The sequence below is a fragment of the Streptococcus sanguinis genome, from assembly GCF_008329445.1.
Taxonomy (GTDB): Bacteria; Bacillota; Bacilli; order Lactobacillales; family Streptococcaceae; genus Streptococcus; species Streptococcus sanguinis_O.
Genome location: NZ_VIBR01000001.1, coordinates 633157 through 690827, shown reverse-complemented (window position 1 = coordinate 690827; position 57671 = coordinate 633157). Strand labels below are relative to the sequence as shown.

At 40.9% G+C, this 57671-nt stretch carries 61 protein-coding genes and 2 pseudogenes (2 of these 63 only partly in view); 23 read left to right on the top strand and 40 right to left on the bottom strand.

From position 1 onward, the window contains the following. The 3 genes in view from FKX92_RS03605 to FKX92_RS03595 are tightly spaced (at most 18 nt apart) and all read left to right on the top strand, a layout consistent with a single transcriptional unit that may run on beyond the window. Positions 1–342, top strand: the 3' portion of a protein-coding gene (locus FKX92_RS03605) for a thiamine pyrophosphate-dependent dehydrogenase E1 component subunit alpha (protein WP_002897599.1). Its footprint begins 732 nt before the window's first position; 342 of the gene's 1074 nt are visible here — the last part of the coding sequence; its start codon lies off the left edge, out of view; its stop codon occupies positions 340–342. Positions 343–360: 18 nt separating this feature from the next. Then, positions 361–1392 carry an alpha-ketoacid dehydrogenase subunit beta gene (locus FKX92_RS03600; RefSeq protein ID WP_002895536.1) on the top strand — a complete coding sequence of 344 codons (1032 nt, stop codon included), beginning with the start codon at positions 361–363 and terminating at the stop codon, positions 1390–1392. A gap of 13 nt (positions 1393–1405) precedes the next feature. After that, positions 1406–2665, top strand: a complete 1260-nt coding sequence (locus tag FKX92_RS03595) for a dihydrolipoamide acetyltransferase family protein (RefSeq protein ID WP_149565554.1) — start codon at positions 1406–1408, stop codon at positions 2663–2665. Between the two features lie 88 nt (positions 2666–2753). Here the strand turns inward: FKX92_RS03595 and FKX92_RS03590 are convergent, their stop codons facing one another. Beyond that, positions 2754–2954: a 4-oxalocrotonate tautomerase gene (locus tag FKX92_RS03590; RefSeq protein ID WP_223310287.1), complete on the bottom strand. Its 201-nt coding sequence runs from the start codon at positions 2952–2954 to the stop codon at positions 2754–2756. A 105-nt stretch (positions 2955–3059) separates the two neighbouring features. On the opposite strand from FKX92_RS03590, the gene FKX92_RS03585 reads away from it, so the two are divergent. From FKX92_RS03585 to FKX92_RS03545, 9 genes are all read left to right on the top strand, one after another. Next, complete coding sequence (locus tag FKX92_RS03585; protein WP_002897586.1) at positions 3060–3632, top strand: thymidine kinase; 573 nt, start codon at positions 3060–3062, stop codon at positions 3630–3632. Positions 3633–3668: 36 nt separating this feature from the next. Next, positions 3669–4748, top strand: a complete 1080-nt coding sequence (gene prfA, locus FKX92_RS03580) for a peptide chain release factor 1 (RefSeq protein ID WP_149565553.1) — start codon at positions 3669–3671, stop codon at positions 4746–4748. Further along, on the top strand, positions 4748–5578 hold the full coding sequence (prmC, locus tag FKX92_RS03575; RefSeq protein WP_149565552.1) for a peptide chain release factor N(5)-glutamine methyltransferase: 831 nt from the start codon (positions 4748–4750) through the stop codon (positions 5576–5578). The genes prfA and prmC overlap by 1 nt, the downstream gene beginning before the upstream one ends. Further along, positions 5571–6161 carry an L-threonylcarbamoyladenylate synthase gene (locus FKX92_RS03570; protein WP_125341687.1) on the top strand — a complete coding sequence of 197 codons (591 nt, stop codon included), beginning with the start codon at positions 5571–5573 and terminating at the stop codon, positions 6159–6161. The genes prmC and FKX92_RS03570 overlap by 8 nt, the downstream gene beginning before the upstream one ends. Positions 6162–6208: 47 nt before the next feature. Continuing rightward, positions 6209–7471: a serine hydroxymethyltransferase gene (gene glyA / locus FKX92_RS03565; RefSeq protein WP_002895517.1), complete on the top strand. Its 1263-nt coding sequence runs from the start codon at positions 6209–6211 to the stop codon at positions 7469–7471. A gap of 1 nt (position 7472) precedes the next feature. After that, positions 7473–8447, top strand: a complete 975-nt coding sequence (locus FKX92_RS03560) for a nucleoid-associated protein (protein ID WP_149565551.1) — start codon at positions 7473–7475, stop codon at positions 8445–8447. Beyond that, positions 8447–9049 carry a lysozyme family protein gene (locus FKX92_RS03555; RefSeq protein ID WP_002897579.1) on the top strand — a complete coding sequence of 201 codons (603 nt, stop codon included), beginning with the start codon at positions 8447–8449 and terminating at the stop codon, positions 9047–9049. The genes FKX92_RS03560 and FKX92_RS03555 overlap by 1 nt, the downstream gene beginning before the upstream one ends. Positions 9050–9163: 114 nt before the next feature. Further along, complete coding sequence (locus tag FKX92_RS03550) at positions 9164–10018, top strand: alpha/beta hydrolase (protein WP_149565550.1); 855 nt, start codon at positions 9164–9166, stop codon at positions 10016–10018. A gap of 275 nt (positions 10019–10293) precedes the next feature. Beyond that, positions 10294–11274 (top strand): DUF1002 domain-containing protein, encoded by a 981-nt coding sequence (locus FKX92_RS03545; RefSeq protein WP_002895511.1) that lies wholly within the window; start codon positions 10294–10296, stop codon positions 11272–11274. A gap of 153 nt (positions 11275–11427) precedes the next feature. On the opposite strand, the pseudogene FKX92_RS03540 reads toward FKX92_RS03545, so the two are convergent. The 7 genes and pseudogenes from FKX92_RS03540 to FKX92_RS03510 form a co-directional block, all read right to left on the bottom strand. After that, positions 11428–12662, bottom strand: a pseudogene (locus tag FKX92_RS03540) (tyrosine-type recombinase/integrase). Positions 12663–12676: 14 nt separating this feature from the next. Further along, positions 12677–12880, bottom strand: a complete 204-nt coding sequence (locus FKX92_RS03535) for a DUF3173 domain-containing protein (RefSeq protein ID WP_001086263.1) — start codon at positions 12878–12880, stop codon at positions 12677–12679. Then, the gene (locus FKX92_RS03530) at positions 12873–13469 is read right to left on the bottom strand and encodes a replication protein (protein ID WP_002900373.1); all 597 of its coding nucleotides are present in this window, start codon (positions 13467–13469) and stop codon (positions 12873–12875) included. The genes FKX92_RS03535 and FKX92_RS03530 overlap by 8 nt, the downstream gene beginning before the upstream one ends. A gap of 130 nt (positions 13470–13599) precedes the next feature. After that, a complete protein-coding gene (locus FKX92_RS03525; protein WP_000592630.1) occupies positions 13600–14211 on the bottom strand; it encodes a hypothetical protein in 612 nt (203 codons plus the stop codon). Next, the gene (locus tag FKX92_RS03520; RefSeq protein WP_002900371.1) at positions 14211–15296 is read right to left on the bottom strand and encodes an AAA family ATPase; all 1086 of its coding nucleotides are present in this window, start codon (positions 15294–15296) and stop codon (positions 14211–14213) included. Before FKX92_RS03520 ends, FKX92_RS03525 begins: the two co-directional genes overlap by 1 nt. After that, positions 15296–15616: a hypothetical protein gene (locus tag FKX92_RS03515; RefSeq protein ID WP_000985761.1), complete on the bottom strand. Its 321-nt coding sequence runs from the start codon at positions 15614–15616 to the stop codon at positions 15296–15298. Before FKX92_RS03515 ends, FKX92_RS03520 begins: the two co-directional genes overlap by 1 nt. Before the next feature lie 146 nt (positions 15617–15762). After that, on the bottom strand, positions 15763–16248 hold the full coding sequence (locus FKX92_RS03510) for a helix-turn-helix domain-containing protein (protein ID WP_000909945.1): 486 nt from the start codon (positions 16246–16248) through the stop codon (positions 15763–15765). A 283-nt stretch (positions 16249–16531) separates the two neighbouring features. Between FKX92_RS03510 and FKX92_RS03505 the strand changes: the two genes are divergently transcribed. The 4 genes and pseudogenes from FKX92_RS03505 to FKX92_RS12120 all read left to right on the top strand — a co-directional run bounded on the left by FKX92_RS03505 (position 16532) and on the right by FKX92_RS12120 (position 19445). Next, on the top strand, positions 16532–17872 hold the full coding sequence (locus FKX92_RS03505; protein ID WP_149565549.1) for a hypothetical protein: 1341 nt from the start codon (positions 16532–16534) through the stop codon (positions 17870–17872). Between the two features lie 226 nt (positions 17873–18098). Then, positions 18099–18322: pseudogene (locus FKX92_RS12270) on the top strand (type IIL restriction-modification enzyme MmeI); the annotation flags it as partial. Positions 18323–18324: 2 nt separating this feature from the next. Further along, positions 18325–18969, top strand: coding sequence for a hypothetical protein (locus tag FKX92_RS12125; protein ID WP_262405214.1), 645 nt, complete (start codon positions 18325–18327; stop codon positions 18967–18969). Between the two features lie 107 nt (positions 18970–19076). Further along, a complete protein-coding gene (locus FKX92_RS12120; protein ID WP_262405213.1) occupies positions 19077–19445 on the top strand; it encodes a hypothetical protein in 369 nt (122 codons plus the stop codon). A gap of 211 nt (positions 19446–19656) precedes the next feature. Here FKX92_RS12120 and guaA read toward each other — a convergent pair whose 3' ends face one another. Then, on the bottom strand, positions 19657–21219 hold the full coding sequence (gene guaA / locus FKX92_RS03490) for a glutamine-hydrolyzing GMP synthase (RefSeq protein WP_149565548.1): 1563 nt from the start codon (positions 21217–21219) through the stop codon (positions 19657–19659). Positions 21220–21542: 323 nt separating this feature from the next. Between guaA and FKX92_RS03480 the strand changes: the two genes are divergently transcribed. The 7 genes from FKX92_RS03480 to xerS all read left to right on the top strand — a co-directional run bounded on the left by FKX92_RS03480 (position 21543) and on the right by xerS (position 27485). Continuing rightward, complete coding sequence (locus FKX92_RS03480) at positions 21543–22241, top strand: GntR family transcriptional regulator (protein ID WP_060976373.1); 699 nt, start codon at positions 21543–21545, stop codon at positions 22239–22241. A 153-nt stretch (positions 22242–22394) separates the two neighbouring features. Continuing rightward, positions 22395–22727, top strand: coding sequence for a putative DNA-binding protein (locus FKX92_RS03475; RefSeq protein ID WP_032906723.1), 333 nt, complete (start codon positions 22395–22397; stop codon positions 22725–22727). A 2-nt stretch (positions 22728–22729) separates the two neighbouring features. Beyond that, positions 22730–22945 carry a 2-oxoglutarate:acceptor oxidoreductase gene (locus tag FKX92_RS03470; protein WP_149565547.1) on the top strand — a complete coding sequence of 72 codons (216 nt, stop codon included), beginning with the start codon at positions 22730–22732 and terminating at the stop codon, positions 22943–22945. Positions 22946–22973: 28 nt separating this feature from the next. Continuing rightward, entirely contained in the window at positions 22974–24548 is a 1575-nt protein-coding gene (ffh, locus tag FKX92_RS03465) for a signal recognition particle protein (protein WP_149565546.1), read from the top strand. A gap of 78 nt (positions 24549–24626) precedes the next feature. Next, on the top strand, positions 24627–25430 hold the full coding sequence (locus FKX92_RS03460; protein ID WP_149565545.1) for an alpha/beta hydrolase: 804 nt from the start codon (positions 24627–24629) through the stop codon (positions 25428–25430). Between the two features lie 185 nt (positions 25431–25615). Beyond that, complete coding sequence (locus FKX92_RS03455) at positions 25616–26311, top strand: hypothetical protein (RefSeq protein WP_149565544.1); 696 nt, start codon at positions 25616–25618, stop codon at positions 26309–26311. Between the two features lie 103 nt (positions 26312–26414). Next, complete coding sequence (gene xerS / locus FKX92_RS03450) at positions 26415–27485, top strand: tyrosine recombinase XerS (RefSeq protein ID WP_002921212.1); 1071 nt, start codon at positions 26415–26417, stop codon at positions 27483–27485. An 86-nt stretch (positions 27486–27571) separates the two neighbouring features. Here the strand turns inward: xerS and FKX92_RS03445 are convergent, their stop codons facing one another. From FKX92_RS03445 to FKX92_RS12115, 31 genes are all read right to left on the bottom strand, one after another. Further along, a complete protein-coding gene (locus FKX92_RS03445) occupies positions 27572–28210 on the bottom strand; it encodes a hypothetical protein (protein WP_002921210.1) in 639 nt (212 codons plus the stop codon). Positions 28211–28375: 165 nt separating this feature from the next. Continuing rightward, positions 28376–29365, bottom strand: coding sequence for a lipoate--protein ligase (locus FKX92_RS03440; RefSeq protein WP_009660420.1), 990 nt, complete (start codon positions 29363–29365; stop codon positions 28376–28378). Positions 29366–29431: 66 nt separating this feature from the next. After that, the gene (gene lpdA / locus FKX92_RS03435; protein ID WP_149565543.1) at positions 29432–31138 is read right to left on the bottom strand and encodes a dihydrolipoyl dehydrogenase; all 1707 of its coding nucleotides are present in this window, start codon (positions 31136–31138) and stop codon (positions 29432–29434) included. Positions 31139–31216: 78 nt separating this feature from the next. Next, positions 31217–32260 (bottom strand): dihydrolipoamide acetyltransferase, encoded by a 1044-nt coding sequence (locus FKX92_RS03430; RefSeq protein ID WP_002913560.1) that lies wholly within the window; start codon positions 32258–32260, stop codon positions 31217–31219. Between the two features lie 328 nt (positions 32261–32588). Further along, the gene (locus FKX92_RS03425) at positions 32589–33581 is read right to left on the bottom strand and encodes an alpha-ketoacid dehydrogenase subunit beta (protein WP_002900354.1); all 993 of its coding nucleotides are present in this window, start codon (positions 33579–33581) and stop codon (positions 32589–32591) included. 18 nt (positions 33582–33599) lie between these two features. Beyond that, complete coding sequence (locus FKX92_RS03420; RefSeq protein ID WP_002906568.1) at positions 33600–34568, bottom strand: thiamine pyrophosphate-dependent dehydrogenase E1 component subunit alpha; 969 nt, start codon at positions 34566–34568, stop codon at positions 33600–33602. Between the two features lie 222 nt (positions 34569–34790). Further along, on the bottom strand, positions 34791–35957 hold the full coding sequence (locus tag FKX92_RS03415; protein ID WP_002915196.1) for an ATP-grasp domain-containing protein: 1167 nt from the start codon (positions 35955–35957) through the stop codon (positions 34791–34793). Positions 35958–35969: 12 nt separating this feature from the next. Beyond that, positions 35970–36710, bottom strand: coding sequence for an esterase family protein (locus FKX92_RS03410; protein WP_149565542.1), 741 nt, complete (start codon positions 36708–36710; stop codon positions 35970–35972). Between the two features lie 32 nt (positions 36711–36742). Then, positions 36743–37567 (bottom strand): alpha/beta hydrolase, encoded by an 825-nt coding sequence (locus FKX92_RS03405; RefSeq protein ID WP_149565541.1) that lies wholly within the window; start codon positions 37565–37567, stop codon positions 36743–36745. 115 nt (positions 37568–37682) lie between these two features. Next, on the bottom strand, positions 37683–39017 hold the full coding sequence (trmFO, locus tag FKX92_RS03400) for a methylenetetrahydrofolate--tRNA-(uracil(54)-C(5))-methyltransferase (FADH(2)-oxidizing) TrmFO (RefSeq protein ID WP_149565540.1): 1335 nt from the start codon (positions 39015–39017) through the stop codon (positions 37683–37685). Positions 39018–39110: 93 nt separating this feature from the next. Beyond that, a complete protein-coding gene (locus FKX92_RS03395; RefSeq protein WP_149565539.1) occupies positions 39111–39605 on the bottom strand; it encodes a phosphoribosylanthranilate isomerase in 495 nt (164 codons plus the stop codon). 57 nt (positions 39606–39662) lie between these two features. Then, a complete protein-coding gene (gene topA / locus FKX92_RS03390; RefSeq protein ID WP_149565538.1) occupies positions 39663–41756 on the bottom strand; it encodes a type I DNA topoisomerase in 2094 nt (697 codons plus the stop codon). Positions 41757–41840: 84 nt separating this feature from the next. Beyond that, a complete protein-coding gene (gene dprA, locus FKX92_RS03385) occupies positions 41841–42683 on the bottom strand; it encodes a DNA-processing protein DprA (RefSeq protein ID WP_149565537.1) in 843 nt (280 codons plus the stop codon). A 118-nt stretch (positions 42684–42801) separates the two neighbouring features. Further along, the gene (locus tag FKX92_RS03380; protein ID WP_149565536.1) at positions 42802–43368 is read right to left on the bottom strand and encodes a sugar O-acetyltransferase; all 567 of its coding nucleotides are present in this window, start codon (positions 43366–43368) and stop codon (positions 42802–42804) included. Further along, a complete protein-coding gene (locus tag FKX92_RS03375; RefSeq protein ID WP_149565535.1) occupies positions 43344–44186 on the bottom strand; it encodes a PRD domain-containing protein in 843 nt (280 codons plus the stop codon). Before FKX92_RS03375 ends, FKX92_RS03380 begins: the two co-directional genes overlap by 25 nt. A 17-nt stretch (positions 44187–44203) precedes the next feature. After that, the gene (locus FKX92_RS03370; RefSeq protein WP_149565534.1) at positions 44204–44968 is read right to left on the bottom strand and encodes a ribonuclease HII; all 765 of its coding nucleotides are present in this window, start codon (positions 44966–44968) and stop codon (positions 44204–44206) included. After that, positions 44955–45806, bottom strand: coding sequence for a ribosome biogenesis GTPase YlqF (ylqF, locus tag FKX92_RS03365; protein WP_149565533.1), 852 nt, complete (start codon positions 45804–45806; stop codon positions 44955–44957). Before ylqF ends, FKX92_RS03370 begins: the two co-directional genes overlap by 14 nt. A 141-nt stretch (positions 45807–45947) precedes the next feature. After that, positions 45948–46286, bottom strand: coding sequence for an ATP cone domain-containing protein (locus tag FKX92_RS03360; protein ID WP_002895476.1), 339 nt, complete (start codon positions 46284–46286; stop codon positions 45948–45950). A 244-nt stretch (positions 46287–46530) separates the two neighbouring features. After that, positions 46531–47130, bottom strand: a complete 600-nt coding sequence (locus tag FKX92_RS03355) for a hypothetical protein (protein WP_125378452.1) — start codon at positions 47128–47130, stop codon at positions 46531–46533. Between the two features lie 60 nt (positions 47131–47190). Continuing rightward, a complete protein-coding gene (gene dapA, locus FKX92_RS03350; RefSeq protein WP_002902934.1) occupies positions 47191–48126 on the bottom strand; it encodes a 4-hydroxy-tetrahydrodipicolinate synthase in 936 nt (311 codons plus the stop codon). A gap of 79 nt (positions 48127–48205) precedes the next feature. Then, positions 48206–49282 (bottom strand): aspartate-semialdehyde dehydrogenase, encoded by a 1077-nt coding sequence (locus FKX92_RS03345; protein ID WP_149565532.1) that lies wholly within the window; start codon positions 49280–49282, stop codon positions 48206–48208. 739 nt (positions 49283–50021) lie between these two features. Next, positions 50022–51401 (bottom strand): ISLre2 family transposase, encoded by a 1380-nt coding sequence (locus tag FKX92_RS03340; RefSeq protein ID WP_149565531.1) that lies wholly within the window; start codon positions 51399–51401, stop codon positions 50022–50024. Between the two features lie 439 nt (positions 51402–51840). Next, a complete protein-coding gene (locus FKX92_RS03335) occupies positions 51841–52203 on the bottom strand; it encodes a hypothetical protein (protein ID WP_149565530.1) in 363 nt (120 codons plus the stop codon). A gap of 161 nt (positions 52204–52364) precedes the next feature. Beyond that, entirely contained in the window at positions 52365–52703 is a 339-nt protein-coding gene (locus FKX92_RS03330) for a ribbon-helix-helix protein, CopG family (protein ID WP_149565529.1), read from the bottom strand. Positions 52704–52820: 117 nt separating this feature from the next. Beyond that, the gene (locus FKX92_RS03325; protein WP_149565528.1) at positions 52821–53414 is read right to left on the bottom strand and encodes a recombinase family protein; all 594 of its coding nucleotides are present in this window, start codon (positions 53412–53414) and stop codon (positions 52821–52823) included. 89 nt (positions 53415–53503) lie between these two features. Continuing rightward, positions 53504–53812 carry a hypothetical protein gene (locus FKX92_RS03320; protein WP_149565527.1) on the bottom strand — a complete coding sequence of 103 codons (309 nt, stop codon included), beginning with the start codon at positions 53810–53812 and terminating at the stop codon, positions 53504–53506. Between the two features lie 10 nt (positions 53813–53822). Next, positions 53823–54323: a hypothetical protein gene (locus FKX92_RS12025; protein ID WP_187759372.1), complete on the bottom strand. Its 501-nt coding sequence runs from the start codon at positions 54321–54323 to the stop codon at positions 53823–53825. A gap of 17 nt (positions 54324–54340) precedes the next feature. After that, complete coding sequence (locus FKX92_RS03310) at positions 54341–55987, bottom strand: helical hairpin domain-containing protein (protein WP_149565526.1); 1647 nt, start codon at positions 55985–55987, stop codon at positions 54341–54343. Between the two features lie 7 nt (positions 55988–55994). Beyond that, entirely contained in the window at positions 55995–56369 is a 375-nt protein-coding gene (locus FKX92_RS03305) for a plasmid mobilization protein (RefSeq protein ID WP_149565525.1), read from the bottom strand. 203 nt (positions 56370–56572) lie between these two features. Further along, a complete protein-coding gene (locus FKX92_RS03295; RefSeq protein WP_149565523.1) occupies positions 56573–56833 on the bottom strand; it encodes a transcriptional regulator in 261 nt (86 codons plus the stop codon). Between the two features lie 66 nt (positions 56834–56899). Next, positions 56900–57671, bottom strand: the final stretch of a protein-coding gene (locus tag FKX92_RS12115) for a PBECR4 domain-containing protein (RefSeq protein ID WP_149565522.1). It continues 2822 nt past the right edge of the window; the window shows 772 of its 3594 coding nt (coding positions 2823–3594); the start codon falls outside the window, past its right edge; its stop codon occupies positions 56900–56902.

Genomic DNA, 57671 nt, shown 5'->3' with positions numbered 1-57671 from the left:
GATTTATTCGCTGTCTACCAAGTAGCCAAGGAAGCTGTAGAGCGGGCTCGTAGAGGTGAAGGACCTACCTTGATTGAGGCTGTTACGTACCGTGATCATGGTCACTTTGAAGGGGATGAGCAGAAGTATAAGGCGCTGGAAGGCGAAGAAAAAGACTGGGCCGATGTGGATGCTCTAGATGTCTTCCGTGACTACGCTATCGAGCATGGCCTCTTGACTGAAGAGGAACTTGATGCCATATTAGAGGAGTCTCGAAAGGATGTGGAAGAAGCTATCAAATTTGCTCAAGACAGTCCAATTCCTCGTTCCGAGTCTCTGCTGGAAGATGTATTTGCTGATTGATAGAAGGAGGTTGATCAAATGGCTAGACAACTGTTATTTATGAAAGCAATCAATGAGGCGCTGGATCAGGCAATGGCAAAAGATGACACCGTAATCCTTCTGGGAGAAGATATTGCTGGCGGTGTAACAGTCAAGCATTTGGAAGAAGAAAACGAAGATGCTTGGGGCGGTGTAATGGGTGTAACCAAGGGACTCATGCCAAAATACGGCCGAGAGCGGGTGATTGATACTCCGATTTCTGAGCACGGATACGTGTCAGCTTCTGTTGGAATGGCTCTGACTGGCTTACGACCGGTACCGGAGCTAATGTTCAATGACTTTATCGGTTTCTGCTTTGACGCCATTCTGGGGCAAGGCTCAAAAATGCGCTATATGTTTGGCGGTAAGGCCAAGGTTCCGATGACAATGCGGACCATGCATGGGGCAGGAGCTTCAGCTGCAGCTCAGCACTCGGGCTCATATTACGGTCTCTTTGGTTCCATTCCTGGTATAAAGGTAGTTGTTCCAGCAACTCCGTATGATGCTAAAGGGTTACTGCTGGCTTCCATTGAAGACGACAATATCGTGATTTATTCAGAAGATAAGACTCTCTATGGTATCAAGGGAGAGGTGCCAGAAGAATATTATACAGTTCCAATTGGAAAGGCTGCTGTCCGCCGTGAAGGAACAGACCTCACTATCGTTACTATCGGTAAAATGCTTTATGTTGCTTATGAGGTAGCGGATCGCTTGGAAAAAGATGGTATTTCGGTCGAAGTAATTGACTTGAGAACAGTAGCTCCTTGGGATGAGGAGACTGTCTTTGAATCAGTCAAGAAAACTGGACGACTGATTATCGTTGATGAATCCAACCCTCACAATAACACAGCGACGGATATTGCAGCTGTAGTGACTGATAAATGCTTTGATTATCTTGATGGTCCGGTAAAATGCGTCTGCGCGCCAAATGTGCCAGTGCCATTTGCTGTGAATCTGGAGCAGCTCTATATCCCTAATGCTGATAAGGTTCTGACTGTTGCTGCAGAATTGATTGACGATCTGAAGAGATAGAAGGGAGGCAAGTATGGCTACAGAAATTGTAATGCCTAAGCTAGGCTTAACAATGACCGAAGGTTTGATAAATAACTGGCTAGTCAAGGAAGGCGACACCGTAGCTGCTGGTCAGCCTGTCTTGGAAATCAGTTCTGAAAAATTGACCAGCGATGTAGAAGCACCAAGCGCAGGAGTGATTTTAAAAATTATCAGTCAGGCGGGCGATACTGTCCCGTGCAAGAAAGTAATTGCATGGATTGGTGAAGCAGGAGAATCTATTCCAGGTATGGAAACAGAAGGAGCCTCTGCGAACCAGTCAGAAAGTGAGCAAGGGGCAGCTGATGCAGGGGTTGGACTAGCAGAAAAAACTGCTGCAGCAAGTTCCAACTCTGTCGGAAACAGTGAACATGGACGTATTTTCATCACTCCTCTTGCCCGCAAGATTGCTAAGGAAAAAGGATATGATATTTCCTTGATTTCAGGAAAGGGAGGCAATGGCCGAATTACCCGACGGGATGTGGAAAATTATAAACCAGAGGCACTTCCAAACCAAACACCTGAAAGTAGCTCAGCAGTCCTTCAGCATGCTGGTCGGGTTGACTATGGTGTAGGATTGACAGGTATGCGCAAGACTATTGCAGAGCGGATGATGACCAGTCTTCAGACATCAGCTCAGGTGACCTTGCACCGTAAGGTGGATATCAGTCGGCTGGTAGCCTTTAGACAGGATATGAAGGATAAGGTCGCTTCTCCACTAGAAAATGGCGAAATCAGCATCACGACCCTGCTTACAAAGGCTGTTGCCAAGGCGTTGAAAGATCACCCTCAGCTCAATGCTTGGTATTTCAATGGTCAATATCAGGAAGTAGAAGATATTCATATTGGTATCGCGACGGCACTTAGTGATGGTTTGGTGGTTCCGGTCATTCGTCACGTGGATAAGCTAACGCTGGCTGACTTGGGCTTAGCTATCAAAACGGAAGCCAATCAAGCTCGTAAAGGAACTTTGGATCCAGCTCTTTACTCAGGTTCAACCTTCAGTATTACTAATCTCGGGGGAGCAGGCATTGAATATTTCACTCCTATCCTAAATACACCTGAAGTAGCCATTTTAGGAGTTGGTGCCTTGCAAACGACACTGGCTCTTGACAGCCAAGGACATGTCTACGAGCAAAAATTCCTGCCGCTCAGCTTGACTTTTGACCATCAAGTCGTAGATGGTCAGCCCGCAGCGGAGTTTCTAGCCAGTCTAGCGGACAAATTGGAGTCTCCTTACGACTTGGTTTTCTGATAGAAGAATGAATGGTGAATTTCATTCCTGAATGATAAAGAAAAAGGCCAGCTGTTTATATCATTCATTAACAGTTGGCTTGTCTTTTTTATTTTTCCCGCATTTGACCTTGTGGGAAGTAGGTTCCTTCTGGCATGTCGTTAATAATGACATGGACAGCAGACTGAGGTGCGCCAGTATTTCTGACAACGGCTTCAGTTACTTCCTTGGCAAGAGCTTTTTTCTGCTCTAGAGTACGTCCTTCAAATAAATCAATTCTAACAAATGGCATATTTTCTGCCTCCTTTATTTCGTTATTATTATTTTATCATAAATGAGGTTTTAAAGAGTAGTAAATTATGGTAAAATAATGTGAAGTAAAAATGGAGATAGTGAATTAGCAAAGATTTAAATTATGGCTCAGTTATACTACAAATATGGCACGATGAATTCGGGCAAGACCATTGAAATTTTAAAAGTGGCCCACAATTACGAAGAACAAGGCAAGAGCGTGGTTATCATGACCTCGGCTGTTGACACCCGCGACGGCTTTGGTGTTGTTTCTAGTCGCATCGGCATGAAGCGGAATGCTATAGCTATTGAAGACCAGACGGATATTTTTGGCTATATCCAGCAGTTGCCTGAAAAACCTTATTGCGTTTTGATCGATGAGGCTCAGTTCTTGAAACGCCATCATGTCTATGATTTGGCTAGAGTGGTGGATGAGCTGGATGTTCCTGTTATGGCTTTTGGTCTGAAAAATGACTTTCGCAATGAACTTTTTGAGGGTTCCAAGCACCTCTTGCTCTTGGCTGACAAGATTGAGGAGATTAAAACCATTTGCCAATATTGCTCTCGTAAGGCCACCATGGTTTTACGGACTGATAACGGAAAGCCGGTTTATGATGGTGAGCAGATTAAAATTGGTGGGCACGAGACCTATATCTCAGTCTGCCGCAAGCACTATTTTAACCCCGACATTAAGTAATCTAACGATAGAAACAAAGGAGATGATGAAAAATCTATGAATATCTATGAACAGTTACAGGCGGTTGAAGATCGCTACGAAGAGCTTGGTGAACTCCTAAGCGACCCAGATGTGGTCAGCGATACCAAGCGTTTTATGGACCTTTCTAAGGAAGAAGCCAGCACCCGAGATACAGTGACGGCATACCGCGAGTATAAAAAAGTCCTGCAAAACATCACAGACGCTGAAGAAATGATAAAAGACGCCTCTGGTGATGCTGACTTGGAAGAAATGGCCAAGCAGGAGCTCAAGGATGCTAAGGCTGAAAAAGAAGAATACGAAGAAAAACTAAAAATCCTCCTTTTACCGAAAGATCCAAACGATGATAAGAATATCATTTTGGAAATTCGCGGTGCTGCGGGAGGAGACGAAGCGCAGTTGTTTGCAGGAGACCTCTTGCAGATGTATCAAAAATATGCTGAAAGCCAAGGCTGGCGCTTCGAAGTCATGGAGGCCTCTTATAATGGTGTAGGCGGGATTAAGGAAGTAGTCGCTATGGTTTCGGGTCAGTCGGTCTACTCAAAGCTTAAGTATGAATCAGGTGCTCACCGCGTACAGCGGGTTCCTGTAACCGAAAGCCAAGGTCGCGTTCACACCTCGACGGCAACAGTCTTGGTTATGCCAGAAATCGAAGAAGTAGAATACGACATTGATCCAAAAGATCTGAGGGTGGATATCTACCATGCTTCAGGTGCCGGTGGACAGAACGTCAATAAGGTTGCGACTGCTGTTCGAATCGTCCATCTACCAACCAATATCAAGGTCGAAATGCAGGAAGAGCGGACCCAGCAGAAGAACCGGGATAAGGCTATGAAAATCATCCGAGCTCGTGTAGCAGACCACTTTGCTCAAATCGCTCAAGATGAGCAAGATGCAGAGCGCAAATCCACGATTGGTACAGGCGATCGCTCAGAGCGAATTCGCACCTATAATTTCCCGCAAAACCGAGTAACAGACCACCGTATCGGACTGACCTTGCAAAAACTGGACACGATTTTAGCTGGTAAACTGGATGAAGTCGTTGACGCTCTGGTTCTCTATGACCAAACGCAAAAATTAGAAGTGCTGAATAAATAATGACATTGGCTCAATATTTGGCGGAGCTAGAGCATGAGCTAGTAGCAGCAGGAGAAGAAACAGAAAGCCTGTCTTTCGTTTATCGGGTTCTCAATGAGCTCTCCTTTACCGACTTTGTTCTCAAACTTCGGACAGAAGTCAGCCAGGAAGATCGTGACCAGCTAAAAGCGATTCAAGAGCAGCTGCTTGCTCACAAGCCAGCTCAGTATATCATTGGCAGCAGTGACTTTCACGGCCTGACTCTCAAGGTTGATGAGCGAGTTCTGATTCCAAGGCCTGAGACGGAGGAGCTGGTGGAGCTGATTTTGTCAGAAAATCCTGAAAGTTCTCTGTCTGTCTTGGATATCGGAACGGGGAGCGGAGCCATTGCTCTTGCACTGGCAAACAGCCGTCCAAACTGGCAGATTACTGCTTCTGATCTCTCTGGCGATGCTCTTGCCTTGGCAGCAGAAAACGCTCAGTCCAGCGGACTCAACCTTGTTTTTGTCCAGTCTGATTGCTTGGATGCAATCAGTGGGAACTTTGACATCATCGTTTCCAATCCACCCTATATTTCAGAAGCTGATAAAGACGAAGTTGGACTCAATGTTTTGAACTCCGAGCCTCACATGGCCCTCTTTGCGGAGGAAGATGGCTATGCCATCTACCGAAAAATAGCTGAGCAAGCAGGGGACTATCTGACAGAAAAAGGAAAAATCTATCTTGAAATTGGCTACAAGCAAGGAGACGGTGTTAGGGATTTATTGAAAGAATCTTTTCCTCAAAAACGAATTCGAGTTCTGAAAGATCAATTTGGCAAAGATAGAATGGTGGCGATGGACAATGGATAAGATAGAAAAGACTCTGGCAGCGGGCGGAGCAGTTGTCCTGCCGACAGAAACTGTTTATGGCCTCTTTGCTCAGGCTTTGAATGAAGAGGCAGTTGAGCGAGTCTACGAATTAAAACGAAGACCCCGTGACAAGGCTCTCAATCTTAATGTGGCTAGCTTAGAAGAGATTTATGCCTTTTCCAAGAACCAGCCCTGCTATCTGGAACAACTCTATCAAGCCTTTCTGCCTGGGCCACTGACTGTTATCCTCCAAGCCAATGACCGAGTGCCTGCCTGGATAAACTCAGGTATGGAAACCGTGGGGTTTCGGATTCCTAATCATCCAGTTACCCTGGACTTGATTCGCAAGTACGGTCCCTTGATTGGTCCATCCGCCAATCTTTCTGGAAAAGTTAGTGGAACTTCTTTTCAACAGATTGTGATGGATTTCCAAGAGCAAGTCTCGGGAGTAGAAGAGGATGCTGCTTTGACAGGTCAGGATTCAACCATTCTAGACTTGTCTGGAGAAAAGGCTCTTATTTTACGCCAAGGGGCAATCACTCGCGAGGATATTATTAATCAAGTAAATGGTATAAAATTTTAACTTTTAGGACCTAAGGTCCTATTTTCGCAAAAGAAGGGAGACACCTTATGATTTTTGACCAAGAAGACTACAAAGCATTTGACCCAGAGATTTGGGAAGCAGTTGCTAAAGAAGAAGAACGTCAGCAGCATAATATTGAGCTGATTGCTTCAGAAAATGTTGTTTCTAAAGCTGTCATGGCTGCTCAAGGTTCTATTTTAACCAATAAGTATGCCGAAGGTTATCCAGGTCGCCGTTACTATGGTGGGACGGATGTAGTGGATGTAATTGAGAGTCTGGCAATTGAACGCGCCAAGGAAATTTTTGGTGCCAAGTTTGCTAATGTGCAGCCTCACTCAGGCAGCCAGGCAAATTGTGCGGCTTATATGGCTTTGATTGAGCCAGGTGATACTGTTATGGGTATGGATTTGTCTGCTGGCGGCCACTTGACTCACGGTGCGTCAGTCAGCTTCTCTGGTCAAACCTATAATTTTGTATCCTATAGTGTTGATCCAGAAACAGAATTGTTGGACTTTGATGCTATCCTCCAGCAAGCCAAAGAGGTTCAGCCTAAGTTGATTGTGGCGGGGGCTTCAGCCTATTCTCATATCATCGACTTTTCAAAATTCCGTGAAATCGCTGACGCTGTAGGTGCCAAGCTTATGGTTGACATGGCTCACATCGCTGGTTTGGTTGCTGCTGGTCTCCATCCAAGTCCTGTGCCTTATGCAGATATCACAACCACGACAACCCACAAGACCTTGCGTGGACCTCGCGGTGGTTTAATTTTGACAAATGATGAAGAATTAGCTAAGAAAATCAACTCAGCTATCTTCCCGGGCATTCAGGGTGGACCATTGGAGCATGTCATTGCAGCCAAAGCAGTTGCGTTTAAAGAAGTGCTTGACCCAGCTTTCAAGGTTTATGCTCAGCAAATTTTGGACAATGCTCAAGCTATGGCCCAAGTCTTCCGTCAGCATGACAAGTTCCGTGTGATTTCTGACGGAACTGAAAATCACCTTTTCTTGGTTGATGTTACTAAGGTTGTAGAAAATGGGAAAGTAGCGCAAAATCTCTTGGATGAGGTTAATATTACCCTCAATAAAAACTCCATCCCTTACGAGACTTTGTCACCATTTAAGACTAGCGGCATTCGTATCGGCACAGCAGCTATTGCAGCTCGAGGCTTTGGTGTAACAGAAAGTATCAAGGTAGCAGAGCTTATTATCAAGGCTCTAGAAAACGCTGAAAACGAAGCGGTGCTGAATCAGGTGCGGGCGGAAGTTCGCGAACTAACGGACGCTTTTCCACTCTATGAGGGTTTGAACTAAGATGGATATTTACGTAAAAAAAGCGATTATTCATCAATTCAGCCCAGCTGATACTGAACTTCTTCTGGCGGATAAGTTTCTCAATATTACTCCCAAGATTGAAGAATACCTGCGCAAGAAGATTGAACGGATCTATTCTGACGATGCTAAAACAGGTGTTTTCGATCCTGAAAACGTCTTTTTAGCCCAGCTTTCAGACGACCTATTGGAAACATCAGTGACAGTTGCCAAGCTCTGGCAGGAGGAGTTTTCTGTCAGTGAAAACCAGAAAACCAACGATCTGATTTTTGTCCAGTTTGACAAAGAAGGTGTGGAGCACTTCGCTTTTCTGCGGATTGCTCTGCGGGAAACCCTAACCCACTTAGGGGGTGAGGTGGACAATCCTATCAAACTGACGCAGAACAATCTGCCTGGCTTTGGTACGGGTGCGGACGAGGCTTTGGTCATCAATCTCAAGTCTCGCAAGTACCATCTGATTGAAAAGCGTATCAAGTACAACGGTGCCTTTCTCAATTATATGTCAGACAATCTCTTGCAGGTCAATCCGACAATCTCAGCCAAGAAATCAATCAAAGCTCTAGAGAAGACAGCTCAGAAGGTTGCCGAGAGTTTTAACAAAGACGATTTCCAGTTCCAGTCCAAGGTCAAATCCAGTATTTTCAAAAATCTGGAAGAAAATGACGAACTGTCGCCTGAGAAATTGGCCGATGATCTTTTTGACAGCAATCTGACTGCCCGACTTACCTTTATTGACCAAGTCAAGGAAGCCATTCCTGAGCCAGTCAAGTTTGATGAGATTGACAGCAGCCGTCAGAAGAAAAAGTTCGAAAATCAGAAACTCTCCCTTTCAAATGGAATTGAGCTCATAGTTCCCAATAATATCTATCAGGACGCAGAGTCGGTAGAATTTATCCAGAACGACAACGGGACCTATTCTATTTTGATTAAGAACATCGAGGATATCCAAAATAAATAATGTTTAAATTTCTAAGAAGACTGATTTTAGTCCTTTTCGTGCTCTTTGCCGGCTACAAGATTTATCAGGTTCATCATGATGTCAAACAAGTCATGAAGTATCAGAGCTTAGTCAGAGAAGTGCTGGACGAGCAGGACACAGCGGCCAATGAAGAATTGGTTCTGGCCATGATTTATACAGAGACAAAGGGAAAAGACACTGATGTCATGCAGTCCAGTGAAAGCGCGACTGGTCAGACTAATGCCATTACGGACAACAAAGAAAGTATTCGCCAGGGCGTTCAAACCCTGTCTGATAACCTAGAGTTAGCCAGCGAGAAAAAGGTGGATGTTTGGACAGCAGTACAAGCCTATAATTTCGGTCAGGCCTATATCGACTACGTCGCTAAAAACGGTGGCGAAAATACGCTGGAGCTGGCTAAGAAATATTCAAAAGATGTGGTGGCGCCAAGCTTAGGGAATGTAACTGGCAAGACCTACGGCTACTATAACCTGATTTCTATTTTCCACGGCCCAGAGCTCTATATCAACGGCGGTAATTATTATTATTCCCGTCAGGTCAAGATGAACATGCACATTATGCGCCTCTTAAAATGGTTTTAGAAAGAAGTTTTCAGCCTTCTTTCTTTTTTGATGGTGAAGTAATAATCCAGATATTTGTAACCACGATGGATACATGATATAATTTTGTACATCTATCATAAAAAGGAATGAAAAATGAACAAAAAACTTGCTTTTAAGCTCCTCATTCTGGTTTTAGTGACAATTGCCGGTCTAACAGCTTTTTACAACCATAAAGAAGCCACGGCACTCAATACAAAACAATATGTTCAGTCAACAACGCCGACCTTGTTTTTCCACGGTTTTGGATCCAGCTCTAATGCTGAAAATCATATGACAGAGGCAGCCAAAAAAGCTGGAGTCACTCAGACAATTATCACAGCAAATGTCAGTAAAAACGGGCAAGTAAGCTTATTAGGCGAGATACCAAAAGGTGCTATCAATCCTATTATCAAGGTAAACTATGAAGATAACCGCAATGCCGACTACGCTCAAGATGGCAAATATGCAGCAGCTGTGATTCGCAAGCTAGAAGAAACTTATGGTTTTAAGAAGATGAATCTGGTAGGCCATTCGATGGGAAATATGTCCATCCTCTTTTATATGCTGGAGAACGGTCAGGATGAAAAGCTGCCCGAGCTGCAAAAGCAGGTCAATATTGCCAACCATGTTAATGGTCTGCAAGGAAGAGACTTGCCTGAAGATTTGAGTATCCTAGACGACCAAACTGGCCAGCCTAGTGCTATGAGCCAGACTTATCAAAAACTACTGGGATTACGAGAAGTTTACCCGCAAGAGCAGGTAGATGTTCTGAACATTTATGGTGATTTTAAAAACGAATCCGATGGATCCGTACTCAATACCTCTTCCCGTAGCCTCAAATATCTCCTGGTTGAGAACGTTAAATCTTATCAGGAAAAGAAAATCACAGGTCAGTTGGCTCAGCACAGCCAATTGCATGAGAATCCAGAAGTAGACGAATTACTGATTGACTTCCTTTGGAAAAAGTAGAAAAGAGCAGTTACTGGCAAGCAAATCCAGTGACTGTTTTTTCTTTGAACTTCTTTGAGAAATGTTGTAAAATGTATCTATTATCTCAAGCCCTCAATGGATGAGATAATAATAACTCCATCATTGCAGCTACCTAACTGAAGCACTCTGAAAACCAAATGGAGCAGAACTCACACGCTCAAGAAACAGAAATTCGAGGCAATCAGATGGAAAGTTTGCTACGAAAAAAGCTATAGAATTTGGGAAACTATAGCGGGAGGAAAAGAGGAAAAAATATGAAATTCAAAAAAACTTTAATGACAGCAGGAGCCTTGCTGGCTACTCTGTTTACTGTATCGACCGCAGCTGCCGATTCAAATGTTCAGAAAGTCATTGATGAGACTTACGTGCAGCCTGAGTATGTGCTGGGTTATTCCTTAGATGAAAGCCAAAAACAGCAGACCTTGCAGATGTTGGGCTACAATTCATCTAGTGACAACAAGCCACTTAAGACCATGACTCCAGAAGTCTACTCTAAAATCATGGATGTTGCTAACGACCCTAGCCTGCAGCTTTATTCTTCTGTAAAAATCCAGAAGTTAGGCAGCAATAAGCCATTAGAGGTCAAAATTGTCACTCCGCAAAACATCACTAAGGTTACAGAAGATATGTATCGCAATGCGGCTGTAACACTGGGTGTTCAGCACGCGCAGATTACCGTTGCTGCACCGATTCCGGTAACAGGTGAGAGTGCCTTGGCAGGGATTTACTACTCTCTAGAAGATAACGGTGCGACCATTCCACAGGAAAATAAAAACCTAGCGCAGGAAGAACTGGCTGCCCTTTCTGGCATCAATGCTGAAAACACAGGTAAGGAAGGCTATGACGCAGACAAGCTCAACGTAGCTCTGGCTGATATCAAAGCAGCCATCGCCAATGCTAAGAAGAACAACAGCAATCTGACAGCAGATGATGTCCGTAAGATTGTTGAAGAAACCTTGAAAAACTACGGTCTGACTCAGTCAGTGACCAGTGACCAAATCAACCTCATCGTGAATTTCGCTATCAATCTTTCAAACAGTGGAGTCATTACAGATTCTGACTTTACAAAGACGCTTAGCGACTTGAAAGACAGCATCGTTTCAAAGGCAGGGGATACCTTTAACAATATTAACCTCAACTTTGATGCAAACGGCCTCCTTCAAGAAGGCGGTAATTTCTTTTCTAATATCTGGAATGCCATTGTCAACTTCTTTAAAGGATTGTTCGGCGGTTAATTTCAAGACTATATAAAACAAGGCTAGGACATTTTAGTCCTAGCCTTGTTTGTTTTTACAGTTATCATTTAAAATAAGATTTGTTTGTTACTCCCATTCAACGACTAAATAAGGTCGTCAAATCGTTTATATAACAGTGTTTTTAGCGTGTGGTTATGATTTTGGAGACAGTTTTGGAGACTCTCTCAGTATTGCTTGATTTCCATTGAAATTAACTTTTGTATTTTTAGCGTGTTGTATATTGATTAATCCAGTCATTTCATTAGCCAGTTCCTTATCAACTCCTGACCACATATGAGCATAGTGCTTCAAAGTGATCTCTGGACTTGAGTGTCCTAGTCGTTTTGAAACGATCAGCACCGATGCGTTAAGCTCGTTAATAAGGTAGGATGCGTGAGAATGTCGTAAACCTTTTGCTTGAATCAATGGGACATTTGCTAATTTGGCATAACGCTTAATGATTCTTGAAATGGTTGATTTAAGCATAGGGTTACCATCGTAACTTAAAACAAAATTTACTTTTCCAAGTTCAGATTGACGTTCTTTCCATGCTTTCAAGATTTGGATGGTATCATCATCTAAAGTAACGATACGGAGACCAGCATCTGTTTTAGTGTGGTTCTGTCTTTGCCAATTATTCTTATTAGTCATAATCAGCATATGAGCCACTCTGAGCTCTTTTTTCTCAAAATCAATATCGTTCCACCAGATTGCTGTTCCTTCGTTCACACGCACCCCGGTACAGAAGTAGAGCCACAGCATAACAAAGCATAAATGCTCATAGAAATCAGAAATGCAGATATTGCTAATAACTTCTTCAAAGTCGTTTTTTGTCCAATACTCAGCGATACTTTTCCCTTTTGGAATAGATTTTACTTTCATTGAAACATTCTTCTGTAGATATTGCATATCAACAGCGAAATCCAATGACTTTCTAAAAGTTCCAAAAGTAAGACCTGCATAGGCTTGCGAATAATTACCACCATTTTTAGCTAATAGCCATGTTCTAAAGTTCTGAACTTCACGAACAGTTATGTCTTTGAGTTTTTTCTTCCCAAATCGATTGAAAACAATTTTTAAGGACGGCTGACGTGTTGCATAAGTATGTTCGCTTACTTCTGACTGATAGTAAGGTAAATAAACTGTATTCATGAACTGCTCATAAGTCATATCGTAATTAGAGTATCCATCTGACTGAAGATAGTCATTTTTGACCCTAATCGCTTCTGTATAGGCTTCTTTGCAGTAGTGAATTTTTTACCATTTGAGTCTTTACGAGACTTTTTCTTGATACGTTTACCAGTGATTTTATCGTTACCTAGGCTAACTTCATAGTAGAATTGACCTTTATCATCAATATACACATCTTGGAAGTTTGTTTTAGCCATAAATTACCTACTTTCTATTCGTTCAGTAACTTAAAGCCAAGAATCTCCTCAACAGCTTCGATTGGAACAGTTCCTAATCGTCTATTGTTGTAAATGGTATACCCTTGTTGTACCATATTCAACTTAGTTTGTCTAATAATTTGTTGAGCTGTAGCTTTTGCGTAGCCTAGTTTAACCAAATCATCAGAAGTAATAGTCAACAGATTTTTACTATTCATTTTCTTCCTCCTTCTTGATATTGTTACGCTGAGGATTGCAACGCCGAGAATCAAGATACTTAGCAAAGAAGTAGGTACGTTCAATGATGAGCCCAAGAAGGGGAGTATGATTCGCACGTGCATACCATACTAGCTCTTCAAACTCAGTGAAGTCATTCTGTTCAATGATATCCACCACCTCTTGCATGAAGTCATCTGAGTTCATCTCTACAAGGAACTTATCAAGGTTAAATCCACAGCCTACCTCAATATCATTCAGATCATATTGCGTTTTATCCTTATTCTCAGCGTGGGTAAAGTAGTCAAAGAGTCCTTTTGGAGATTGGACAACTTCCACGTGAGAAGGGCCGTTCAGCTTATCTTTGATTAGTTCAGATACTTGTTTGTAGCTCTTGAGTGAATCGAAGAAGAATGCTCCGTGTTTGTGAGCCTTTTTCAATTCTCCTGTTTGGCGATTGATGTCTTTATCGTGCCACGGGCTCAAGATAAAGGGAATATGCAATTCTTCAAGAATTACAAGATAGTCTGCAGGGGCGCTCTCTTTGTAGAATAAGAATGTCCACTTGCTAGAACGTTGTTCTTTTGCCATTTTTCACCTCATTTCTGTGATTACTGATTATTGGATAAATGGGGGGTCGTAGTAACCCCCATTTATCTTGGTCAATAGAAAAGAAGGGAGCTATTTGGCTACTGCTAAACGCAAGCCATAGCCCCCTCTTTTACCGTTTTTTACCAACTAACCAAAGGTTATTGCGACCCCGATTAGGTGCAGAGAAGTAGTAGTCAGGATGCTGACTAGATACTTCCTCTTTTAGTTGGGAAGTCATATCACTCAAGACTTTTTGCCCCTGCTGGTCTCTTGGGACTTTAATGAATACTCTGACTTCATCTTTTTGGATGTCTACAACACTCTTACGAGCACAACGATTGAAGCTGCCGTTGATTGGGTTGTGGGTTGTAATGGTTTGGTTATCTATTTTTGTGACTTTCTCTGATTTTTCACGTTGTGTCAGGAAATTACGGAGCTTGAAAGTGTGGTAGATGGATTTGAAATAGTTGAAAAGATTATCAAATCGAACACGATTCATGATTTCAAGCGTAACGGATGCAAACAATGCACCTAGTAAGTAGCTCATAACCGTATAAGAGTATTGGCTTCCCATTGTTAGATAGCTACTGACTTGCGAAAGGTCAAGGGCGATAGGAAGCGTTAGGGCAATAGTGCTCGCTAGAAAGTCTAATGACCATCCAAGAAATCCTGTTATAAGTGAAAAGAGAATCAAGTAGATGTTGAGGTTGTAAGTCCTCATGAAGAATGATTTTTTTATCATTAGAGAATACCTTCCGTTGTGTAGTATGTAGGACAAAGTAGTGGGAGTACCTGATAGGGATGCTCATTGTCAATGACCTGTATCAAGCCAGTGCCGTGTCCAGTCGGAATAACAATACCTTCAGGATTTAGGTCAGGGAACAAAAATTGAACAGATTTGCTATTTATATTTCCAATCTGAATTAGAACATTAAGCTGTTCCCGTACTGATACTGGAATCGTGGTGTGGTCAAATCGCTGGCTTACTAAGAGCAAGTGAATTTTTGTAGCCCGTCCAAGTAGAGCAATTTGTGACAAAAGAGAGAAAAAAGATTCCTTGATTGCCTTATTGACTCCCTCTGAAAGAGCCAGTACCTCGTCTATGACAATTGTGAGATGTGCGAATTCATGACGGGGATTGTCATATAGAATTGCTTGACGTTGTTGAATCAGATTTAGGCATTGACTTAAACGCTCATTGACCTCTGAAACGAAATCAGACTTAGAACGGTTCTCCACGGGATGAATGACTGCTATTTTGTGTTCGCGAGCCCAACGACTTGGGGAATCAAACTTAGGGTCTACGATGATGAGGTCGCTCTGATTTTTGAGAACGGAGAGCAGGTAGGTAAGGGCATAACTTTTCCCTGAGCCCGAGTTTCCACAGATAGCCATGTGGTTCACCTTATCAAGATTGAGAGTAAAATTTTCCATAATTGGAATCTGATTCTTTGGTAGGTTGGATGTGTACTTGTCAAGGTCAGGGATGACCAAACGTTTTGAGATACCCACCTTCCAAGGGAAGAAGAGTCCACGCTGAACATGAATGTCATCTGTCTTGAGAGGGATAAAGTAAGTGGCATTCTGTTTCAGAAGTGTATAGTGAGGGTACAAGGAAGCGTTAGCAATCAAGAAGATTTTGTTATAGAGTTCATCATCTAGGATGTAGGCACAAGGAAGCCTAGGGATGAAGATGAAGCCACCCTCTTGAATGACAATATTGAAGCTATTGGTGTAGCTTGTTTCCCCCTGCATCAGAGCCCCAAGAGCCATGTTGAGGCTCTGGAGCAAGTAAGATTGCAGGACAGTATCTGCTTTAGTTGCCATTATTTGACCTCCTTGATACCGTCAGCTTTGAAGTAGACATTGTAGCGAACCTCAACGGCTTGGAGATTTTCAAATTCAATCAAGCTTAGAAATTCAGGAAGTTTGACCTTGTCTTCAAATTTTACTTGGAAAGGTTCAAGCCCTTCTTGAACAAAGGTTGCCTTGTAGGCGATAATCTCACCGGTTGGCTTTCCATCTTCAAAGAGTTGTTGGGGTTCAAGCTCAGTGCTTAAACTGTGAATCGGTTTAGTAGGAATGACATATTCCGTTGCAGTTGTGGCTGAGTAGCCATCTTTCTTGTGTTTGGTTTTAATTGCCATGGGTTTTATCCTCCTTTATGGCTTAATTGTTTTGTTAGGGGGACGTGCTCAGTTTGAGTCGTGAGCTGGACTGTCTTAGCTAAGTACATATCTATGATAGACGTTTTAGACTTTTCTTGATTTCAAGATTTTTGAAAGTGTAGCACTCAAAGTTGTGCTACGAGTGAGACGAATTCGATTAACCATTCAACTAGGCTATCAGCAATTTGGTAAGATGTTTCTTCCTTTGGAAAATCAGGGAAGAAATCATATAAGTCAGTTGCCAAGGTTGAGAGATTTTGTTGAATACCTTTCTTTTTGGATTTGAAAAGATGCTTTGTGGAATCGTGTCCTTCAGAAAGAATAAGTTCTGTCAATTGAGTAATGAGAAACTTGCAAAAGTCAATACTAGGGAAGAAAACACTCTTTACATTAGGAAGATTTAGTGTTTCTTGCAAGGCATCTACAGTGTCTAAGGTAATATTTCGTTTACCTCTTAGGATTTGACTAACGGCAGGAGCAGAGATTTCTATAGGTTCATCAAAATTATAATAAAAGATACTGTTCTGAGCTTTACCTTGCTCAATCAATTCTTGTTTGATAGCTTGACCAAGTAATTCACAATAGAGAGTTTTAACTTTAGCTTTTAGCATAAGTTGTCCTTTCCTGTCCTCAGACGGAAAGAAACAAATGAGCTATTACAGTTACCGAGTAGATGCAAGAATGGCACAAAAAAGAAACGGTGAAACAGTAATATGCAAAACTAAACCTTTACCGCATAGTAATCATATTGTTTCGATCCGTCCTTTGCTGGCCAGCTTTTGGACTTTTTATTTTTTGAGATATAAATATCCCTGATATTATTATAAAGTCAAAAAACGTGGTATAATTTAGGCATAAATAATTTATTTTAATGAAAGAAATACCAGGTTTTGTATGAAGTTCAAGAATACTAAGAAATACTTGCTCGATATTGCTTCCCTTCGGTTAGATTGTAAAGTGGGAGAGATAAATAGAGAACGTAAAGAAGTATCTTCTCGGGAATACTATTGGGAACATGGTAAAAAGAAAAAACAGAATCCAAAATATAGCAAGTTGTCAAATGAAGAAATATATTCAAAAAATGCCCCTTTAATTGGACAAATTCGAGGAGGAAAAATAAATAAAAAAAATCCTCATTTATTTACCAATTCAGCAGTTAGGGCAATTTACAATAATTGTAAAATTAGTCCAACCGATACCGGCTTTGGATTAAATGAAGAAGAACAAATCAATTTTAGAAAACGAAATATGATGTTCAAATCATATGACGAAATTTTTTTCGGAAGTGAGTCGGAACAGCGTACAATGGAGACGTTTTTTCCAACAGCATTGATGCTAGATATTTTGTATGAAAAATATGATGAAAACTTATGGAGAATTGTTTTAGGTTATGTCCCATTAAATATTGTGTTTGAGAAAATAAAGCAAAATGTCAAAGATACTAAAAAGGTGTATAGCCTTCTTGTTAAGGATAACTGGGAATTACTTATGACAGGTATTTTTAGAGCCAGTGAAAGATTTGGTACACATGAGAATTCTTTTGAAGATATCTTTACATTGGATATAGAATACTTTGTAAGTTTTTATAATTCATCCTTCCCGAGTAGGCAGGAGGGGGAGAATAGATTGGCAAAGATTGAAAGAGTTTTATCTTTGTTTTATGAGGAGGTGTTGAAAGACAAGTTTGAGCAATTTATAAATGAGAGAGAAGGATTTGAATATCATAGTATTGAATCTATGGTTGCTATTCAAAAAGAAGCTCAGGGATATAAGAAGAGAATTATTGAATTTGAATCTTCGAAATTATTAGGAATTTATAGCTCTTCTTGGGATGATAATTTTTTAGACGAGCTTGAGGCTCTCAATGCAAAAGAAGAACTAACAGATGAATATTCGGATTTGCTCCATGTTACTAGGATATCCAAATTGATTGACAGAGTTTTTGAGGAAATGACTGTTTTACAGAGTAAACATGAAGACAGTAATCACTGGGGTGGTAACTATCTTGGGTATATCAAAAAATATCAAAAAGGGAATGAAATATTAGCTTATTTTTCCTCTGGTGACTCCGCTGAATTAAAGCCATTGATACTAGACAGTGAAAAACAAGCAGACCGATGGAACGAACATCTTAGAAGGAGATTATACATCAAAAAGCATCCTAATAGCTATTTAGCAAAAGAAGAACGAGAGCAAATGGAATGGTTTAGAGATAGGAGAAATAAAAAACTTTGAGTTTTATGTCTCAAAGTTTTTTGGATATGTCTAAAAAATTATTGAAGACTGAATTTTTATCCTTAAATGGTATAATAGAGTGAATATGAAAAATTGGTAAAGGAGTACCCTTTAGTGCATTGCTCACACAATATACTAAATAACTATTAAATCCCTTTTGCTGATGAAATATGTGAGGTATGTGATGTTAGATAAGGGGAACAGTGATCAGTCTAACAAGACTGTGATGACACTAAAGGAACAGAAGAATCAAGCAAATGAGTTTGTTGCACGTTGGAAAGATAGAGGGAATGAACGACAAGATTCACAGCCTTTTTGGCTTGACCTTTTCAGTCAGTTTATGGCATTGAAAAGCCAACTGAGTATATCACTTTTGAAAATAAGGTTATGCTTGACCATACCAGTTTCATTGATGGCTATATTGAAAAGACTAAAGTCTTGATTGAGCAAATATGAAGAACTTATTAAAGAAAAATAATTTCCCTAAAACTGGACATACTGGTTACTGGTTAGGGGTAAGGAGTGTAGTGAGGTGGACAATGTACATAATCAACTGGATTAAAGATAGACTGAATCAGAAAAAAGAAAAACTAGAATCCGTTTCATATACAAATGTAAAGGAACTTGCATTAACTAAAATGTCAGATTCTCCAATATTGTTTGTTGACAATGGAAAAGAAAACATAGGTTACGATTATCAAACGTATGAGAGTATTACTTATTTATTAAAAAATGGCGGTAGTCTCAACTATCTTATAGCTGATAGAGACATAAAAATTTCTTCTCATAAATTTGTACCCATTGAATATAAAGGAAAAAATCTTTACGAATTAGATCTTGGTAAAATAGATGTATTCCTTAAGGATTTGAATTTAGGATATTTTTATGAACAAGACCACTATGGAGGAGCAACTTATACACTTTCATCATACATTTTAATGGCATTATGCTGTGACAATTACAAACATTACGATATTAAACTCAGTATATATCGAGAACGTGATGCAAGAGAAGCGTATGATGCAGGAATTGACATCTATTACTCAGTAATGAAGCAAAAAAAAATGTTAGCCAAATTCTTCCTCGAAACAGCATAATACTAAAAGCTGAGGAGCGTGAAAGTGATATAGTTTATTATAAACAGCTTATTGAAAAATCAGAAAAAAAGTTACTTTCTCTGCCTAGTAATAGAGCTTGGGAATCTATGCCTACACAACCAATATACATTTTTCACTATAAAAAAGATGCCCCAGCATTTGGTAGTTCTATAAGAAAAATTGAAATGAAGGAAATTGATAACTTTTTCATTTCTAAGTCTGGAGAATACATTAAACATAGTGTAGTGGAAAGAATTGGACTAGAAGGTGATTGTTTGATTCACATCACATTTTCTAGAGAGTTAAGCAATAAACAAAAAGAAAAATTAGACAACTATTTTTATAACGATTTTTCATTTGAAAAAATTCCTTTAGATGACTATAAGCAAATTGCGACACAAAAAGTAAAAAAATTAAACGAGCAAATCGAACAAGGATTAGATATTTTTGAAATTATCTCGGGGAATAAATACTAATGTTAAAGCTATATAAAAAAACGAGGCAGGTGTAAATACCTGCCTTTTGTATACCTCTATCAAAATGAAATAAAAAAGAAGTTCATAAATCGAACTTCTTTTGGAGACACTTTGGAGACAATTCAAATGAATTCACCCCATTTTTAAGACCAATTAAAACAATTCAAATGCTGTTAAATTAAGGTTTCTTAGCCAAAGTTACTCTTATATTTTACTCCCACTCTACAGTTGCAGGTGGTTTGCTGGTGATATCATAGACAATGCGGTTGACATGGTCTACTTCGTTGACGATACGTACAGAGATTTTTTGCAGAACATCCCAAGGAATCTTGGCAAAATCAGCTGTCATACCATCGATAGAAGTGATAGCGCGAATCGCAATTGTGTAGTCGTATGTCCGGCCGTCACCCATGACACCAACAGATCGGACACCTGTATTAACGGTGAAATACTGCCAGACATCACGGTCAAGACCGGCCTTAGCGATTTCTTCACGGAGAATAGCATCGGATTCGCGGACAGTTTCTAATTTTTCCTCAGTGATTTCTCCCATAACGCGAATCGCAAGTCCTGGTCCTGGGAATGGCTGGCGCCAGACAATTTCATCAGGCATACCAAGCTCTGTACCCAAAGCACGAACTTCGTCCTTATAAAGTGTGTTCAACGGCTCAATCAGCTCAAACTGCATGTCTTCCGGCAGACCACCAACGTTATGGTGAGACTTGATAGTCTGAGCGGTGTCAGTTCCGGATTCGATAACGTCTGTATAGAGCGTTCCCTGAGCCAAGAATTTTACATCTTTCAGTTTGCTGGCTTCGTCGTCAAAGACATAGACAAACTCGTTTCCGATGATTTTACGTTTTTGCTCTGGATCTGAAACACCGGCTAGTTTATCAAGGAAACGTTTAGCTGCGTCAGCCTTGACGATATTCAAACCAAATTTGCCGCCAAGCATATCCATGACCTGATCAGCTTCGCCTTTACGCAAAAGACCATGATCCACAAAGATACAGATTAGTTGATCACCGATTGCTTTCTGCAAGAGAACACCGACGACAGAAGAGTCTACACCACCAGAAAGCCCCAACAACACCTTCTTGTCACCAACGGTTTGGCGGATTTTTTGAATTTCCATGTCAATGAAGTTATCCATAGACCAGTCGCCTTTAGCTCCACAAATATTAAGAGCAAAGTTGCGCAGGATATCATAACCAAACTCTGAATGACGAACCTCAGGGTGGAACTGAATGCCGTAGATTTTCTTAGCTGGATTTTCAATAGCTGCAAAAGGACAGTCAGCAGAAGTACCAGTACGAACAAAGCCAGCAGGAATCTCAGTTACTGCATCTCCGTGGCTCATAAGAACTAACTGGCTTTCAGGCGTACCGTTGAAAAGGCTGGAATTAGCGGTATGTGACAGAGTTGACTGACCGTATTCACGATTTCCAGCATGACCAGCAGGAACAACCTTGCCGCCTAGCTTGTGAGTTAACAGCTGCATACCATAGCAGATCCCCAAAATCGGGATTCCCAGCTCGAAAATTTCTGGATCAATATCAAAAGAGCCGTCTTCATATACAGAATTTGGACCGCCGGAAAGTATAATCCCGACAGGCTGGATAGTACGGACTTCGTCAGCTGTAATCTTGTGGCTCTTGAGCTCAGAAAAAACACCGATTTCACGAATGCGGCGTGAAATCAGCTGGTTGTACTGGCTGCCGTAATCAAGCACGATGATCTTTTCGACATCTTGCAATTCAGTTCTAGTAGTCATCTGTTCCCTTTCTTAAAAGAAGTAATCTTTTCCCCTCATTTTATCACAAAAAAGGAATTTTTCCAAGGTAATAAGGAGTAAGTGTGATGAAAAAACGAATATGAGACTTTAGTTTGCTATTATCGTTTGTTTAGACCGACTTGCCATGGACGCCAGTGCTATCTCTGACTAAAATTAAATAAACAAGCTCTTAAAATGTTGATCTTTTTTGACAAAACAACTGAATTCGTGAGAAAAGCCTCCGCTCTTCAATATTTAGTTTGACATTTGAAGTATTTGGTACTAAAATAAAGGAAGGTACCAAATAAGAAAGAAGAGTCAACATGTTGCCCGCATATATCAAAATTCATGATCAGATTAAGAAAGATATTGACGATGCCGTTTGGGAGATTGGGGAACGCCTGCCCAGCGAGCGAGATCTAGCTGAAACCTTTAAGGTCAGCCGTATGACGCTGCGTCAAGCCATCACGCTCTTGGTTGAGGAGGGAGTGCTGGAGCGTCGGGTCGGTAGTGGAACCTTTGTAGCCAGCACACGCGTTCAGGAGAAAATGCGCGGCACCACTAGCTTCACGGAAATCATGAAAGCACAAGGCAAAATGCCGTCCAGTCAGCTCATTTCTTATCGACGCACTCTGCCGAGTGAGCAGGAAGTGGAAAAGCTAGGCATCCATAAGACAGAAAATGTCATTCGGATGGAGCGGGTTCGCTACGCTGACGATTTGCCGGTGGTCTACGAGGTGGCTTCAATTCCAGAGAAGTTCATTAAGAATTTTAAAAAAGAAGAGGTGACCAGTCATTTCTTCCAGACCTTGCAGGAACATGGCTATAAGATCGGCAAGTCCCAGCAGACTATTTATGCTCGGCTGGCTAAGGAAAAAATCGCCAATTACCTCGATATTCCCCGCGGCCATGCCATCTTAGGACTGACTCAGATTTCTTACTTTGACGATGGTACAGCTTTTGAATATGTAAAAAGCCAGTATGTCGGCGATCGTTTTGAATTTTATTTGGAAAACAATTAATTCTTTGCAAAACTCTTGGTTATCACTAAGAGTTTTTAACTTGTCTTTTACTCGGCAGAAAAAGCTGATTGACCTTTTGCAATCTCATATTTCGAGTGTATATTCCCCTTGTCAGACTAGAGTTTATCACGCTTTTCTGGTATAATGTTTCTTATGGAAATTGAAAAAACAAACCGAATGAATGCTCTCTTTGAGTTTTATGCGGCGCTTTTGACTGATAAGCAGATGAACTATATTGAGCTCTATTATGCGGATGACTACAGTCTGGCTGAGATTGCTGAGGAGTTTGGTGTTAGCCGTCAGGCTGTTTATGATAATATCAAGCGGACGGAGAAGATTCTGGAAGACTATGAGAAAAAGCTGCACATGTACTCGGACTACATTGTCAGAAGTCAGATATTTGACCAGATTACGGAGAAATACCCTGGCGACAGCTATCTGCAGGAGCAGATCGGGATTCTGTCAGGTATTGACAATCGAGAGTGACCATGGCTAAACAGGTAATCTACAAGGGAATGTCTTGCTGGTTGTTGGAGTCGGAAGAATCTTTTCCTGCTAGGGTACAAATCATCTCCCCTGACGATCTTTCTAAGGCAATGCATGAAGGCTTCAGCTGCTGGGGCTACCCAAATGAGATTATGAAAGAAGTCTCTGCTGAGGAATTTGCTTGTTTAACTCGTTTTGGAAAATTTCCACTGAATTGATTGAAATAGAAACTAGGAGAAATAAAAAATGGCATTTGAAAGTTTAACGGAACGTTTGCAGAACGTCTTTAAAAATCTGCGCAGAAAAGGAAAAATCTCAGAGAGTGATGTCCAAGAAGCGACCAAAGAGATTCGTCTGGCCCTTTTAGAAGCCGACGTTGCCCTGCCAGTTGTCAAAGACTTTATCAAGAAAGTCCGTGAGCGCGCTGTCGGTCATGAAGTTATCGACACCCTCAATCCAGCGCAACAGATTATCAAGATTGTTGACGAAGAACTAATAACTATCCTAGGCTCTGATACTGCTGAGATTATCAAGTCACCAAAGATTCCGACTATTATTATGATGGTTGGTCTGCAAGGGGCTGGTAAGACTACCTTTGCTGGTAAGCTTGCTAATAAGCTCAAGAAAGAAGAAAATGCTCGTCCGCTCATGATTGCGGCGGATATTTACCGTCCGGCGGCTATTGATCAGCTGAAAACACTTGGACAGCAAATTGATGTACCTGTCTTTGCTTTGGGTACAGAAGTTCCAGCTGTTGAGATTGTCCGTCAAGGTTTGGAGCAGGCAAAAGCTAACCACAATGACTATGTCCTGATTGATACGGCTGGGCGCCTTCAGATTGATGAAAAGCTCATGCAGGAGCTGTCAGATGTCAAAGCGCTGGCTAATCCGAATGAAATCCTCTTGGTTGTTGATGCCATGATTGGTCAGGAAGCGGCTAATGTCGCTCGCGAATTTAACAGCCAACTGGAAGTGACCGGGGTTATCCTGACTAAGATTGATGGCGATACCCGTGGTGGTGCAGCCTTATCTGTCCGTCAGATTACTGGTAAGCCTATTAAATTTACTGGTACCGGTGAAAAAATCACTGATATCGAAACCTTCCACCCAGACCGCATGTCCAGCCGGATTTTGGGCATGGGAGACATGCTGACTCTGATTGAAAAAGCCTCTCAAGAATACGATGAGAAAAAATCGCTTGAAATGGCTGAAAAGATGCGGGAAAACACCTTTGATTTCAATGATTTTATTGATCAGCTGGATCAGGTACAAGGCATGGGACCTATGGAAGATTTGCTCAAGCTGATTCCAGGCATGGCCAATAATCCTGCCCTCAAGAATATCAAAGTGGATGAGAAAGAAATTGCCCGCAAACGTGCTATCGTATCCTCTATGACACCGGCTGAGCGGGAAAATCCTGACTTGCTGAGTCCTAGCCGTCGCCGTCGGATTGCTAATGGTTCAGGTAACAGTTTCGTTGATGTCAATAAATTTATCAAAGACTTCAATCAAGCTAAGCAGATGATGCAGGGCGTTCTGTCAGGTGATATGAGCAAGATGATGAAGCAAATGGGTCTCAATCCAAACAACATGCCTAAGAACATGCCTGGTGGCGGAGGAATGCCCGACATGTCAGCTCTGGAAGGCATGATGGGCCAAGGCGGTATGCCAGATATGTCAGGCTTAGGAGGAGCCGGCATGCCGGATATGAGCCAAATGTTTGGTGGCGGTCTTAAGGGTAAGGCTGGAGAGTTTCTGATGCGACGCAGCATGAACAAAATGGCCAAGCAAATGAAGAAAAACAAGAAGAAGCGGAAGTAATAACAAAAAAATAAGTCGCATAACTAAGTTTTATGTGGCTTGTTTTTGGAAACATCAGATTCAGATACGGAGACTAGAATGAAGCCTTTTTTGACTCAATTGATTCATCGACTTGCTAAAACCTTTCAAAAATTATTGAATAAGCTGCCTTCCCACCCTATTTCTCATCTACCTGTCAGCAAGGTCGAAATATGTCCCATTATCATGATTCCAGGTAGTTCGGCGACAGAGAATCGATTTAATCGAATGGTTAAAAAGCTCAACCGCAATCAGCATCCACGTCATAGTCTGGTTCGTATTAAAGTCTGGAATGACGGACACATGACTTACCGAGGGCATTTGAAGCGGAAGGATAGAAATCCTATTTTTGTGGTTGGCTTTCAAAATAATCGCGATGGTTATGAAAACATCAAGCAGCAGGCGGCCATGTTTGATGCTGTCTTGACTGCCTTGCGAGAGAAGTATTCTTTTAACAGCTTTAAGGCGCTGGGGCATTCTAACGGTGGTCTAATTTATACAGTATTCCTGCAGCAATACCTTGCAAACCATTCTGGGCTAGAGATGGAAAAGCTCCTGACTATCGGCAGTCCTTATAATCTGAACAAGAAAAATCTCAATCATCGAGTTGCGATGTTAGATGAATTTGTAGCCAACCAGGAAAAACTTCCTAAAACGCTGCAGCATTTGTCGATTTTGGGAATCTTTTTCCGAGATGGTGATGGAATTGTCCATAAAAGCAGTGTAGAGGCTGGGAGCTTGATTTACAAAGGAAAGATTGCTTCACACAGAGAGGTCGTCATCGTAGGCAAGGATGCCCACCATTCCTCTCTGCCTCAAAATGAACAGGTACTTGATTTAATTAAGGAGTTTTTGTTTGACTGATATGCTTATCTATTTTTACATAGTTTTATTTAGTTGAAATATAATAAAACGAAAGCAGGACTCAAACAAGTCAAATATAGAATAAATAGTTTTATTGACAAGGATTGAAAGCGCTGAATCTAAAAGGGTATTTAATGATATAATAGAGGTAATAAGGAAATTCAAAGCGAACAGAGGTGACAGAGGTGTTAGATGAAAAAATAATTGGTAAAGAGATTTATTATACAATTCAAAACGACATTGAAATAATTAACAAAGCACTGAAATCAGTAAGTGGTTCAAAAACTTTATATGATGAACTTTCTGTTAAGTATGAAATTATCTTTCCAGAATTAAGTAAAATATTAACTAAAGTAGGCAATAAAATATCATTTGGCGGAGAATTTGATTTTAGACCAGAACTAAATAGAATAAAAAGTGCACTGCTTGCAAAACTAATGGTAAGCGAACTAGAAACAGAAATCAATTCAGGTGTCTCCAATGATGCTAAAGAAATAGTAAATATCCACCTTCAAACTGAAGATGTAACTATTAACGAGTTAATTGAGGAATCCAAATTATACATAAGAAAGAGCTCTATCGAAGAAAAGCAAATTGGTTTAGAAAAGATTTGGGATGCGTTTGAAAGATTTAAGACATATTTTGGAGAAGATAAGAAAAAATCTGTTATTCAGGTTTTAAAAAAAGTTAGCAACGGAAATCAAACTATATTTGAAGAGCTTGAAAAAGAGTGTAAAATTTTAACAGATATTGGTAATAAGTTCCAAATCAGACACTTCGAAATAAATAAACCCCCAATTGACTCAGTTGAATTAAAAGAGTATCTTTACTTTAGAATGCTATCCTTTTTAAGTTACTGTATATCAGTATTATTAATCTAAAACCTTCTTCTATCTTCTATCATCTTTCCGAAAAACTATAATTTTCTTGAAAAATATATCTAGATATGCTATACTACTGTTATAGAAAAAACGGAGAATTTTAATGAGACGTGAACTGTTATTAGAAAGAATTGATAAACTCAAGGCTACCATGCCCTGGTACATTTTGGAATATTACCAGTCTAAGCTGGCAGTACCTTATAGTTTTACAACCTTATACGAATATCTCAAAGAATATGATCGCTTTTTTAACTGGGTGCTGGAATCTGGCATCACAGACGCTTCACATATTGCTGAGATTCCTCTCTCGGTCTTGGAAAACATGACCAAGAAAGACATGGAAGCCTTCATTCTGTATCTGCGAGAGCGGCCGCTTCTCAATGCCAACACGACACAAAACGGTGTTTCTCAGACAACTATCAACCGAACTCTGTCAGCTTTGTCCAGCCTCTACAAATATTTGACTGAGGAAGTTGAAAACGAGCAAGGCGAGCCCTACTTCTATCGAAATGTGATGAAAAAGGTTGCTACTAAGAAGAAAAAGGAAACTCTGGCTGCTCGTGCAGAGAATATTAAGCAGAAGCTCTTTTTAGGGGATGAGACAGAAGAATTTCTTCAGTATATTGATACGGAGTACCCTAAGAAGCTCTCTAACCGCGCTCTGTCTTCTTTTAACAAGAATAAAGAACGAGACTTAGCCATCATTGCCTTGTTGCTAGCCTCTGGTGTTCGTCTATCTGAAGCTGTCAATCTGGACCTAAAAGACATCAATCTCAAAATGATGGTCATTGAAGTGACAAGAAAAGGCGGGAAAAGAGACTCTGTCAATGTCGCTGCTTTTGCAAAGCCTTATTTAGAAGAGTATCTGAATATTCGGAGCAAGCGATATAAGGCCGAAAAGACTGATACAGCCTTCTTTTTGACTGAATACCGTGGCACTCCTAATAGAATTGATGCTTCTAGTGTTGAAAAAATGGTGGCCAAGTATTCTGAGGACTTCAAAGTGCGAGTGACTCCTCACAAACTCCGCCATACGCTTGCTACACGCTTATATGATGCAACCAAATCTCAAGTTCTCGTAAGTCATCAGCTAGGGCATGCTAGCACTCAGGTAACGGACCTCTACACCCATATTGTCAATGATGAGCAAAAGAATGCTTTGGATAAATTATAATATTACATAATTTAAAATATGTAACAACAGAGACAGCAATAACAACAAAAGAGCGAAAATCTAGTTTAGATGCTTCGCTCTTTCTTTTATAAAAATTCAATCCAATAGTTCCGATGAGGTTCAATAATAAGCGGTCTGCCCCAGAAGTGCTTGAGATGCTCCAGATTTGCTGCTGTGACAGGTCGATTCTTGGAGTTGTACTTTTCAGCGCTTTCTCTAGTTAGGAAACATTTGACTGCTTCGTAGGAGCCTTCTGCTGTCTCTCTATTCAGCCCTTCGAAGCTAACTTCATCGCCTGGCTGAGGATTATCCGTGAAGAGTTTTCCGATAAAATAGACCGTTTTACTCTTCATCAGATCGTAAGCCTTGATATTCTCTATTCGATTATTAGCTGCTGCAAACATGATACAAAAGCTGTCTACAAGATCCTTCAAGGGCATCAGGTCTTCCTTGGGAACGAAAACATCTACCATGTAGAGCCCGCCAATGACTAGGTTTTGGAAAGAAGGTTGCTGAATAACATTATCCAACGCCATGCCAAGCGGTAATTTCACAGCTTGATAGCCTGATTTTTCAAATTCTTCTTTCTTTTTCTCATAATCTTCTGGAGATATGCTAACATAAAAATTGTCTGGATTAGGAGATGGTTTTTTCTTCAGAAAAGCTACAACTGTGCGGTCCAACTGCTCAAACAGACCAAGGCTTTCTACTGGGACTTTCTGCATCAAGGCACCCCTTTCTCTAATTCCCTATCATTTTATCATATCTGGTAGATAAAGCCTAGAGAAAACTAGCTGGTTAAGGAAACGTAAGAATGTTGTTGATTTGAAATATACTGTTTACATGAAAAACCAAACTCTTCGAGAGCTTGGTTTTCTTTATGTCATATTTTAACCGACGATAGCTTCGGCAATCTCTTCTCTGCTTATCCCAGCAAAGTAACGGCTAATATCAATCCTTTCAAGAGCTTTAAGTACATCTTCACGCTCGTATTTAACACCGCGCAGCACATCCTCTACTGCTGCTACGTCTTCAATACCAAAGAAGTCTCCATAGATTTTAATATCCTGAATCTTAGATTCAACAACATTGGCAAAGATTTCTACCTTACCGCTGGTAAACTTGGTGCCACGGCGGACATTGTATTCAGGTGATTTACCGTAGTTCCAGTCCCAAGTTCCAAACTTGCTATCTCTGATTTGCTTGATTTCTTCTAGTTCTTTCTCAGAGAAGACATATTCTGTCATTTCTGGATACTCTTTCTTCATATAGTCCAGAAGCAGGTCACGGAATTCTTCGACAGTAATCTTTTCTGGCAATTCGTTGACAATATTTGTCACGCGTGCACGGACAGATTTAACTCCTTTTGATTCGAACTTGTCTTTAGAAACCTTAAGCGCATTGGCCAAGACAGACAAATCAACATCAAAGAGTAAGCAACCATGGTGCATGATACGGCCGTTAATATAGGCCTGAGCATTGCCACAGAACTTCTTACCGTCAATTTCCAGGTCATTACGTCCAGTAAATTCAGCCTTTACCCCAAGCTCTGCCAAGGTATTAATAACCGGCGTAGAAAAACTCTTGAAGTCAAAGGCACGATCTTCGTTTTCCTTGGAGATAATGGTGTAGTTGAGGTTGTTCAGATCATGATAGACAGCTCCTCCGCCGCTGATACGACGCACAACTTCAATGCCATGCTCACGAACGTAGTCACGGTTGATTTCTTCGATGGTATTTTGGTGACGTCCCACGATGATAGAAGGTTTGTTAATCCAGAGCAGGAAAATCTCATCCTCATCTAAGAGGTGTTTGAAAGCATATTCTTCCAGAGCAATATTAAAAGCTGTATCATTTGAGTAGTTAACAATGTATTTCATAAGCTACCTCTTTATACGATAGAGACTGGAACAATGATTTATGTCCAGTCTAATCTATCTTTTAAATTATTTTTTCTTAGGTGAGTGAACTGCCAACCCCAGTACGTCTGCAAAAGCTTCGTACATAACTTCTGAGAAGGTTGGGTGACCGTGAATGGTCTTAAGCATTTCTTCTACAGTGATTTCCATTTCGATGATGGTTGATGCTTCATTGATCAATTCTGCTGCTGCAGGACCAATGATATGGACACCGAGCACTTCACCATACTTCTTGTCGGCAATGACTTTAACGAAACCTTGAGCCGCGTCTGAAGCGATAGCACGGCCGTTAGCAGCGAAGTTGAACTTACCAATCGCTACATCGTATTTCTCACGAGCTTGCTCTTCTGTCAAACCAACTGCTGCTACTTCAGGAAGAGTGTAGATAGCAGCAGGCGTCAGATTGAGCTTAGCAACATGGTGGTTACCTTTCAGAGCATTTTCAGCAGCAACTTCACCCATACGGAAGGCTGCATGAGCCAGCATCTTAGTACCATTGATATCACCTGGTGCGTAAATACCTGGAACAGAAGTTTCCATATACTCATTGACCTTAATGCGGCCACGATCCAGTTCGAATTCAACCTCACCGATACCTTCTAGGTCTGGCACGCGTCCGATAGAAAGAAGGGCCTTATCTGCGAGGACATCTTCTTTTCCTTCAACCTTGATACGTAATTTGCCATTTTCTTCGATAATTTCTTCCAGCTTAGTTTCAGTCAGGATTGTCATGCCCTTACGCTCCAGAATGAGGCGAAGGTTTTTAGAAACTTCCGCATCCATAGCTGGTACGATGCGGTCCATCATTTCGATAACAGTGACTTTTGAGCCAAATGTCATGAAGGCTTGTCCAAGCTCAATACCGACAACACCACCGCCGATAATTACCAGGTTTTCAGGCACTTCGTTCATTTCCAGAATATCATCGCTGGTCATAACGAGAGATGATTCCATGCCCGGAACATTGATCTTGCTGACTTTGGAACCACCAGCCAAAATAATCTTCTTTGTTTCTAACAGCTCGCTGCCGTTTACAAGAACATTCTTGTCTTTAGTAATGGTGCCAATTCCCTTATGAACATCTACGCCATAGCTGCGAAGAAGGCCAGCAACACCGCCAACGAGTGTATTGACAACCTTGTTTTTGGTTTCCAAAACCTTGTCCATGTCCACTGAGAAGCTTGGATTTTCGATGATGATACCGCGGTTAGCAGCGTGGCCAAGGCTTTCAATGATTTCAGCATTGTGCAGGTAAGTCTTAGTAGGGATACAGCCACGGTTCAGGCAGGTTCCGCCGAGCTCAGACTTCTCAACCAAGGCAATCTTGCCACCCAGCTGGGCTGCTTTGATAGCCGCTACATAACCAGCAGGTCCGCCACCGATAACAACGATATCGTAAGCATCATCACTCTTATCTTCATCTGTGCTGGCTGCCGCTGTTGCAGGAGCTGGTGCTTCCGCAGGTGCAGATCCGCCAGCAGTTGGGATATTTTCCCCTTCTTCTCCCAAGTAACCGATGACTTCCGTTACTGGAACAGTTTCTCCGTCACCTTTGAGAATGGCAATCAGGTAGCCATCTTCTTCAGCTTCCAATTCCATGCTAACCTTGTCAGTCATGATTTGCAGAAGGATTTCCCCTTCTTTGACAAATTCGCCGACTTTCTTATTCCATTGGACAATTTGCCCTTCGGTCATATCCACGCCGGCTTTTGGCATAATTACTTCTAAAGCCATTTTTCTTTCCTTTTCTAATTTAATTTTTCATTTGCTGAGTGTTTCGTTTCTTTACTTTTTAAACTAGCAAAGAAAATCTTAAACCAACATTGAAATTGGATCTTCAATCAAAGCCTTCAAATCCTTCATAAACTTAGCTCCAGCCATTCCGTCAACTACACGGTGGTCAATGGTCAAGCCTAGACTCATAATTGGACGAATAACAATTTCACCATTAACAACGACAGGTTTTTCTACTGTTGAGCTTACACCCAAGATAGCAGAATTTGGCTGGTTGATGATAGGACCGAAGGACTGAACACCAAACATACCCAAGTTACTGATTGTGAAGGTTGAGTTTTGCAGCTCGCTCGGAGCTAACTTACCTTCCAAGGTACGTCCGATTACATCTTTAAAGGCTACCACAAGCTCTGATAGGCTCATTTTTTCTGCATTGTAGACAACTGGTGTCATCAGGCCATTATCCATACCGACTGCCATTGAAAGGTTGACATAGTTGTGTGTGATAATGGTCTTGCCATCCTCTGTCAAGGTCGAGTTGAGGTACGGATGCTTCATCAGTGTCTTCACAACAGCCAGCGAAAGCAGGTCTGTGACAGTTACTTTCTTGCCAGTGGCTTCCATGATTGGATCTAATACTTTTTTACGCAAGGCCAGCATTTCTGTCATATCAACATCATAGTTAAGGGTGAATGTTGGCGCCGTCAGGTAAGATTCTACCATCCGCTGAGCGATAACCTTCCGCATTGGCGTCATTGGAATACGCTCAATTTCACCGTAAGGAGTGACATTATCAGGCACTTCTTCCACTTTTTCAATTTGAGCAGGAGATTTGATTGTATCGCTCTCAACATTCTCAGGCAAGAAGGCAAGAACATCTTTCTTCATAATCTTGCCACGATGGCCAGTTCCTTGAATCTCTTGCCAAGCAATATTGTGTTCTTGGGCAATTCGTTTTGCCAGTGGTGAAATGCGCACCACATTTGTATCTTTATAAGTTTCCACGTCTTCTTTGTGGACACGACCGTTTGCGCCTGAGCCAGAAACATCATAGAGGTTGATTCCCAAATCATCCGCTAACTTTCTAGCTGCAGGAGTCGCTCTTAGCTTATCATCAGCCATGACCTCTCCAATTCTAATTATGATACTAAGGGCATTAAAAGCGACTGAAAAATAGGAAATCGACGCAGGCTTCGATGAAGCCAAGGAGATTTATCTTTTTTTCGAGCTTTTAGCCCATGTTAAACTCTACAAGTAACTTGGATACAAACCTATCTCAAGTTGCTAGGGTTGCCGCTATCGGCGATCAACCTTGTAGACTTATTAAGTCGCTATAACGATTGTCTGCAATTAGTAAAATTTTAGCTACTTTGACCCTCTACACAAGATTAGATTACATAAAATAATTTATGTAATCTAATTCATGAGAAAGCCTTTTCTTTATTATACCTTATTCTTTGTGATATGTCTTCCGAATAGCGTCTTTGATGCTTTCAACGGTCGGAATCATCGCATTTTCCAAGTTTTGTGCATAAGGCATTGGCACATCTTCACCTGCACAACGGCGGATTGGCGCATCTAGATAGTCAAATGCTTCAGACTCAGAAATAATCGCCGAAATTTCACCAATGAAACCGCTAGTTTTGTGAGCATCATTAACCAAAACGACCTTTCCAGTCTTCTTAACAGAATTGATGATAATATCCTTATCAAGTGGCACCAATGTACGTGGGTCAACCACTTCTACAGAGATACCCTCTTCTGCTAATTCTTCAGCCGCCTGCATGACACGGCGAAGCATTTTTCCGTAGGTAACAACTGTTACATCGGTACCTTCTTTTTTGATTTCGCCAACACCGAGTGGGATCACATACTCAGGATCTAGTGGCACTTCGCCTTTTTGGTTAAATTCAGACTTGTATTCCAGGATAATGACTGGGTTGTTGTCTCGGATAGAAGCCTTGAGAAGCCCCTTCATATCAGCCGGAGTTCCTGGAGCAACTACCTTAAGCCCTGGAATGTGGGTAAACCAAGATTCCAAAGACTGCGAGTGCTGAGCCGCTGAGCCAACTCCATTACCTGCTGCACAGCGGACAGTCATTGGCACCTGCCCTTTTCCGCCAAACATATAGCGCGTTTTAGCGGCTTGGTTTACAATAGCATCCATGGCGATTACAGAGAAGTCCATAAAGGTCATGTCTACGATTGGACGCAGCCCTGTCATAGCTGCTCCAGCTGCTGCTCCAGAAATAGCTGCTTCTGAAATCGGACAGTCACGTACACGCTCTGGCCCGAACTCTTCCAGCATACCAACAGATGTTCCGAAATCTCCACCAAAGACTCCGACATCTTCTCCCATCAAGAGTACATTTTCATCGCGACGCATTTCCTCAGACATAGCGAGGATGATGGTATCACGAAAAGACATAGTTTTAGTTTCCATTTTCTTTTTCTCCTCTCTTTAGTCTGCGTAAATATCTTCAAAGGCAGATTCAAGCGGTGGGAATGGGCTTTCTTCTGCAAACTTCACAGATGCTTCTACTGCTTCTTTGACTCCAGCTTGGATAGCTTCCAGCTCTTCCTCGCTTGCAATCTTGTTTTCCAGCAAGTATTTACGAAGATTTTCGATTGGATCTTTTTTCTTCCATTCTTCTACTTCTTCACGAGTACGGTATTTACCTGGGTCGGAAGACGAGTGTCCCAACCAACGATAAGTGACGCTCTCAATCAAGACAGGTCCTTTACCACTGCGAACATGCTCAACAGCTTTTTGGAAGCCTTCATAAACATCCAAAACATTATTTCCATCTTCGATGAACATACCAGGAATGCCATAAGCTGCGCTGCGCTCGTGGATGTGCTCTACATTGGTCATTTTCTTGATGTCAGCAGAAATGCCATAGCCGTTATTGATACAATAGAAAATAACGGGCAGATTCCAGATAGAAGCCATGTTGACTGCTTCGTGGAAGACGCCTTCGTTGGTAGCACCGTCACCAAAGAAGCAGACAACAATCTTACCTGTCTTCTGCATTTGCTGGGTCAGAGCTGCTCCAACGGCAATTCCCATGCCGCCGCCAACGATACCGTTAGCGCCAAGATTTCCGGCATCTAGGTCCGCAATGTGCATAGAACCGCCTTTTCCTTTACAGGTTCCAGTGTATTTACCAAGGATTTCAGCCATCATTTCGTTGAGGTTGATTCCTTTGGCGATAGCTTGACCGTGTCCCCGGTGGTTTGAAGTCAGCAAATCATCCTCATTCAAGGCCAGCATAGCACCGACATTGGCAGCTTCCTCACCTACTGAGAAGTGAGTCATTCCAGGAACCTTTCCTTTTTTTACAAGTTGAGCAATTTTTAAGTCCATGCGACGGATTTCTTCCATCTTACGAAACATCTCTAACAAAAGATCTTTATCTAAAGTTGCCATTTTTTTGCCTTTCTAAGCATAATTCTTCTATTTAATTCTATCTAAAGCTGTAAGCACTGTCAAAACTTTTGCTCACTTGCATTTCACAAAGAAAAACCAGTCAATCCATTGGATAAACTGGTTTTCGAAATCAAAACAGAAATTTCACAAACTTTTTGTGCTAGAGTAGTTTTTACTATTTTGAAACTGTTATACGAAAATAATCGTAGAGCATGCTTCTGATTAATCTGCCTGTTTAGCAAAATCTGCAATCATCTGCTCCATTTGCTCACGGCTTGGTGTTGTCAGCATATAGAGGTAATCACCTTGCAGCTCCGCAAATGCAGCCGGCATGTCTTTTTTAACCTTGAAGTTATCTCTGTATTTCTCCAGCAAGTCATCCTCAGGGTAAGCATAGTTTGTCGATGCACGGCGCGAGGTTGCAAGACAGTACAACGGCTCCATGTGGGCAGCTGGGAAAGGCTCTCCTGCTACAATCGCTGCATAGCCTCTGTAAAGATCGATTGAGTGGGCGAAATTATAGACATCGATGGTAAAGCCGCCAGCTGGACGGTTATTGTACTCAATAGCTACATAATCATCACCTTCGCGGAAGAACTCAATATGGAAAAAGCGTTCTTTCATGCCGAAGATTTTGACAATCGCTTCTCCATAAGCACGCAGTTTTGGATCCATATCCTTGAGAACGTAGTAGGAATTGTCCATCTTATAGATCATCAAATCCAGCGGTGTATGAGCATAGTCAAAGGTGGTTGCAAAGACGATCTGACCATCCTTATCTACCAAACCATCAAAGGTACATATCTCGCCAGATTGGACAAACTTTTCAAAGAAATAAGCTGTCTGATGATCCCATTCTTGCTTGAATCGTTCGACATCTTCTGCTGTTTCTAATTTAAAGGTTGCAGCTGCTCCTACTCCATTATCAGGCTTAGCAATCAAAGGCAGACCAAGTTTCTTGACAGCCAAATCAGCACCAGCTTCTGTGTTAACAATCTGACCTGGAACGACTGGAACACCTGCTTTTTTAAAGAGCTTCTTCATCTCTGATTTGAACTTGGTCTTTTTCAAGTCTTTTGGTTTTGCTCCAAAGACATTGAATTGCTCACGCAACTCAGCGTCCAGTTCCAGCCAGTATTCATTATGAGACTCAATCCGATCAATAGGTCCATGCTTGTAGAAGAGAAAAGCCACCGCTCTTTTTACTTCGTCAAGATTTTCAAGATTTTCTACTCTGAAATATTCGGTCAATGAATCCTTCAAAGGCTGGTCTAGCTGGTCATAAGGCTCCTGACCGATTCCCAGAACAGTAATTCCTTTGTTAGCCAGTTCCACGGTAAACTGCTGAAAATTTTGCGGATAGTAGGGAGAAATAACGATATAATTCATAGGAAACCTCCTTTAAAGATTGAGTTCATTAAGGAAATAAGGCATTTGCTTACGCCACCAAATCCAGTCATGGGAAACATCATGGCCCCATTCAGCAAACCAAGCTGGAATATTCTTATGCTCAAAAGCTTCTTTCAGCGTGTAGAAGGAAGGTAGACCATCTTGCTCCCAGTCGCCCAAGCCAGTACAAACGATAATATCGGCCTGTCGATAGCGGTCAATAAACCAGCCATCATTTTGGTTCCAGATATAGTCAGCTGGTGAGTTTTGATAAATGACTTCGTCGTTCAAATTGTCACCAACAAAGAAACGTGCATCGTAGACACCACTGAGGGCAATCACTTTATTGAAAACATCCGGATGCTGCAGGAAGAAATTAAGAGCATGATAAGCTCCCATGGAGCAGCCTGTCGTCATCATAGGGTCAAACCAACCTGTCTTATGCTTGACGAAAGGAATAGCTTCCTCGATGACATAACGCTCATAGGCACGATGCATTTCTGCTCGGTCGTGAGGATGCTTCCAGTCCGCCAACCAACTCTCACTATCAACGCTGCTGAGAGTGAAAAATTGGACCTTACCACCCTCAATAAAACCTGCGCAGGCCTCAATCATACCGAAGTCAGCATACTCATTGTGGCTGCCGCCTGATGATGCGAAGACTATAATCGGGAGCCCAGCATGGCCATAGCGATTGATATACATTTCTCGGCCTAGATTGCCGCTCCAATGACTTAAAAATTCTACATGCATAGTTTCTACCTCTTTCTCACTGTTTGACTAGATTACCATTTCTCGCTGATAAAACGGAAACAGTCTGGCAAGTGCTCTGCCCAAGCGATTTCGTTGTGAATAGCTCCAGACTGGATCTTAATCTGAATATTGGACAATTCGACCCCAGATACAAGTAACTGCCGGAAATAACTGAGTGATGAATCAATATAGGCCTGCTTGATGTTGCCAGCCATCAATGTCTTATCTGTATCATCAGCCTCTTCTGTCCCAACATAAATGAAAACTCGCTGGTCAGTTTGAAGCGTCTTTCTCTCAATATAACGGTCAAAGGCTTCCTGATGCAGCCAATTTGCTGATGAAAAGATGCCCAGACAACCAATCTGATCTTGGTATTCAACACCGATAAACTGGCTGATATTACCCCCAAGAGAAGAGCCAATCATAGCTGTATGTAGCCGATCCGACTTGGTCCGATAATGCTGGTCAATGAAAGGCTTGACGACTTCCATGACAAACTCCGCATACTCCGTTCCCTTGCCGCCAAACTGAATACCTGGAATATTGGACTCTTGGAACTTCCAAGCTGAATACTCATTCATGCGCCGTTGGCCATCGTTATCAATAGCCACGACAATCATTTTTTCAATATCTGGATTACGCTTGATTGTCGGAATAACCTTCCACGAATGGCCGCTGAAAGACTCCTTGCTATAGAGAACGTTTTGGCCGTCGTGAAAATAAACGACCGGATAGGTCTTGTTTGTATCCTGGCTATAGTTCTTTGGAAGCAATACGCGGACACGGCGTTTCTGCTTGGTATAAGGAACGACTAACTCATGTGTTTTCATTTCAAGGTAAAAATAGGATTTATTCATTTTCAGAAAACTTTCTATTTTCAAAATTTTTATTTATTATATCACAAATTAAGCAAAAAAGTTAGGAATTTCCTAACTTTTTAATGATTTTTATTAGATAATGATAGAAAATAGATTATTTATCCAAATAAGGCTGTAAATCCTGTAGGGCACGCTCAGCAATTTTCTCATAGCGCTCCTTCTTATCACGAATCCGAGGGCCGTCTAGCTCTTTGATAATACCAAAATTGACATTCATGGGTTGGAAGTGCTTGCTGTCAGCATGAGTAACATAATGAGGCAGACTTCCAATAGCTGTTGTTTCTGGAAAGACAAGTGCTTCTTCTCCCTTGAAGAGTCGAGCAGCGTTAATACCAGCAACTAGACCTGAAGCTGCTGACTCTACGTACCCTTCAACTCCAGTCATTTGACCTGCAAAGAAAAGATTTGGCTGTTTCTTAGAGCGGAAAGTCTGTTCAAGCAGATTTGGAGAGTCCATATAGGAGTTTCGATGCATGACACCATAGCGGACAAATTCTGCATTCCCAAGGCCAGGAATCATTTGAAAGACCCGCTTTTGCTCGCCCCACTTGAGATGAGTTTGGAAGCCAACGATATTGTAAAGACTGCCTGCTGCATTGTCCTGACGAAGCTGCACCACAGCGTATGGCGTCTTATATTCACCATCTCGAGGCCCTTGGTAGTCATCTGGATATTCCAAACCAACCGGCTTCATCGGTCCATAAAGCATGGTTTTAATCCCTCGCTTAGCCATAACCTCAATAGGCATGCAGCCTTCAAAGTATTTTTCCTTTTCAAAGGAATTGAGCGGTGCTTCCTCAGCATTGACCAAAGCATCATGGAAATCCATGAATTCTTGCTTAGTCATAGGTGCATTGAGATAGGCAGCTTCGCCCTTATCATAGCGGGATTTGAGATAGACCTTGGTCATATCAATGGTATTGACATCGATGATTGGCGCTGCTGCATCGTAGAAGTAAAAACCGTCTCCCCCATTGAGCGCGTGGATTTTTTCGGCCAAAGCATCGCTGGTCAAGGGTCCTGTCGCAATAACTGTGATGGCATCCTCTGGAATTTCGGTGATTTCTTCACGAATGACCTCAATCAATGGATGATTGGTCACTAGCTCCGTTACCATCTGAGAAAAACCTTCTCTATCAACCGCTAAAGCACCACCCGCTGGCACCCGAGTCGCTTCTGCTGACCTTAAGATGACCGAGTCCAACCGTCGCATTTCTTCCTTGAGCAGACCGACTGCATTGGTCAGTGCATCTCCTCGCAGAGAGTTAGAGCAGACCAGTTCTGCAAAGTCCGCAGTTTTGTGTTGAGGAGTTGACTTAACACCCCGCATTTCATAGAGTTTGACTGGGATTCCACGCTTGGCAATCTGGTAAGCTGCTTCACTGCCAGCCAGACCAGCACCGATAACATTGATATAGGATGATGACATGATACTCTCCCTTGGATATTTCTAGATTTTCACTCTGACCATTATAACAAAAAGATAGTAAAAAAGACAGACAGGAGAATTCCTGAATGTCTATCATTTTGTCATTTTTTCCAAGTAAGCAATCTTAGCAAAATCCTTATGATTGTTATTTTCATTTCGGTAAGAATCTTGAGAAGAAGCACGGTAGATAGCTAAAAATTGCTCTGCATTCGGCAGTAGAAACTCAACATCTTCAACTTCTTTTCGAGTCAACTTCTCTAGCGGCACACCAGCGAATGCCTCCAAGGTTTCCATGGCTCCAAATTCAATAGATAAGCCTTCTTTTTGAAATTCATGCTCGTGCAGATCGACTAAGCGATAGCCCAAGCGCTCCATCATAGGCTCAATCTTGTCCATATCGTAAATACGTTCTTCATCTGGTGCTTCCCAGCCACGCTCATCACCATGAACATGAATATCAATATCACGCACCTGCCAGTCTTGTCCAGTAACTTGCTCCAGACCTAGAGAACCCATCAGAAGTGGAACAATTCCCATCTTATTCAGTTGAGACGCGATTTTTAGAAATTCTGTAAATTTATCTGTCATAAAACTTCACCTCTTCTTCAGAAAGATATTTTACGTAATATAAATTATGTAAAAATGTTATTTCACTTTTTCTTCTTCATAATCGCCATTACTGCAGACCACTTGCTTACCGCCACCACGAACTTTCTTTTCAATCAGATAATGGTCACATTTTGGACAGTTCCGACCGACTGGCTTGTCCCAAGATGTGAAATCACAGTCTGGATAACGATCACAGCCATAGAAAATGCGATTTCGCTTAGTCTTACGCTCGATAACTTGACCTTTCTGACACTGCGGGCAGGTCACACCGATTTCCTTGACAATAGCCTGAGTGTGACGACAGTCTGGGAAATTGCTGCAGGCATAGAACTTGCCAAATCTCCCCAACTTGATGACCATTGGACTACCACAGACCTCACAGTCAAAACCAGCTGGTTCATCCTTGATTTGTATTTTCTCCATTTCAGTTTCGGCTTTAGCCACTTCCTTTTCAAAAGGTTTATAAAACTCGTCAATAACTTTCTGCCATTGCTCTTTGCCAACTTCTACATCATCTAGTTTTGCTTCCATTTCTGCTGTGAATTTCACATTTACGATGCCTGGGAAGAATTCGACAATCAGAGAATTGACAATCTCCCCTAGTTCCGTCGGCTCAAAGCGCTTGGAAACAAGCTTAACGTAATATCGTTTCTGAATAGTTTCAATGGTCGGTGCATAGGTAGACGGACGACCAACACCATTTTCTTCTAAAGTCTTGATAAGAGTCGCTTCAGAATAACGAGCAGGTGGCTGGGTAAAGTGCTGTTCTGGATTGGTATTGACACGTTTGACGGTATCGCCCTTTTCCATATCTGGCAGCATTTTATTCTTGTCAGAGTCGTTGTAAATAGCCAGATAGCCATCAAACTTGACCTGACTGCCGTTGGCAGCAAATTGGACACCATTTTGCCCCAGCTTGACATTCATAGTATCAAAGACTGCTGCAGTCATTTGGCTGGCAACAAAGCGATTCCAAATTAGCGTATAGAGTTTAAGTTGATCCTTATCCAGATACTTTGCGATACTTTCCGGTGTATTGAAAACGCTGGAAGGACGAATGGCTTCGTGGGCATCTTGAGCGCCAGAAGCGTTCTTGGCCTTGCTGCCATGTTTGGAATATTTGGCGCCAAATTTATCCGTGATAAAGCTTGCTGCTTCATTTTGCGCTACTGGGCTGATACGAGTTGAGTCGGTACGCATGTACGTAATCAGACCTTGTACGCCAGAACCGATATTAATCCCCTCATAGAGCTGCTGAGCCACCATCATGGTCTTACGAGTCCGGAAATTAATCTTATTAGCAGCATCCTGCTGCATAGAGGAAGTCGTGTAGGGCAGCGGAGCATTGCGTCGACGCTCTTTCTTTTCAACGCTGTCGACCATAAAATCATCTCCTTTGAGATGAGAAAGCACTTCTTTGACCTCGTCGTTATTTGTCAGCTTCATCTTTTTGCCATTCATACCATAGAAGCTGGCCTGAAACTGACGAGTTCCCTTCTTGAAGGTTCCGTCAATTGTCCAGTATTCTTCTGGTTTGAAGGCATTGATTTCATTTTCCCGGTCGATAATCAGCTTGAGCGCGACAGACTGCACCCGGCCAGCTGACAGGCCTTTTTTGACTTTCTTCCAGAGAATAGGAGAAATGGAATAACCCACCAAGCGGTCCAAAACTCGACGAGCCTGCTGGGCATCGACCAGATCCATATCAATCTGGCGCGGCTCTTTAAATGCATTCTTGACCGCATCTTTGGTAATTTCATTAAAGACGACACGGTTTTTTTCTTTCTCATCCAGATTCAAAATGTGAGCCAGATGCCAAGAAATAGCTTCTCCTTCGCGGTCCGGGTCACTTGCCAGAAAGACTTGCTTAGCTTTCTTCGCTTCTTTTTTCAAGTCATTAATCAACGGACCTTTACCACGAATATTGATGTATTGTGGCTCATAGTTATTCTCAAAATCAATGGACATAGTAGACTTTTTCAGGTCACGAATATGCCCGACACTGGCCAGAACCTTGTAGTTTCGTCCCAGATATTTTTCTATTGTTTTTGCCTTAGCAGGCGACTCTACGATGACAAGATTTTTCTTGGTCGTAGACTTTTTCTTTGTTTTTGTTACCAATTTAGACACCTTCTATAAGAAATAAATCTCATAGAGTTTAAACTATTTTTTGATAGATGTCAACTGCTAACTTTTCTTATAGGAAAACTCGTTTTAAAAATCAAACTCAGAAAGGACGTCAGAGCCTGATGTGATGCACTTTGCACCCTCTTGAATCAAATGATGGCAACCGTCAGATTTTCCATCTAAAATTGACCCTGGAATAGCAAAGACATCCCGCCCTTCTTCCATGGCTCGCTCACAGGTAATCAGACTGCCTGAGCGCAACTTAGCTTCTGCCACGATGACGCCTCGACAGAGACCGGCGATGATACGATTCCGCTCTGGAAAATGAAATTTCAAGGGCTGTTCACCTGGACCATACTCTGTCAGCAATAAATGATTTTTGCCAATGTAAGCTTGTAATTTTTTGTTAGCCTTGGGATAGAAGACATCTAATCCCGTTCCGATGACAGCAATGGTCTGACCTCCGTTTTGCAGGGCAGCCATGTGAGCCGCTGTATCAATCCCACGAGCCAGGCCACTGACGATAACCAATTCATTATTTAGCTCCTTGATAATCTTTTGTACGGAGGCATTTCCTTGCTTGCTGCTGTCTCTACTGCCAACGACCGCAGCTTTGGGCAATTCTAGTAGATTTAGATTTCCTTGATAGAATAACAAGGTCGGGGCATCATAAATTTCGCATAAATCCCAAGGATAAATATCATCCAAGATAGAAAAGGACGGAAAAAGTTCAAATTCTTCCTTCAAAGCCGGTAAATCAAGCCTCTTATATTTCTCTATAAAGAGTGCAGGATTGCGGCACTCAGATACGACAGCCTTATCTCGCAGAGAAAGCTTGCCATCTCTACTCTCGGCGTATCTCAAAACATTTAAAACCTGATGATTGGTCAAGCCAGCTCTTTTCATTTTATAAATTTCAAAATTATTCATTTTTTCACCTCACTTTCTTATTCGTAAAAAAGTTCAAAAAAGAACTGCAGTACAGTTCCTTCTTTACGATTTTATTTAATTTGATGTTGTCAATAGCTAGTTTCCTTGCCCATTGCCTTTAACACTCTTTATGAACAGGAATTTCCTTAATAATTCGCGCTGGATTACCAGCCAAGACTACATTGTCGCCAAAAGACTTGGTAACAACCGCTCCTGCTCCGACTACCACATTATCTCCTAGTGTCACGCCTGGCAGAATTGTCACACCTCCGCCAGCCCAAAAGTTATTACCAATAGTGATTGGGGCTCCGTACTCAATTCCGGAATTTCTTTCCACTGGATCAAGCGGATGAAGAGGTGTCAGAAGCTGGCAATTTGGACCAAGCAAAGCATTATCTCCGATGCGAATCGGGCAAACGTCCAACATAGTCAGATTCCAGTTAGAATAAAAATTCTCCCCTAGATGAATATTGATTCCATAATCACAGACCAAGTCAGGCTTCATAGCAAGATTCTCCCCTGTGCTGCCAAACCATTCTTTGATAATAGCCGTGCGCTTGACACTGTCTTGTTCTTGGTTAAAACGATATTGAAATTTCTTTGACCTTGCTGCCAATTCTCTTAATTCACTGTCTTGCGGTCTATAAATCTCTCCAGCAATCATTTTTTCGTATTCGCTTTGCATATCATCCTCCTTTTCATGCGTGACAAATGGATGGTCAGGTAAAGTTGTTCATCCTCTGATGTTTGGTAATTTCTGGTTTGCTTTAAAAATTCAGCAATCTTCCTAGTGGTTTCATAAGCCAAGGGATACTTACATTTAAGTAAGTCAAACATCTCATTGTCCTCCAAGTCACAGTGTCCTCTATCAGTCAGGACTCGTTCACAGAAAAATTTCAGATGGGTCATGAAGCGCTCTAGGTAGATGTCTTCCTCGTCTAAAGAAATTTCCAAACTGTACTTGACAATGGTCATGATTTCCTCCATCATCATAGTCAAATCACGCGCAGTTCCGTCGCCATTTTCCAGCTCTGCATTGACCAAGGTCAGCGCCATAAAAGCTGCTTCATCATCTGGAAGTTCCTTGCTGACATAAGCACTCAAAAGCTGTTTGGCATACTGACCAACCTCAAACTCAGTAGGAAAGAATCGTTTAATATCCCACATAAGGAAATTCTTGAGATAAATACCATCTTCCAAGCGCAGCAAGACTCCGTGGATATGATCTGCCATCGCCAGAAAAGCACTGTCTTTGAGCTTCTTCTGCAGTTTCTCCTTTGCGAAAGAAATAATCTTATCTGACATTTCCATGACCTCTGCTGGCAACTCCATCAGAAGCTGTCGTCTATTTTCTGACAAGACATACTTTTTCTCAATCAGCTCATCTGGAATCTCCTGGCCAACTTTTCTACCAAAGGCTAGTCCTCGCCCCATGAGAATAACTTCTTCTTGGTTTTCTTCAGAAATCACCACATTATTGTTTAAGATTTTACTGATTAGCATGCCTCACCTCTTCGTGCCTATTCACACATAGATTTTACGGGTTCAAATGTCTTGCGATGAATAGGAGTTACGCCGTTTCTTTCCAATCCCTGCAAATGGCTCTTAGTCCCATAACCGGCATTTTGCGCAAAATCATAGCCAGGATATTCCTTATCGTAGTCTGCCATCAGCTTATCTCGAGAAACCTTAGCCACAATACTGGCTGCCGCAATAGATAGAGAGTTGGCATCGCCTTTGATGATAGAATCTTGCGGGATTTCAACATCTAGCTTCATAGCATCAATCAGCAGATAATCTGGCTTGAGACAAAGCTTAGACAAAGCCTCTTTCATAGCAAGCTTGGTCGCTTCGTAGATATTGACTTGATCAATAATCTCATTGTCTATCAGGCCAACACCGACTGCCAAGGCTTTATCCATGACTGCTTGATAGATATCTTGGTGCTTTTTCTTGGGTATCTTCTTGCTGTCGTTGAGCCCCTTAATCTTACATCCTGGAGGTAAGATAACAGCTGCAGCGACAACAGGTCCAGCTAGAGGACCACGACCGACTTCATCAATCCCAGCAATCGCCTGATAGCCAGCTTGATAAAGGTCTTTTTCATAACGTAACATCTGCTCCAGACGCAGTTCCTCGTCTAACTCCACCTGAATGGCTCTTTTACGCTTTTCAATCGCCTTTTGAACTCCGCTCCGCTGGTCATTAGCTGCTTCTGCAAGAAAAGGATCAGCCAAATCAGTCACTAACTCTAAACGTTGCTGGATTTCTTTAATCGTTGCCATCTAGTTCACCAACCATATCCAGACAATAACGGCCTAACTTGCCATCGCGGACATCTTTGACAAAAAGGCTGTAAAAACGGTCATAGTCATCGCGAAAGCCGAGTTTTTTGGTCATATCCATAATCATGTCTGGCGCTTCTTGGCTTAGATCCAGCTGTTTGAAGCGTGCTGTCAGCTCTTCAGGATAATGCTCCTTAAAGTAATTGAGGCCAAAAATCGTTACCTCATCCATAGGCAGCAGATTATCCTTAATAGCACCAGTCAGAGCAAGCTTGAGAGCAACCGTCTCATCTTCAAACTTAGGCCAGAGTATTCCTGGTGTATCCAAGATTTCCAAGTCTTTATTTGACTTGAGCCATTGCTGACCTTTGGTCACACCTGGCTTATTCCCTACAACAGCGATTTTCTTACCAGCTAAGCGATTCATGAGGGTTGATTTGCCAGCATTGGGAATACCGATTATCATGGTACGCAGGGTTTCGATGCGAATTCCTCTCTCTTTTTGACGTGTCAATTTGTCGGCCATAAGCTTCTTAGCTGCATCTGTTACTTTTTTAACAGCAGATTGCTCTTTGGAATTAATAGACAAAGTCGGAATCCCCTGGCTTTCAAAATAGCTCTGCCATTCCTTGATACGAACAGGGTCAGCCAAATCAGCCTTGTTTAAAATCAAAAGCTTGGGTTTGTCACCCACAATCTTAGTCAGCATAGGATTTTGACTGGATAAAGGAAGTCTGGCATCAACCAGTATCGTCACAAAATCAACAAACTTAATATTTTCCTGTACCTGTCTCCGTGCCTTAGACATATGACCCGGAAACCATTGAATCGTTGCCATAATTTATCCTTTCAACGAATATCATTGATAAAATTTTATATCTTTAACTATTTTAACATATTTCTAGGATTTAAGAGGGTGAATTCTAAAGCGATACTCTCTACCGCAAGAGTAAAAAAAGCCCTAGCGGGCTTTCTAACTTTATCTTACTTGTTCAAAATGCAGATGTACAGCGATATGATCTCCATAGCCGTTGCGCTCTAAATCGCGCTGCAAGCGATAGGAAATATAATGCTCGGCAATAGTAATATAACCCGCACCCAAGAGGCGGCTTTCAACCATGGACTGAATCATGCTAATCGTCGCACGTTCAACCTTAGCTTCTTCCAAATCCAGAACAACTTTCTTTGTAACCTGCGCTAAATTCTGACGCAAATCATCTGTCAACACATAGACTGTCTGAGCTGCCTTTAAAACTGCTTGATAAATTTTATCTGGGTCAAATTCTACAACCTCACCACTCCGTTTAATAACTTGCATAAAAAACTCCTTTTATAATATATATTTCTAATCTAATGTATGTCTCTAACATGACTGCTGCCAATCCAGTTGTCTATAGTCCGCTCCAAAAGAATTCTGGAAGCTAGACTACACCTTAACATTATATAATTTTTTCCAATATTTTTCAAAGGAAGCTCTCTTTTTTATATGCTCTTCAAAAACTATCAGATTCTGAATTCACTTTTCAGTTTAAGTCAATACAACTAAAATAACAAGCCAAACACTATGTATCGGATTTCTCTAATGTTATGTCCTGTCTTTTATAACGATAGTGCATTTTCCAGTGATTTTCAGATACTTCTTCTAAACTCAATGTTTTGTTAATAGCCTTAAAGGACAATTTTTCTTCTTCAACTCTCTTTAAGAGCTCAACTAATAACTCTCCTCCAGCGTTCAGAGAAATTAAACTATCATCTTCACTATCATATTGAAGTAGAATTTTCTTTGTTGGTTTGTGAATGATGTTATAAAGATTGAAAGCTTTATCAATTTCAAAATTTTTCTCTTTGTCAGCCACCATTGACAAACTGTGCAGCTCCAACTGACCAATTTTAAAAGCTCCAAAAAGACTAAAAACTATCCCTAACGCAGCAAGTGTTTCCCAGATGAAAGAGAAAAGTTTCAAATCCCAATCCGTTATCAGTATAAGAAGTAAATAAATAATTCCTAAAATAGATCCAAGTAAAATCAATCCTGAACCATAGCAACCTGCCTTATCACCAGTTCGGATAACTGGCTTATCATAAACTTTTTTGCCTTCGAGTTTTTCCAGTCTATGCTTAGCCTTATACTCCTCAATTCGTTCACTATGTTTTTCTGTCACAAATTTCAATTCTTTCTTTATTATTTTTATCTATGTTAATCCTAAAACTGCTGTTATCAATCAATAATCCGGTCTCAGGACGCCTTTAACAGTCTCTTTGGTCGCTTGATAGTCACCATCAACCACGACCTTAATAATACGTTTGGCATCTTCTTCAGGTGCAGGCACAAGCGGTAAGCGGGTTGGGCCTGCTGCAAATCCTAAATAATTTAGAACTGCCTTGACTGGAGCTGGACTTGGATAAGAGAAGAGTGCATTGACTTTAGGGATGAATTTCCGTTGGATAGCTGCTGCTTTTTTGATGTCATTGTGCTCAATAGCATCCAGCATTTCAAACATTTCATCACCGTTTGTGTGAGAAGCAACAGAAATAACTCCATCAGCCCCCAGATTCATAGCATGAAAGGCATCGCCATCCTCACCAGTGTAAATCAGAAACTCCTCTGGACGATGCTCAATCAGATAGGCCATATTCGCCAGACTGGTACATTCTTTAACGCCGATAATATTTGGATGCTCTGCCAACCTCAGCATAGTCTCAGGTGTCATCTCAACTACTACTCGTCCAGGTATATTATAGATAATGATCGGCAGGTTTGAAGCATCCGCAATGGCTTTAAAGTGCTGATACATGCCTTCTTGAGAAGGTTTATTGTAATAGGGTACGATGGCCAAACCAGCCGCAAAACCACCAAATTCATCTACTTCTTTGACGAATTCGATAGAGTCGCGTGTTTCGTTGGTACCGACACCCGCAATCAAAGGAACACGCCCCTTGACAACCTTTTGAACTGCCGCAAATAGCTCCAATTCTTCATCGTGGGTCAGAGTTGGACTTTCAGCAGTCGTTCCAGCTAGCAAAATCCCATCAGTATGATGTGCCAAAAGGTGCTCAATCAAGTCTGGGATAGCTTCAAAATTGATGGAACCATCTTCATGAAAAGGAGTAATAAAAGCTGTGATGATTTTACAGTTTTTCAGATCCGCATATGCCATAAACTTACCTCTCTTTATACGAAAAGAGGGTTGAAAGAACGATTATTCAACCCTGTGCTGTCAAGTTTCCTTGGTCACTTTATTTTAATTCAAAAACAATTTCTGCTGTTGGACGAACTAAACCACGCTCATGCAGTGTCTCTGCGATTTGAACAGAATTCCAAGCCGCCCCCTTAAGAAGATTGTCTGAAACAACCCACATATGGATTCCTTTTTCTGCATCAAGATCCTTACGAATCCGGCCAACAAAGGTTTCTTTCTTACCAACCGCATTGATTGCTTGCGGATAAACCTGATGAGCTACATCATCTTCCAGAACAGCACCTGGAAAAGCTGCGATTGCTGCTTTTACCTGGTCAATAGGTGCAACTTCCTTAGTCTCGATGTAGACAGACTCTGAGTGAGCAGATAAAATCGGAAGACGAACACAAGTCGCAGAAACAGCAATAGAATCATCTTCCATGATTTTCTTAGTTTCCTTTGTCATCTTCATCTCTTCATAAGTGTAGTCGTTATCTGTAAAGACATCAATCTGAGGTAAGGCATTAAAGGCAATAGGATAATGCTTCTTATCACCGCCACACGGCAGGATATTGGCTTCCGCGTCCTTAGGATTTACACCATCATTGAGAACAGAGCGTAATTGAGCTTGAGTTTCAAGAATGGCTCCCATACCTGCACCAGAAACAGCTTGATAAGTTGAAACGATGATACGGTCCAATCCCCATTTTTGACGAACAGGCTCTAAAGCTACCATCATCTGAATTGTCGAGCAGTTAGGGCAAGCGATAATTCCCTTGTGCTGATCTAAGGCATGGGCGTTGACTTCTGGAACAACCAGAGGAACATCAGGATTTTGACGGAAATAAGAGGTGTTATCGACCACCACCGCTCCGGCTTTAACTGCGTAAGGAGCGTATTTTGCTGAGGTAGAACCACCAGCTGAGAAGAGAGCAATATCTACACCTTCAAAAGCCGTCTCAGTCGTCTCTTCGATAGTAATATCTTGTCCCTTGAATTGGAGAACTTTTCCAGCTGAACGAGCAGACGCCAGATAGTGTATTTTATCAATTGGAAGGCTAGATTCTTCCAGCATTTTAATCATTTGAGATCCAACGGCGCCAGTGGCACCTACTACAGCAACTGTATATCCCATGCGATAACCTCTCTGAATTTTCAAAAAATTTTGTATTGTTAGTATTATACTATTTTTAGGGAAAAATGCAAATATTTCTGAAGAATATAAGTGCGATATTTCGATAAACTACACTAACACACATGTCTCTCTATGAGAACTTTCAAGGTTTACAGATTTTGTTCTCACGAACAAAACTGCATCCATTGCTCTACGACTCAACTGCCTTCTGCGAAGTTGTTTCATCAAGAGCAATAAAAAATCCCCAATCCGTAGACTGGGGATAAGGGCACTTTCGTGTGATCAGCAGGTTCACACAACTGATCAAAGTCCGCTCCTGCGTTATGACCTCCCATGCTTCAATTTGCAGAAAATCTGCATATCGACTCATCGCACGAAATATAGTTTACCTTATCTTTTTCCGTTTTGTCAAGGTATTTAATCTAAAAGTATGTGTCTCAATTTTTGAGAAGATAAAAAAAATAGCAGAAATTCAAGGAAATGAGATGCAAACGTATACAATCGTTCACTTCAGCCTTGACATTCTCTACTTTATGCTGTAAACTAGATTAAAGACTGAGTAACACAACTGTACTTGTTTACTCGGTGGAGGTAGGTGTTAGCGCACCTGCCTCTTTTTTGTTTCTTATTGCTATAATTATACAACTAATTTCAAGCGATGTCAACAGAAAAATGATGACGGCATGTCAAATAAACCCTAGAGTTTTCAACCCCAGAAGAACTATACAGGACTGTTTGATTATCTTAGGATAGTAGCACCTTTTTTATGACTTTGACGTCGAGCTTTATGTGACTTTCTTCCCTCTCCAATCTGAAAATTCCGCTTTAGACTGTCCAAATGGTTCATATATTTTCTTACTTTTCCTCCAGAAACTTTATCTAACGCTTTCATTTTTTGGGATGCTTTACGCCAGTCCCCGAAAAACAACTCTCTTAGGGTTCCTTCTTCTACAGCTAATATCATATTTGCCATAATCTCAGCCCCCTCTAAACTCCAGATCATTCCCTGATTTTTCATTCTGTAAGTAAGGCGCCTGTGCTGTGACTCCATCACCCCAATTCCTTTCTTTGGGAGATTGCGAAGCGATGCAGGCTTTGTATAACTAAAATTACGCTTCAGCCTTCTGGCAAAGTCCTGAAAAGTAGCCGTTTCTTCCTCGTCGTCAATTAGACTTTCTGTCGTGTCAATGGTTGTTTGAAGAAGGTCAAAGTCATGCTGATAAATAGCCTGTTTCAAAAGTTCTTTTAGCTCTTCTGGCTGCGCTTTATAATTCTTTTCTATCTCTTGCTGCAAATGGTAAGGGTCCCAGAAATGCTCATGTCTTTGAACTTTAAAAGCGGTCGCAAAATCCTTGAAAACTCTGCCTCCATATCCCGGACCGCCATCAGAGTTAGTAATCAGGGTTGTTCCCTTTCCTGTTTTATAGGTCTGATGCACGTAATCTAATACCTGCTCTTTGGCTTTGCTTCCAGATAAAGAAAGCACGTTCTTTTTATTTTTTAACTGCCTGCGTTTGGACTGGCCGACCTGCTCGCTTCCTGTATGGATGACGTAATGAGAGATATTGCTATATTTGGCTTCCTCTCCTTGTTTAGATCGTGTTTTAACCCAGACTCCATCACCCTCAATGTAGAGCCTTTCAGGGCTTGTTTTGTTTTCCTCTATGGCTTCCGGAAGAGACAAGAGGTCATATTCTTCCTGCTCCTTCTTGAGCGCTGCAGCACGCTTAACAGCTTTCAGGACAGTGTCTTTTGTTAGATTGATACCAGTCATGAACTCTATCAAATCCGCTGTTTTGCGGTAAGTGGTACACGTTGAAATCTGGTTAATTTGATAAATCAGCTCCATGCTGAAACGGCTGTGTTTCTCTAAACCAAGCCATTCATCCACTGGCACCTTGCAGGTTCCTTTTTTGTACCAGCGGTTTCTTTCAAAGCAAATTTCCCCAAAGATAAAAGCAACTGTACGGGCTGATCTATTTTTCAATTTGTAGCCCCTGGCACGCATAGACGGGGCTACCTGATCATCATATCGAGTTACAGCCTTCAGGAAGGCTTCTTCATTCTGCTTTCTCAAATCTTCTAAAAATTTTCTTTCATCCAGGACAGTCACACCCATAAGCTAACCCCTTTCTAAAACTTAGGTATTATATTATTGTTTTTTGATAAAATTTTCAAGTCCATGATAAAAAAAAGAGCCTGACCAACAGGCCAGGCATGAGATAGTTGTTAGGGTTACCACCTCACAACCAGTATAACACAAACTTTAGAATAGTTTGGAAACAATCGCATCATATAGCCAGCTTTCAAAGTGGGCTATTTTACGATAAAAGGTGCTGCCAACTCCAAAATATTTTTTATGCCAGCTTTTCAATTTTCTCAGCATCTCTTTCCTCCTTCAAGTGATAAGAAAAGTTTATCATGTACTAAATATTTTGTAGTAGTTCTCTTCTGAAATGTCATTTTTTATCCCGGAAATGACAAAAAAAGACCTTTCAAGTAGAAAGGTCAGAAGATATTTTTTGATTATGACTGGAATATTGCTTTATAAGTCAGAGTTAAAAGTCTAAAGGAATTACTTCGTCACGTCCTGCCAGAGTATTTCTCATGTAGAGTGAGTAATCATCCAGTCCATATTTTTGAACTGCCTCTTTGTATAAATTCTCGCCCCAATTCATTGGACTCATACCTGATATATAGTCTAGGATAATGACTTTGGAAGATGCTTGAGATTCTTTATTAATTTGACATATACTGTAGTAATCAGTTGAACCAATAAAGAGGAGCTTATTCTCTGGCTCTTGTAGAGCCAGGTCTAAGACAGCTAGTTCTCGTTCGTTTGACTCATCCACAATTTTCCTACTCAAACTCTCGTTATTCGTAACTTCAACAAGTCTTGCATTGCGTTGTGAATTGTTCATATGTTAGTTCTCCTTTAATCATTTATATAATTATATTATACCATAAATTATCAATGTATTCGTTTTAAAACGAATTATTTATGACTGTTCTGTGTATATATTTATATATAATTTAGCTATAAATGCTATATAAATAGGATATAAAATCGGATATATAACAATTACGATTTAGAACGAAAAATACGTTGCCACCAGTGTTGTTTGTGGGTTAGCAGCAAATTGTTTTTTAAGTCAAGTGACTCTTTTAATAATATATCACTTCTTTCCAGTTGCTCATCTTTTATTTTTAGCTGCTCTTTAAGATAGTCAACCTGATCAGTCAATATTTTGATAGTAGATTCACTTTCTATATTATTCTCTATATCAGGTATATCTTGAACTATATCTTCTTCTAGTGCTTTATCTATCATATACTGACTTCTATTTTTACCTGATTTCTTAGCTAATGTATCAATTCTATCTAGCTGTTCCTCTTCTATTTTAATATTGATTTGTCGCATTGTTCTATCTTTCCTTATATAGTTATTGAATTTATTTTATATAAGCATTATATCACAGATATAGAGCATTTAAAATTGAAATATCTGACTTATCCGATTATATATATCGTATATAATCTAGTCTATAAACCTTGAAATATTATATTTATTCCTATACCTCCGAAAGGTTCTCTCAGGGATCCCCGTCAATCGGGCTACGTCTTTGTCGGTATAGCCTTGATTATATAAACTAAAGGCATGCTGCAAGCGTTCGTCATTTTCTGTATAGAGTGCTTTCCTACCCTTGTACTTCCCTTCAGCTTTGGCAATTTCTATTCCCTGGCGCTGACGCTCTTTGATGCGCTCCCGCTCTGCCTGGGCTTGATACTTATACAGCTCTAAAATCAAGTTATTAAGCAACCGTCTGAGATTGTCATCCTCAATGCCTCGCAGGGTTGGAAGATTTAGCACCTCTAGGGTAGCTCCCTTAGCTTGAATGTCATTTATGACTTCTGTCAGTTCCTGATTGTTTCGTCCCAGGCGCTCCAGTTCACTGACAACCACAATATCACCCTCACGTATATACTCAAGGAGAGCCTGCAGCTGAGGACGCTCCTTACTAGCTCCGCTAGCCGCTTCTTGGAAAATCTTCTCACATCCCTTCAGCTGCTCCAGCTGCCGATCCAAATTCTGATCCGTGCTGCTGACTCGTGCATAAGCAATTTTTGTCATATGTTCCTCCTTATTTTTGCCGAACTCTATTGGCCGTGTCTTTTGACCAGTAAAATCAAGTTGCACGTGCAAGGCTAATAGGGTATACTCTATTGGCCTTCAATTGGTCGAAATTCCATAAACTCAACTTTCACGTTATAAAATTTAAAGCCTTCTTTGTAAACATATGGGGCTTTAAAGCCTTTTCCAGGAGTGATTTTAAAAACGAGTAATGTTTTGATAGTCGTTCTATTTCTTTGAAATATATCATCATAAGATATTTTTAATTCGATGAAAATAAAATCCTCTGAAATGCCATCTTTTAAAAACATAAAGTTAGGTAAAGCAATATCAATATCAACTGTTTCATCAACAATAATTTCACCTAAAGAAACCGGAAAAGATTCTTTAATATACAAGTGACTTTCTTCATCCAACTCTACTTTTTTTTAAAAGTGCTTTATCCAAAGATACCTTAGTAGCTTCACCTCTTCCTTTATTTTTCAATACCATATGAAAATGAGTTAGGTTGTTAGTATATCTCTCATAGATTATCTTATCTAATTCTGATGATGTCTCCTTGATTTTTTGTTCGGGCGAATCAAACGGAAAAGATATGGTTACTTCTTGTCTTCCCATTAATTCTTCAAATTCATTATTCATTGAGTTAAATCTTAAAATTGGTCTGTACTTAACAGCATCATCTTTTCTGGCTTGATTGGATTGATAATTTAATGTAACAATCAAACCTATCAATGTTATGACTGCTCCTAGAACAGCACCATAGAAAGACAACAAATCTCCTGCAGTCCACTCAGCTGCCAGCAAATGTATAGAGTCAAATTTAAAGGATAGATTGATAAGTAATGGTATTACAAGCAAAATGACAATAGCAATAATAATAACTTTTGGTAAATCATTCTTTTTCATGATAATAAAACCCTTTTCTATTTTGTTAAATCTTCTTTGGTTTCAATTTTACCATATAGACTCTGATTTGTTCTTCTTGCTTCAGCATTTTTTTCAAGTCTTTCATACTGAGTAAAGTCTTTGACGATACTATCAAACTTATCTTTCAGACCTTTACGCTCGACGGAGACCTCAATCACTTGTTTTTCAATATCTTTTGGATCTACTTCAGAAGGTATTGAATACTGCTCTAAAACCTGATAAGCAGCTTTTGCATCGATAGGGTTTTCCAAATGAATATCTTCCAGGGCAGAGGCTATCTTATTGAGTCGTTCAATTTTATCATCTAAACGTTTGAGAGATTGTTGCGTTTCTTCAATCTGTTCAATGAAACGATCCCTTAAATCATGAAACTGGTCTGAGTCAGAGACATTGTGACTGACAAGATAATTATATTCCTTGACTAACTGTTCCAATTTTGAAATATGAGGATTTTTAGTCAGCACATATTCGCCGCTCTCATAAGCCAGTTGATTGATTAAGGTTGAGCCTTTCATAAACTTATTGCTAGTAGAATTATCAGGATTGATGAAATAGAAAAAGTCAGATTTTTTGATAAAAATATCAAAGCTGCCATCTTCTTGTTTATCAATCAGCCGGTTAGGAATTTTTACAGTTCCCTGGTTTGCTATCCCGTATTGAATTTGTAGATAGATACCTGAGTCTGTCTCGTACTCGACTTGCCACGGTTCAATCTTGACCCTCTTTTCAAAGTCCTCAGCTTTTTCTGCTTGCAGCTTGTCATATTCAGTTTTGATTTTCTCTAAAGGATGAACAATTTCATTCTTTGCCAGGCGCTCCCTAATTTGATCTAAAGAGTACCGTCCTTTTTTGGATAAGGTACTGTCTCTAGTATTCCTCTTCTGTTCTTGATCTAGCAATTTGTATTTTGCATACTTCCCAGAAAAGTCAACCGCTAAATTTAAGACTTTTGCTTTATCCTGAAAATCGTCTAAGCTGGTTGAGTGTTTGAGCAAGAACTCAAGCCGAGATTTAATTTCTAACTTGAATGAATTTTCTCTGCGATAAGCTGCGTATTCCTTATGACCAAAAGGATTTTTTACAGCTATGATACTAGCACCAGCAACGTCCGCATGTTTATCAGAAATTTTCTCCAAGGCACTCTTGGTTTTTTTCTGCCAACGAAATTTATTAAGCGTAATCGAATTAGTCGAATTGATATAAATGTGATTGTGTAGATGGCCTTTATCTAAATGAGTTGCAATAACAAACTGATGGCTTCCACCTGTCAATTCAAGCGCAGTCTTTCGTCCAATCTCATGAACTTGCTCTGGTGTCAGATTATCTTCAGGAGAAAAGGACTGGATAACATGGTGAGCTAAAACATCATTTTTTGAAAGTTCTTCATTGTTAATAGGCCGACCTTTCTCTATATTGGCCAGCTGCTTGAGTTGCATCATTTCAGAAAAGGCTGAGTCCACATCGACCAACAAATTTCCAGAAACCAGCTGAGAGACGGGCTGACCATTAACAATTTTGATAGGAAAATTCAAGTCAGAATCTAGCAATTCTGTTCCAATCGTTTTTGCTCCATCTTTGATATATTTCAGACCTTCAACTAATTTATTGACTGATTTTATTTGTTTTACTTTTGTTACGACCAAGACATTTTTACCCCCGTCTTTCTTTTAGCAGCTTATCAATCTGAGAAATTTCATGGTTAAAATTTTCTTCCATCAAACGCTTTACTTCTGCGAGTGAGTGCTGTAAGTTTTGATAATTTTCTAAGCTGATTTCCTCGTTCGTGTTGACATATCTTGCTAGCTGGTTGATGTTCGTACCAATCCGATTTATCTCTGTTCTCAGTTTAATTAGTTCTGAATAATCTACCGTCACTACCTCACCAGTCAGCAGCATATAGCGAGCGTAGGTGTTAAAGTTAGTGAAATTATGATTTTCCATTCGGCGCTTAATTAAATCTCTTTCTTCTGGAGTCACCCGCATTTTTAGTTGGTGTTTCCGATATAATTTATTTTCATCACTCATAAAAATACCTCTTCAGTTTTTCTTGACATCTGCATCCCTACCGCTTATACTTTTCAAACTGGCAAGCATAGCAAGGTGGTACCACCTCACGCATTTTAAAAGATTTTCCAAACTCCAAAAACTGGCATTTTGCCAATTTAGGAGCAGGAAAACCTTTCAAAGTTTTGGGGAAATCCCCAAGCCCCTTGTCCGTCCTTTGGACGTTATTTGCTTTCAATTCTTGAAAGCAAATCGACCTTAACAGCCTGATAGGCTTCATCAGAAATAGAGTCCAGATAGTCAATCGTCTCTGTATATTCTAGAGACAATTCTGGATCAATCTCTTTCAAATCTTCTGCATCTTCGTCCAGTAAAGCAATAGCCTTTCTGCGTTTTGCTGCAATAAAATCTTCATTTCTGCTGTAACGTCCATTCTCAAAATAGAATAGATTTAGCAGTAGAGTTGTTTCAACATTTTCTGTCATTTCATGTTTCCTCCGTGGTCTTTCTTCGTTGCATAAAGCCGTCAGATAATTGAGCGACAATATCCTTTACAGGTTCAGCTGATTGTCGCTCTTCTCGGCTTTTTTTATTTCATCTTTCGCCGTCTCTTTCTCTTTTGACTCTAAAGTTTGTTCCTTGGATTGCTCTTTCAATCGGTCTAGCTTTTGTTGAAAAGCGTCCTTAGTCAATTCTTTGCTTTGATACTTTTCAAGAGCTTGGTCAATTCTAGAAATCAAACTATCAGCTTCTTTTTGAACAATTTTGATTTGCCCTTCTAAGTCACTAAGACCTTTTGGATCTTGCGTCCAACTTGCCAAATATCCAAAACTATATTCGCTTGTATCAAGTCCATAATGACTAGATACAACAAAGGCTACTGACTCCGCTTGCAATTCTGCAGTGCTTAAATTAAATGGAGTTTCCGCTCGTTTTTCCAAATTGTGTAAATCTGAATGCGCCATTTCATGAAAGATAGTTTTTAACGTATGCTGCTCAGACAAGCCTTTTTTGATAACAATTTCATTGCTGACAGGCGAGTAATACCCCTTGGCTCCCTTTGTGTTTTCGCTAAAAGAAATCGAAATACCGTTAGCTTCTGATACCTCTTTAGCAGACTTATAAAGATTGCCATAATCTTGATAAGAACCTTTCAATTCATAGACTGGTTTAGGCAATTCTTTCCCGTCTGTCTGAGAAACATCAAAGACTGGAACGAGCTTAAAAGATGTATAAGTTTGTTCGTTTCCGTCTTTATCAAGCAGCGGCTCATTCGTTTTTGGATCTCTTTTTTTCACTGTTATAGGAGCAAAAATCCGCAAT

Coding starts and splice junctions, on each gene's coding strand:
- FKX92_RS03345 (WP_149565532.1), bottom strand. CDS start 49,282: ATGGGATATACAGTTGCTGTAGTAGGTGCCACTGGCGCCGTTGGATCT.
- trmFO (WP_149565540.1), bottom strand. CDS start 39,017: ATGTCATCATCCTATATCAATGTTATCGGTGCTGGTCTGGCTGGCAGT.
- prfA (WP_149565553.1), top strand. CDS start 3,669: ATGAATATCTATGAACAGTTACAGGCGGTTGAAGATCGCTACGAAGAG.
- FKX92_RS12125 (WP_262405214.1), top strand. CDS start 18,325: ATGAAGAACTTATTAAAGAAAAATAATTTCCCTAAAACTGGACATACT.
- FKX92_RS03460 (WP_149565545.1), top strand. CDS start 24,627: ATGAAGCCTTTTTTGACTCAATTGATTCATCGACTTGCTAAAACCTTT.
- FKX92_RS03510 (WP_000909945.1), bottom strand. CDS start 16,248: ATGCTAAAAGCTAAAGTTAAAACTCTCTATTGTGAATTACTTGGTCAA.
- xerS (WP_002921212.1), top strand. CDS start 26,415: ATGAGACGTGAACTGTTATTAGAAAGAATTGATAAACTCAAGGCTACC.
- FKX92_RS03380 (WP_149565536.1), bottom strand. CDS start 43,368: ATGCAAAGCGAATACGAAAAAATGATTGCTGGAGAGATTTATAGACCG.
- FKX92_RS03330 (WP_149565529.1), bottom strand. CDS start 52,703: ATGCGACAAATCAATATTAAAATAGAAGAGGAACAGCTAGATAGAATT.
- FKX92_RS12025 (WP_187759372.1), bottom strand. CDS start 54,323: ATGAAAAAGAATGATTTACCAAAAGTTATTATTATTGCTATTGTCATT.
- FKX92_RS03410 (WP_149565542.1), bottom strand. CDS start 36,710: ATGCATGTAGAATTTTTAAGTCATTGGAGCGGCAATCTAGGCCGAGAA.
- FKX92_RS03335 (WP_149565530.1), bottom strand. CDS start 52,203: ATGAACAATTCACAACGCAATGCAAGACTTGTTGAAGTTACGAATAAC.
- ffh (WP_149565546.1), top strand. CDS start 22,974: ATGGCATTTGAAAGTTTAACGGAACGTTTGCAGAACGTCTTTAAAAAT.
- FKX92_RS03480 (WP_060976373.1), top strand. CDS start 21,543: ATGTTGCCCGCATATATCAAAATTCATGATCAGATTAAGAAAGATATT.
- FKX92_RS03550 (WP_149565550.1), top strand. CDS start 9,164: ATGAACAAAAAACTTGCTTTTAAGCTCCTCATTCTGGTTTTAGTGACA.
- FKX92_RS03295 (WP_149565523.1), bottom strand. CDS start 56,833: ATGACAGAAAATGTTGAAACAACTCTACTGCTAAATCTATTCTATTTT.
- FKX92_RS03370 (WP_149565534.1), bottom strand. CDS start 44,968: ATGGCAACGATTAAAGAAATCCAGCAACGTTTAGAGTTAGTGACTGAT.
- FKX92_RS03475 (WP_032906723.1), top strand. CDS start 22,395: ATGGAAATTGAAAAAACAAACCGAATGAATGCTCTCTTTGAGTTTTAT.
- FKX92_RS03515 (WP_000985761.1), bottom strand. CDS start 15,616: ATGGCAATTAAAACCAAACACAAGAAAGATGGCTACTCAGCCACAACT.
- FKX92_RS03405 (WP_149565541.1), bottom strand. CDS start 37,567: ATGAATAAATCCTATTTTTACCTTGAAATGAAAACACATGAGTTAGTC.
- FKX92_RS03360 (WP_002895476.1), bottom strand. CDS start 46,286: ATGCAAGTTATTAAACGGAGTGGTGAGGTTGTAGAATTTGACCCAGAT.
- glyA (WP_002895517.1), top strand. CDS start 6,209: ATGATTTTTGACCAAGAAGACTACAAAGCATTTGACCCAGAGATTTGG.
- FKX92_RS03585 (WP_002897586.1), top strand. CDS start 3,060: ATGGCTCAGTTATACTACAAATATGGCACGATGAATTCGGGCAAGACC.
- FKX92_RS03305 (WP_149565525.1), bottom strand. CDS start 56,369: ATGAGTGATGAAAATAAATTATATCGGAAACACCAACTAAAAATGCGG.
- FKX92_RS03425 (WP_002900354.1), bottom strand. CDS start 33,581: ATGGAAACTAAAACTATGTCTTTTCGTGATACCATCATCCTCGCTATG.
- FKX92_RS03560 (WP_149565551.1), top strand. CDS start 7,473: ATGGATATTTACGTAAAAAAAGCGATTATTCATCAATTCAGCCCAGCT.
- FKX92_RS03395 (WP_149565539.1), bottom strand. CDS start 39,605: ATGACAGATAAATTTACAGAATTTCTAAAAATCGCGTCTCAACTGAAT.
- FKX92_RS03525 (WP_000592630.1), bottom strand. CDS start 14,211: ATGATAAAAAAATCATTCTTCATGAGGACTTACAACCTCAACATCTAC.
- FKX92_RS03595 (WP_149565554.1), top strand. CDS start 1,406: ATGGCTACAGAAATTGTAATGCCTAAGCTAGGCTTAACAATGACCGAA.
- guaA (WP_149565548.1), bottom strand. CDS start 21,219: ATGACTACTAGAACTGAATTGCAAGATGTCGAAAAGATCATCGTGCTT.
- FKX92_RS12120 (WP_262405213.1), top strand. CDS start 19,077: ATGCCTACACAACCAATATACATTTTTCACTATAAAAAAGATGCCCCA.
- FKX92_RS03340 (WP_149565531.1), bottom strand. CDS start 51,401: ATGGGTGTGACTGTCCTGGATGAAAGAAAATTTTTAGAAGATTTGAGA.
- FKX92_RS03445 (WP_002921210.1), bottom strand. CDS start 28,210: ATGCAGAAAGTCCCAGTAGAAAGCCTTGGTCTGTTTGAGCAGTTGGAC.
- FKX92_RS03470 (WP_149565547.1), top strand. CDS start 22,730: ATGGCTAAACAGGTAATCTACAAGGGAATGTCTTGCTGGTTGTTGGAG.
- FKX92_RS03430 (WP_002913560.1), bottom strand. CDS start 32,260: ATGGCTGATGATAAGCTAAGAGCGACTCCTGCAGCTAGAAAGTTAGCG.
- lpdA (WP_149565543.1), bottom strand. CDS start 31,138: ATGGCTTTAGAAGTAATTATGCCAAAAGCCGGCGTGGATATGACCGAA.
- FKX92_RS03570 (WP_125341687.1), top strand. CDS start 5,571: ATGGATAAGATAGAAAAGACTCTGGCAGCGGGCGGAGCAGTTGTCCTG.
- ylqF (WP_149565533.1), bottom strand. CDS start 45,806: ATGGCAACGATTCAATGGTTTCCGGGTCATATGTCTAAGGCACGGAGA.
- dprA (WP_149565537.1), bottom strand. CDS start 42,683: ATGAATAATTTTGAAATTTATAAAATGAAAAGAGCTGGCTTGACCAAT.
- FKX92_RS03375 (WP_149565535.1), bottom strand. CDS start 44,186: ATGCTAATCAGTAAAATCTTAAACAATAATGTGGTGATTTCTGAAGAA.
- FKX92_RS03325 (WP_149565528.1), bottom strand. CDS start 53,414: ATGACAAAAATTGCTTATGCACGAGTCAGCAGCACGGATCAGAATTTG.
- FKX92_RS03505 (WP_149565549.1), top strand. CDS start 16,532: ATGAAGTTCAAGAATACTAAGAAATACTTGCTCGATATTGCTTCCCTT.
- FKX92_RS03555 (WP_002897579.1), top strand. CDS start 8,447: ATGTTTAAATTTCTAAGAAGACTGATTTTAGTCCTTTTCGTGCTCTTT.
- FKX92_RS03420 (WP_002906568.1), bottom strand. CDS start 34,568: ATGGCAACTTTAGATAAAGATCTTTTGTTAGAGATGTTTCGTAAGATG.
- FKX92_RS03545 (WP_002895511.1), top strand. CDS start 10,294: ATGAAATTCAAAAAAACTTTAATGACAGCAGGAGCCTTGCTGGCTACT.
- FKX92_RS03535 (WP_001086263.1), bottom strand. CDS start 12,880: ATGAATAGTAAAAATCTGTTGACTATTACTTCTGATGATTTGGTTAAA.
- FKX92_RS03415 (WP_002915196.1), bottom strand. CDS start 35,957: ATGAATTATATCGTTATTTCTCCCTACTATCCGCAAAATTTTCAGCAG.
- FKX92_RS03600 (WP_002895536.1), top strand. CDS start 361: ATGGCTAGACAACTGTTATTTATGAAAGCAATCAATGAGGCGCTGGAT.
- FKX92_RS03440 (WP_009660420.1), bottom strand. CDS start 29,365: ATGAAATACATTGTTAACTACTCAAATGATACAGCTTTTAATATTGCT.
- FKX92_RS03530 (WP_002900373.1), bottom strand. CDS start 13,469: ATGGCAAAAGAACAACGTTCTAGCAAGTGGACATTCTTATTCTACAAA.
- FKX92_RS03520 (WP_002900371.1), bottom strand. CDS start 15,296: ATGGCAACTAAAGCAGATACTGTCCTGCAATCTTACTTGCTCCAGAGC.
- prmC (WP_149565552.1), top strand. CDS start 4,748: ATGACATTGGCTCAATATTTGGCGGAGCTAGAGCATGAGCTAGTAGCA.
- dapA (WP_002902934.1), bottom strand. CDS start 48,126: ATGGCATATGCGGATCTGAAAAACTGTAAAATCATCACAGCTTTTATT.